This window comes from Methanogenium cariaci JCM 10550 (assembly GCF_001315945.1).
GTDB classification, from domain to species: Archaea; Halobacteriota; Methanomicrobia; order Methanomicrobiales; family Methanomicrobiaceae; genus Methanogenium; species Methanogenium cariaci.
Genome location: NZ_BBBG01000019.1, coordinates 1 through 51,782 on the forward strand (window position 1 = coordinate 1; position 51,782 = coordinate 51,782).

A 51,782-nucleotide genomic window follows, 5' to 3' on the forward strand; every position below is an offset into this window, starting at 1 on the left:
AGCTTCATGTATTTGCGGCCATAGCAGCGGGGCAACACCCGGACCCATACCGAACCCGGAAGTTAAGCCCGTTCACGTAGTATGCTGTACTGAGTTGCGAGAGCGCTCGGAAACCATACTTCGCTGCAAATGCTCTGAAATGAGACGAAATCTGTTCTGTAACTGTTATACCAACGAGCGAGAGCTCTTGTCTGTGATACTTTGCCTGCAATGAAAAACCATTCTGTTCTGTATATACGATACAAAAGAACGTGAGTGATTGTATTCATTCGCTGCAGGTGTTTTGGAAAGAAGTCAATTCCATTGGGAACGGGTATGCGGATGAATGAAAGCGCTCGTTCTTTGTCTGATAATATCACTTTCGCATACTCTGGCTGTTGTTGATTTATCTTGCATTTGTATGTGCAGCTTTTTTAAAGAGAGTATTTTATCAGGTAGAGTATCATATGAAATATGTATGTCAACCCAGAAAAAATAATGAGTTGACATGGGGGGGATTCTTTCCCGGAGTAAATACATGACGGAAATACCGGATATACCAAAATGCATGAGTACGCAGCATCCTGATAATGTTCATCTGCCTTTTTTTGCAGCAAATTCCCAACTCGGAGGGGGGGAGGATGAAGTACAGGAAGCCTATTATATCTATTCCCATCTTGGGTGCAGAGAGCAGATGTGGGATTGTGAAGGAAAGGAGGTTGACAATTTTGTTGTTAAAAAACTGCTTTCAAAGTACGGCACCTATTTTTCAGAGAAACAACTGGGCAAAGATCTATTTTTGACCTTGCGTGTTCCCAATCCTGAAGTTGAAAAAGCTGAAGCAAAAATTTTGCTTGAATCCCTTGAAAGCATACCGCGCTCTTTTGATGTGGCACATTTGTTCTATGGGAACGATAACCCACCGATATTCGAAGTTATTCTGCCCATGACTTCTTCTTTTGCATCTATTGATAACATCTATCAGTATTATCGTGATTTTGTCGTAGGGCAACAGTATAAACGCCTTGGTGGAAGAAACCTGACAATTGCCCAGTGGATTGGTGATTTCAAACCCGATCGAATAAATGTCATTCCCCTTTTCGAGGATATGGAGAGTCTGCTAAATGTTAAGAAGATTGTCGGGCGTTATCTTCAGGACAAAGATTTGGCATATCAAAGGGTATTTCTTGCACGTTCTGACCCTGCAATGAACTATGGTTTAATCGGAGCCATACTTCTCAACAAGATTGCCCTTAAGCAGTTGCATGAACTCTCCGTTGAAACAGGTGTGCCCATATTCCCCATTATTGGTGTTGGTTCCGCTCCTTTCCGGGGAAATCTCAGACCGGATACGGTAGAGAGAACGATTGCAGAGTATCCAAGTGTACATACGTTCACCATCCAGTCGGCATTTAAATATGATTATTCTCCGGATGAAGTAAAATCTGCTGTTGCCAAACTGGAAGAGCGGAATGTAGAGGTACCTCATGACATTGACGAAAAACGGAGCATACAAATAATACAAAAATGCACCCAGGAATTTAAAAGAGAGATTGCCAATTTATCTGATATCATCAACCGGGTGTCTGTATCCGTTCCTGCCCGGAGAAAAAGAAAACTGCATGTCGGGCTGTTTGGGTATTCGCGGAACAATGATGGCATCCACCTTCCCCCCCGGGCAATTACCTTTACTTCCACACTCTATTCCATTGGGATACCGCCTGAAATACTTGGAATTGGCACACTCAGTGATGATGATATTGATTTTGTCAGGGACATCTATGTAAATTTTGATGCCGATCTCAAAGACGCTCTCCGGTATCTCAATCCTGATTCCCGGTATCTGCCTGAAGGCATTACTGCGAGAGTCCATAACCTGGTGGATTTTGAAATTGATGAAGAGCATAGGGAGATCAGCAATGAAATAATCTCTCTGCTGGATAAAGGTAATTCTGAAGATCTCCGGGCAAATATTCTTCGTGCAGCTGCTATTAGAAAATTTATCGGCTAGAATGGCCTGAGCTGATTGTTGACGACTGCTTTTAGCAGATTTTATTTCCTCTTTTTTACATGGAGCTCGAATTTTTAGGAGAGGATGTTCCCGTGAATAAACGGTGTTTTTCAAAATAAATCTGCGTTGGATATACTGTTTTCTTCTGCAACTGCGGTGCACGGTTCGCGTCGTTTTGGATGGTTTCCCTGCATCTGTGGCCAAATACTCATTTAATCTCGAATTAAAGCGACATTTGTCCGGGTATGGTGCGTCCACACAGAAGCCCGGAGGGGGGGTGGTTCTCCGTCAGGACATCCGATACATCCTCTTAAAATATCCGTCAATAGCACCCGCTTAATAGTCTGTAATCAATCGATTTTTTTGCAAATAAACGGTAAAATAATGGTATTTTCCAGCAGAAAAAACCGATCAAAAAATACGTCCATTTCACCTCCCGATTCATCAACACAGGTAATCAAAAAGGGTGGTCAAAGGATGACAAATACCAGGGGGGAGGGGGAGTCACGTTTCAGATATACATTTGGCGGAGGTTTCCCATTACGTATCTCAGCATTTCTGCAGAGCCAAGATTTTACTTTCACGGTCCGCATGGGCAGGTATTATGTACCATTATCAACAGGTGGTTTCTGGGGAGAATCATGCTAAAAAAAGCAGGATATGTACAGGCGGGGCGCAGGGTGATCCGTGATTGTAAAGGAGAGGAAAACAGTATTGTTGAGGTAATCATTCATGGTACCAGATTTGGTGTCCGGCTGCCGGAATTATATCTGGCTATGGCCGGTATCCGTTCCGGACGGATTGAACCAATACGAAGTAGTGCCGGAGCTCATTTGTGTGGTACGGCAGGGATGGTGTGTACATCGTCATCCGGTAGAGCAGTAAATATTGAGCTAAACAATGGTGACCAATTTACGATTTCTGTACGTTCTCTCCGGTATGTTCTTACGCACTATGGCAAATATGCACCGTTGTATTGCATCGCCCGGAATGGATCTTCTGCTGCGCATGTAACACTTCCCCCAGAATAAAAATTCTGAAAAAAATGAGTATCTGATCTGCTGAATCATTATGCACAGAGTATTTCGTACGGTGTCTTTTGGGAATCCATAGGGTTAGGATGGAAAAAGTCAGGGCCAGATGTTTTATTCAAAATAAAAAATAGGTCAATTTGACAGTTGCCTGATTTACCCAGGATAATGGGAGGAGGGAATTTTTTGATTTTGCGTTTATTTGATGTATTATAATGAAAATAATGGGAAATTGGTATGATATCTCTGTGATATCCATTGCAATAAACAATGTTTTTATCCTAGTAGTGACAATCTTATTAGGCAACACCAATGCCAAGGTGGCAGAGTGGCCACGCGGCTGCCTGCAGAGCAGCTATACTCCAGTTCAAATCTGGACCTTGGCTTTAGAAATTCCTGTAAGGGATTTCAACGCAGGGCAAATTGTTTTGTCCTGTGTATTTGCGGCCATAGCAGCGGGGCAACACCCGGACCCATACCGAACCCGGAAGTTAAGCCCGTTCACGTAGTATGCTGTACTGAGTTGCGAGAGCGCTCGGGAACCATACTTCGCTGCAAATGCTCAAAAAGAGATGAACCATCTGTTCTGTCACTGTTATATGAAGGAGCGCAGGCTCTTCGAACCGATCATTTATCTTGCAAAGTATAATTCAGATCTCTACGGCTTCAAACATCCGTATCATCTATTAAATGAACACAATTGATCATCGAATTCATCGTGCATGCCCCCCCTTCCGGAACTGACTGTCGTGAATGGAAAAAATGTGACGGATTAGGTATTTTTGTGGAATTATCCGTCTCAGTTCTGATTGCGTTTCAGCCGTTTCAGCTGCCGCAGTATCATCTCTCTTCTGACAATGAGAACGCTTGCAAGTACTCCGACAAATACGTTGAAATAATACAGGATAAGCCGCCAGAGAAGAACAAACACCCCCTACAATCGATGACGGCACAAACAGTCCGTAGAGAGATGTGGCTGAGATTTCTGCCACTCCCGAACTCCCCGGAGTAAGAGGGATCATCATAAGAATCGCAATAATCAGCTGTACGATAAACGATTCGATGAAAAATGGTTTTGATCCGATGGCCATCAGAAGGATTGATGCAATCAAAAACTCAAATGTCCAGTAAATGGTGGTAAGCACAAATCCCCCCCATACCAGTCCTGCTTTTGCTTTGCTGACAAATTTTGCGAGTGCGCTGTTGAAGTTATCCACTTCAGAGTCAATGGACTGCATCAGGTTATCCACTTTATCCGATTTCCAGCGCTTTGTGAGCCATCCGGATATTTTATACAGAATCCTTTTCAGAAACTCGGGGTGGCGGATGGAATACACAAAGAGAACCATGAAGAAAATGAGCATGACCCATATGACAAGCAGCGGTGTCGTCAGATTTACCTCCAGTGTTGCGACCTGGAATACGAGCAGGAAAAATGCGAATATCCCGATTATTCCCAATACAATCCCGTCAATCACCCGCTCCATTATCACAACGGCAGTCGCATCACCTATCGGTACATCCGCCCGATAGAGTTCGTGAATTCTGACCGGTTCTCCGCCCGCCTGAGAAGGAGTGATGGCAGCAACCAGAAGATTTGCAAAGACTGCGTTCAGTGCATGGAGAAAGGGCACATGATACCCCAGAGACTGCGACATCATCTTCAGTCTCATACCCCATGCCATCAGTGCAACAATGTGGAGAATCAATGCAAATAGTAATAATGTGTAGTCGACGTCCTTCAGATAGGTGAGAGTCTCATCATCAATAGTGAACCAAAGCACACCAATGAGTACGATTGTGCTGAAACCAACAGAGAGGGCCAACCATTTCCATTGCGAACTTTCCATGAATATATAATCTCCATTTCTGCAGAATCGACGAGTTATCTACGTTTTTCTGGCAAACTATAAACCCTTTTTACTTTAAATCGTGAATAATTCCGGATTTTGTATCACCTTCAGGATGCCGGTGCGTACACCTGCATCAATCCAGCCATATGCATAACTGAGAAGGGCCAGCCCGTCTGCAAGATTGCCCTGTTCTATCTCATGTGTGCCTTCTGTATAATGTAACCGTGCAATCTGGAAGAGTTCTTCTCCTGCCGGATAAAGAGGGAGTCCGGGTTCAGAATTGATGCAGACTGATGGTAATGCACTACAGAGCATCCTCTCGTATCTGAATGTCTTCTCCTCAAGATGTTCAGAGAGGTTTTCCGGAATATCCGGTGCGCAGCCTGAAGGGAGTATGCCCATTGAATGACTGGCTAAAAGACCTGCTTTTATACCGGCATCCAGCCATCCGCTTCCATAGGCAAACGATGCAAGAGCGTTTACTTCATCGTTGTTTTCAGAAAAACAAATCCGTCCGAGGCATATGCCTGTGACATCTCGATAATATCTGTTGCCGCCCTGACAAGCCAGGTATTCTTTGGAACAGCAATTTCAGCACTTCCTGCCCTTTGAAAAAAGGTATTGCCATATTCTTCAATCATGGTAGCCTGCAAACGTTCGGATATAATCCTCCTCGATGGGGGGGTGAAGTTTGGCAGGGACGATGAGCACATGGAGAGGCGGGCCAAAATCTGCATTGACAAGGGTTTCTGCATCACCGGCAATAACCGTCGGATTCTCACTGCCGGCACGGGCAATGCCAATAAAGAGTTTGGGCATTGGTTCATTCTTCTTCTCCGCCATTTCAGATATCAGATTGACTGCCTCGGAAACGGACATATATCTTTCTGACTGGATATCCAGATAGACAAGGGTGTGAAGGTTTAATCCAAGGTTTGCCGATATCGTTTCAAACGGTGCAAGGGGGGAACCAGTTTTTTGCAGGAAACGGAACCGAACATGATTTTCCAAACCGATAATTCTGTAGCCCCCCCGAAAGACCGCAGACGGCACTGATAATTGAGGAACAATGAATGATCTCTGTTTTTATTCCCCCCCGTTCGGCTGCCCGTATACGAAGGTCTGCGTGCGTGGTTGATACCATCGGATCCCCCCCTCCGGTAAGAAACACCACCGGTCCTTCTTTGGCGTACTCAAGAACGGTATCGGGATGTTGTTCAACATCTTCGCGCCCCAGAACCGTCACGGTTTTTCCGTACTGGTCTTCCATCTCGCATATTTTGATACCCATCAGGCGGGATGTGTAGCCTTCCAGAAATATATGGTCCGCTTCCCGGATTTTTCTAAGACCTTTTAGAGAGATATCTTCCCCCCCGTCATACAGACCAAGTCCAACGAATGAGAGCATATTAAAATCACCTGTCTATTACTATGGGCGGCTCTGTTTGTATAATGGTGATGTTCTGGTAAAGATTTGTGCAACTGATCGGGTCACAATATCCATTATCAGCTGTGTGGAATTATGGCGATATTTGAGTGAATTGAATGATGTTATTAACCATAATAGAGAGATGGTATACAGATTACTGGTGAATGGGGGGGTCACAGGAGAAAAAATTGTTCTGTTGCACTTTTATCCGGACGAATGGCATTTCAATATAATCAAAAATACCGGTGTGTTATGATTCGCTATATCTATGAGAAATTTCTGATCCGGGGGGGTGTCTGGATATTCCGGGACATATCTGTATTATGCTCTCAGAAGATGAAGTGCAACGTGCACCGCAAAAAATTATTCAGGTCATTAACTGGAGCAGAGAATGCGGGTTAAAATCCCTCATCTTCCATATCGATACCGATCTCCCGGATTCCCTGATATCAGAAATTACTGAACTCAGGGGTTTCTTCGGCCCCCCCCGTCCGTGTCACTCTCTATTCACCCGGAGGAAAATCACTCCTTCATGACGGACCCCCCCAAATTCCTGATATTATTATTGCAGTGGGTATGAGCGGCAGGGAAGAGATTGTTCGTTCTGTCCGGGAAATCGCAGAAAAAGGGATTGCACCGGATGATGTCGACGGAAAAATGCTTGAATCCCATCTGACATTCCAATATGAACCGGATTTTGTGATTAAAACCGGGGGATAACAATCTGATTGATTTTATGATCTGGCAGTCCGTCTACTCTGAACTCTTTTTTACCGACGTAAACTGGCAGACATTCAGAAAAATAGATTTTTTCCGGGCACTCAGGGACTATCAGTTGCGCAAAAGACGTTTCGGGAAATAGCCGCCCTTCACCCGTTCGTCATACACGCGAATCCCTCTTAAAAGGTCTATCTTTCTGAAGAGAGGCCAGTACGGGGCACAGAAGTAGACCGCTGATCCATACCCGTTTGCGAACCACGGGAGAAAATTGGATGTTCTCTTCTCGTTTCCGGTACGGATGATCAGATCAACCGGAGGCAGGTGCAGGTCTCCCCGAATCTTTTTGTCAAAGAGATCCTTGGTAATCATATCGATCGTAATTTTATTCGTTTTGATATCGTTGAGAATTTCCCGTGATGCACGAACGATTTCGTTTCTGCCCCCATATGCCAGAGCAATATTCAGGTGAAATCTTGTATAATTCTTCGTTGCCTCTTCTGCTTCAACAATGGTTGAGAGAAGATCTTCAGGAATCAGACTGCGGTCTCCCACCACCTGCAGGTGGATCTCATTTGAGTGAATGCGCGGGTCGGTTTTTACTGCCCTGAATTTCTCAATGAAAAGGGAGAATAATTCTTTCAGTTCTTCATCCGACCGGTTAAAATTTTCCGTGGAAAATGAATATAATGACACATTCCGGACACCAATCTCCTGCGCCCATTCAAGCAGATCTTCGGATGTCTGTGCACCTTTTTTGTGACCATATGAGGTATTTTTTCCCTGAATTTGCGCGTATCGCCTGTTTCCGTCCTGAATGATTGCAATATGGTCGGGAACATGGGTGATACTCTTCATCAAATGTCGTTCATAGCACTGATTGAGAAATTCTCTGGGTTTCAAAGGGGGGGATGACCTCCACAAGTATACCATTACTGGGATACCGTTCAATGATATATTTTTTTCCGGGATATTTTTCCGGGTTTTCTGCAAGAATCCACCAGGCAGTCTCAATATTTCCGTCACTCTCTTCCCACATGCCATCTTCGATATCATGGGGCTGTCCGGAATATTCCCAGACGCCGTACACCAGGGTGCCGTCATCCGTCACTTCTTCAAATTCCCGTGCAGTAATCTCTGCAGTGCGAATCAGCCGGTTTCTTAGCTGTACTGAGTCCTTGAAACTGGATGAACACCAATGGACCTTGGGATTTTTAAGGATATCTGCTGCCCATACCTCCGCGCCTTCGACTGCGTTATGGTAGCAGTCTTCAAGCGAGAGATCCTTCCCTCTCATTGCTTCTGCGTTTGTTTCACTCCACTCCAGTTCATTAATATTGAACCAGTCAACAGAGTCAACTACGGGGGGGATGAGATAATGCAGTCCCGGTAATGACGGCACTTCGATGGTTACCTCGAATCCGAGACTCTTTGCCATGCGAATCGATTCCGGAAATGCTGATTCCGAAAAATGCTCCCATATCTCTTCCGGGGGGTGAAACCGTATTTCGTCCACGCAGCCTTTGAGAAGGCGCAGCACATCTTCATTCGGGGCAATGCCGGTATACAGGTGAATATTGAATGCATCCCCCCCATACTCATTCTTCAGGAGACTGCAGTAATGGTTTACCCGTTCCGGGACAAGGAGGGGGTTCCCCCCCCGGTTATCCCGGCACCCAGAGCACCCATTGAACGGGCCTCCTCCAGTATGTCATCGTCAGAGAGGATGATCCGGTCATTTGCATATGAGGTATCTTTCCCTTTTTTCTCTGACGAAATGGGGCAGTACCAGCAGGTTCTGTTGCACCTTCCGGTAACAAACAAAACCATCTTTGCGCCTTCTTGGCAGAGTCTGCAGGCTGTACTAAGCACCGGCATTCACCGCATCAGTTATTCTCTGGGTGACAAATTCCTCTCCAAGGGCTTCAAGGAACCATCCCAGTCGGGGGGGACCGCGTTCTTTTCCGAGAATTGCAAGGTAGAGGAGAGTGAAAATTCTCTTTGGACTCATTCCGGTCTTCTCTCCCACAGTATATACGCATTGTGAATGGTCTCAGCCTTCCATTCATCCATTGCAATATACTCTGAAAGAAGAAGCCCGAGTCCGTAGCGGTCATCTTCGGTGAATGCAAATACCTCAGATGGCAGGTCGGTCTGGACCGTGAATTTCACCATCTCGGGTGCGTACTTTTCAATCCATATGCGTGCACGTTCGGCACGCGCAAGCACGGCCTCTTTGTTCTCTACGTCATATCCACTCCGGGCAAGGATATCGAAAATTGTGTCCTTGTCCTGTGCAATCTGGACAACCGTTACCATGTGGCGGAAGGGGGGGATATCGGTTGCAACTGAGGATATCGCAGAGAGTTCATATTCACGGCTGTCGTGGCTTTCTGCAAGGCGTGCATATTCATCGATAAGGGTAAGCAGTCCCATCCCCGGATCAAAATTAATTGCCCGCTCAGGCCGTGCCCGGACAATCATATACCGGAGAACGTCAGGTGGAACAATGGACAGCATCTCATTAATGGATATGGCAACACCCGTTGATGATGCCATCGCTCCCTTTCCTTTCAGACTGATCCACTCATATTTGACCGGGAACGGTGCCACTCCACCAAATATTTTATCCACAATCTCTTTTCCGGTGTCAAATGAACCGCCTGCTGCGGCGTGGTCTTTTCCAAATGGTTCAACCGTAACGCCAAGGTTATGCCACCGCATCGGCCAGTCAACACGCCAGACCAGTTTTCCTTCCCCCCCTTTTGAATAATCCGAAACGCCTTCGTGTCCGCAGGGACACCGGTAGGTAACGGACGTCGTCTCCGGGTCGTGGGAGAGTATTTCCGCATTTGCAATCGTGCCACATTTGCTGCATATCGGGTAATAGGGTACCCATGAATCCGGAAGAGTTCTTCGTGAGACCCGTTCCAGAATCTCTTTGATGTCATCTGAACGGTTGAGCACGGTTGCTATTTCATCTGCATATCTGCCCGACCGGTAGAGTTCACTTGAGCGCAGGACGGTTGGGTGGACATCCATCTCATCCAGGGCCTGAAGGAAAGGCTCAAGAAAATGTTCCGCATAGTTTGCATGCTTTCCGCAGGGACAGGGAATATCGCAAAGGGGGGGCATTCCAATATATTTTGCATATGAATCCGGGAGAAATGGATATACTTTGCGTAATGGATCAAAATCATCAGCGATGTAAACCTGTTCTGATGAAAGTCCTCGTTCAACCATTGCTTTGTGCACGAGATCCCCAGTCAAAACCTCACGCATATTGCCGATATGGATCGGTCCGGATGGAGTGATCCCGGTGGCAATATAGTGTGATTTATCCTGATCAACCTGTGCTGCACAGACATCTGCCCAGTGGATACGTTCCTGGGTTTCTCCTTCCTGTTGCTGCATTGCCTAGTATTTGGCCCTTCAAGATTAACAATATATAGGTATTTTCCGATACTTCGTGTTCATTGTTACGAACAGTTATTTATGATCATGCGGGTAAAATTCACCTATTAGTCATATGAAGATATTTCAAAATGATGAAGGACTTTCAGAAGTGATTGGATTTATTCTTCTGATAGGACTTCTGGTGGTATTTCTGGTGATGTATCAGACGTATACCGTCCCTGTTCAGGGAAGGGATGTTGAAATCAGCCATATGAATGATATCAAAGACACATTTGCGGCGTATAAAATATCTCAGGATTCACTCTGGGTGAATTCACGGAAAGGAACGACTCTTAGTACAACGCTTGATCTGGGTACCGGCGGGGGGGCTACAGTCAGGGGGGGGAGTGGTGATCTGGTGCTCCTGACGCCGCTCTCTTCCGGAGGTTCTGTCGGGATAAACCAGCGGAATGAGACCGTTACGGTCACTGCCGGTTCAAATCCCGGTGGGGGGGTGGTGACTCTTGCAGACTATGAGACTGGTTCGCTTGAATTCCAGTCTGATAACAACTACTGGATAGACCAGAACTACTATTATCAGCTGGGAGGGGGGTCTTTCTTGAACAGGACACCGGTTCAACTGTCCGGGTGATGCCGCCGCTTACGATTGCCCGATACGGGACCGGTTCAGGATATACCGCAAAGGTTGATTTTACGATAATCCGGTTAAATGGCGAACAGCTGATCAGCGGTACGGGGGGGCCGGTGCGGATAGACACAAACCTGAATAGCAATGGAATTTCAGAGTCTCCGCATTATGAGCAGATATCAAATCTCACCATTACCATTGGTTCCGATGATCCGCATACGCGGTCGATGTGGGTAGGGCTCTTCCGTGATTCACTTGCCCGATATGGTATTCCCGCTCTCTGGTATACCCTGACAAATAATGATGCAGGCGTTTCTTTGGAGATAACCGGTGAGCCGACTATTGGGGTATATGCTGATGTCATCCGTGCAAATTACACTGCGACTCTCCAGACGGTTGCAACAGGTATTGAATGAGGGGGAGTGACAGAACGATGAGTGGCAGTATCCAGAATGCAATACATGAGGAAGGGGGGGTCTCTGAAACAATTGGAGTTGTCCTCCTTATCGGGCTGGTGGTCGTAGGGGGTGAGTTTGATCGGGGTATTTTTCTTTTCCCAGCCGGTAGCCGAGGAACTACCTGCTGTGGATATTCTGTTATCGAATAATGGCTCAACAATCCTGTTTCAGCATAATGGCGGAGATTCTCTGGCTGAGGATGAGTTCCGCATATATGTGGGCGGAAATGCTGTTGCTGCAACTGAACTGAGTTTTATTGATGGCGGAAACTGGCCCTGGTCTGTTGGCGAAACGATTCAGTATACTGCTACAGGACCGATAACCCCCCCACTGGATGAAAACGTCCTGATTGCCCACCGTGAGGAAAAGGGTATTCTTCTTCGGCCGACATTCGTTGATATTACCGGCACGAGTACAGACCTTGCTGATGTAGCTTCTGCGCCGTTGCCGACACTCTCTCCGGGGGGTGGGGGCCAGGCAGCACAACTCCGGAAGATGCGGGGGGGATTGTTGCTGCATCAGTTCTTGCAGATTCAGAGATTGTCGTCGCTGTTTCATCGTTTAACTGGGAAGATATCGTGGGAGGAAGATATTTCAATTTCACGGTTGCCTCTTCGAATTCAACGATGAACATTGCTCATGAAACCGGTGTCCGAAACTTCAACACCGAAGATAAAATTGTAATCCGTACAAATGATTGGCCGGTAAGGAGCCGTATTAGTATCACGGGAGTGGGTAATACCTTTTTTTCGCTGAGATTTGAAAACGTCAACGTCTGGATTGAAAATGTGGCAATCACCCGTCCTCTGCCCCCGTACGACGTGGTTGATATTGAGAGTGCATGGATTCCGGAATATGAAGATCTGGAGTCGACTCTTGCATTTGAACTTGATCCGACATATGAGCTGTACATTAATGGTACACTTGATCCCCGTGGAAGCACGACTGCGATAACCCTGAACAATGTCCGACCGACGGATTCGGGTATGTTTGTCATCAATGTACGGGACTGGAATATTGAACCGAATTCGGTAATTCTTGCAAAAGCAGATATCACAGAATAACGGTGAGATGATGAAATACTATAATGCCAGTATCTCACAGGAAGAACCGTCCCATTTGTCTGCTGAAAAAAATGATGATGCCTCCTCCGAGATGATCGGTTCGATTATTTTGATAGGTGTGTTTGTCGCTGCATTTGGTATCATTCTGGTGATGCTGCTCTCCGCGCCGTCTGAGTTTATTGTGCCTGCAGTTGTTATCGAGGCCGATGTCATCGTAGAGGATGATCAGTATGTGCTCCATCTTCGTTCCGGGGATACGCTGGAGAGGAATGAGACACGGATTCTTGTTGACGGGATAGACCGGACGGGGGGATTTCACCGCTGTTACGGGTACTTCTGACTGGGACAAATGGGGGTCTGGTGATTCACTTTCCCTTGATCTTGCAGGGAGTGATGCGCCGGATGATGTGGAAATTATATATTATAGTCCTGAAGGGGATGGAATGCTCCTCTGGGATGTCGGGACAAGTGTGACGGTGATTCCGCCAACCAGTCTGACACCCAAAGTGGCATTTTCCGCAAATGTGACCAGTGGTTTCTCTCCGTTATCGGTCCGGTTCATGGATCTTTCATCGAATGAGCCTAATGCCTGGCAGTGGAATTTTGGAGACGGGGGGGGAGTTCATCACAGCAAAACCCTGTTCACACCTATACCGCACCCGGAGTCTACACCGTCCAGCTGACCGCACATAATCCGGATGGTCCGGGCACTCTGATTAAGTCCGGTTACATTCAGGTTTCCGAAGGGTTTGTGGTTAATTTCACGGCAACACCCCTCTCCGGAACCGCACCCCTCATGGTCAGTTTTACCGATCTGACGACAGGCACTCCGGTATCCTGGCTCTGGGATTTTGGTGACAATAACACCTCCACCGAACAGAATCCGGTCCATACCTATCTTTCCGGTGGTTCCTATACCGTTACTCTGCAGGCATCGGATGGTATTCTTTCACAGACAGAGGAGAAGTATGAATATATCAATGTGACCGAAGTCTGTCTGCCGGGCCTCTATGGCACCTATTATAATGGGCATAATCGTGTGTATTCGGTTCCGTTCCCTGGGAATTCAGTGAACCGGATTGATCCGAGGATCTGGTTTGCTGACGATGCCAGTGGGGGGGAGGAATCAGATGAAGCAGACTGGCCGGTAGCAACGCTGGGAAAGACCAATAAGTTCAGTGTTGTGTACGAAGGGTATCTCATTGTTCCCAAGAATGAAACATACACCTTTTATCTGCGGTCTGATGACGGGTCGGTTCTCTGGATAGATAATGTCGCAGATACGGATCCGGTGGTGATTGATAACTGGGGGGGTAATGGGTACCATTCACCCAAAACCAAGAGTGCTTCGCTTTCGCTTTCCAAAGGAAAACACCCGATTCGCATCAAAATGACGGAAAATGAGGGCAAAGCAGTTCTTCATCTGGAATGGGAGTCTGCAACGATTCCGCGTCAGGTGGTGGAGTCATTCTGTTATGTGCCGGGAGGTCTGGCTGCAGATTTCAGCGCAGCACCCCCCCGGAGCGGGTTTGGCCCCCCCTGACCGTACAGTTCACCGATCTTTCTTTAGGAAATATCACATCATGGGCATGGGACTTCGGTGACGGTGAAACGTCCCCCCCTCTCCAGCATCCGGAGCATTCGTATACCACTCCCGGACGGTATAATGTCTCGCTTACGGTAACAGATTCCGTGACTTCTGCAACAGAAGTAAAAGAAGAATACATCACTGTTACCGGCCTGCCGCTTCCGGTCGCCTGGTGGCGGTTTGATGAAGCATCTGGCAATACTGCCATTGATTCATCAGGGAATGACAATGATGGGACAATTGCGGGTGGCTCTGCAGATCGGCGGGCGGGTGCGTGCGGCACCGGGCTGTATTTCGATGGCAGCTCTACTTGGGTCAGTGTCCCGGATGATGATACGCTCGGTTTCAGTGATACGTTCACCTTTGCCGGGTGGTTCAGGCCGGAAGTTCCGATAAATTACCCGAATCAGCTCTACCCCCCCTATAATACGCAGATAATTGGGAAGGGCTACGATAAGTATCAAAATTGGAAAGGTCCGCATCTCAATAACTATGAGATCTTCCTTCAGTCAACAGTGACAGACTTTGGTTTGAGGCAAACGGGGGGGATGGCGACAGTGCTTCAACAGAGGCGTTTCTTTCAGAAGCCAATGGCCTGCCCGTCTCCTATGATGAGTGGTTCCACCTGGCAGTCGTTGTTGATGGGGGGGAAGAGGGTAGGGTATACATCAATGGAAACCCGGAGAGTACGTTTTCCGTAGACCGAACTCCGCTTCAGGAAAATAATGAACCGGTCAGTATTGGCAGACAGATTGTCACCGGAGTCCACTGGCCTGCAGACTTTTACTACAAGGGAATGATGGATGAACTGATTTTGTATGGTACTGCCCTGACACCTGATCAGGTCTCGTCTCTTGCAGACGCATGCGCCCCCCCACCTTCAGGAGGGGGGGTGCCGGAGGTTTCCTTCAGCGCGGATCCGGTTACCGGCGATGCACCGCTGGACGTGCAGTTCACGTCGTCAGTGTCCGGGTCTGCACCGTTTACCTATCTGTGGACGTTTGGTGATGGAACCACATCCACAGAAGCACATCCCCCCCTCCATCGCTATGAATCGCCCGGTACATACTCTGTCAGCCTGACCGTTTCAAATGCAGTCGGGCTGGATACGTATGAACGGACGGATTATATTGAAGTAACCGATAATCCGTTTGCCGGATATATTGTCAATGAGAATGTCTTTGTATACGGAGATAAGCTGGAATTTTCCGGAAACAGGGTATCCGGTCCTGGTGCGACCATCCATATCACTGGTGATGCACTGAATACGAATGATCTCAATGGCGGCACCTCCCTTGCTGTGTCAAATATTTATGTGGATGGTTTCATTGATCTGAATGGGGGGCAGTGCAGGACTGGGATCTGAAATCTCCCCCCCCGGTTCGATATATGTAAACGGTGACTTAACCCTAAGAAATGGCCAAAGGGCTGTTTATGGTGACGTTTATGTAAATGGGGATTGTTTCCTGAAAGACCCGGTAATCCATGGAGATGTGTATGTAAACGGGGATCTGGAACTTGACTGGACTCCTGACCTTACTCACGCCAGAATCTATTACACAGGTAATTTCGTGCATCCGGAATCTATGAAAAATAAGATTCTGAATCGGTGTAATAAAGTAGCTGCCGTGCCCGGTTTTGTTATTCCTGATTATGGTATGCCACCGGTAAAAGGTGATGCATGGTATTCCTCCAGAGGGTATGTGTCCGGTGGCGCTCTTGCAGACGATATGAAAATATTTGCTGACAACTATGTCTCCAGTAGCTGGCTGCCTCCTGCTGAAAATGTGATCATAGTAGCAGAAGATGGGGACATTACCCTGACGGGTCTTGGTGGCAGTGGTGTTACCGGTGTATTATTCGCTCCGAATGGAAAGGTTGTATTTAGTGGGGCATCTTTTGAAGGAGTGGTCATTGCCAAGGATGGCTTCTTTGTCACAAGTGGCGGCACTGAGGTAACCTTTAAAAATATGGATGAGTATATCAGCGATCCTGCTGATTACCCGTTCTGATGGTAGAAGATGTGGGGGGGAATTTATTGTCCGGAAATAAAGGGGGGGAATAAAAATCCCTGTTTTCACTCCGTATTTTTCGTGATATGATGTGCGTGTGCTAAAGTCCGGATATAAAATCGTTCATTTATATGAAATGCAGAGACACGCTGAATTCAGAATATTCTTCAACCAGACAACCAGTACCCGTATGGTTATTCTGATAGGTATCCCCCCCCAAATACCTAAAAAAGGAAGAATCAATAATTTATCGTTTTTTACCCAATTTTTTCCGGGACTTTGACTGATTGCTCATTGAATGAATATCAACCAGATACCGGTCATCGTCACCCATTCTGATAACCAGTTCATCACTTTCAGCTAATTTTTCCAGATTGAGTTCATAGGAACCGGGGGGGTTGATGACCGTGATACTTTCAATTCTGTCATACATCTCCACACGTTGGGGGGGTATGGGCAGTCTCCGGTCTCTTCCTGTCATCCTTTACCTCCAGAAACTGTTCTTTCGTCTCTTCTGCAATCTGTTTTATGCTCTTTTCCTCAAGTACATCCTTGTGCATATCCTGTGGCTGGATGTAGAGAAATTTTTTTCCGCCACAGCTTGGGCATCCCTTGAGGATAACATTAGATCCGTCCTGAAATTCCCTTCACATTGTGTGCACTTATGTGCCATCATACTCACCTTGATGAAACCCAAGCGCTTATGAGGTCTTTGTCCTTCTTTATTGTTTTCATCTGGTTGGCCGGACCGATTACCGTCATACGTGTTACGGAACCCTTCTTCCCCCCCAGAAGTTTTCCGAACAGTCCTCCTGAAGAACCGGTGTCCTTCGGAGCATATGTTTCCATCTCTATTCCTGAAAACCCGTCCGGAGTAATTTCACGCATGGTGACTTCTATCAGTCTGCTCTGTTCATCCGGGGTAAGCCCTTTTTCCAGAACGACGATGTTCCCTTCCATGACATCATCAAGAATCAGACGAATCTTCTCCATTGTTGTCATCTTGTCAAGCCTGTCTGCAGAAATCAGGTCTATCTGAACTCCCTGTATCATCTGGCATCACCCGAAGTGTTCAAGCATCTTTTCATAGAGCTCTTCCATGTTGTTTCCTTCAAGACCCGATACCGGGATCACAGGGTGCTGGGGAAATGCCTTCCGGATTGCAGACGCTGATGCATCAGGCAGATCGATTTTATTTGCGACAATGATTACCGGTAAATCTCTGCTTTCAATGATCCCAACCAGCATGATATTTACCTGGGTAAACGGGTCCAGTGTTGAGTCAAGCATATAGATGACGCCGTCAATGTCCTCACGAAGCCAGTGCATTGCTTCAGCAACCCCCTCTGTTGCTTCACGGGCACGTTTGACTGCATCATCCTTCTCCATTCCATATTCAATGAATTCCTGATAATCGATTTTTGTCGTCACACCCGGAGTGTCCACAATGTCGATGGTTACCTTGTTTCCATTCTGGTTTGAGATGGTGATGCCCTCTTTACGCCGTGCACGTCTGGTTTCGTGAGGAATTTCACTGACCGGACCAGTGCATCCCCCGTCCAGTCCCGTACGATCCGGTTTGAAAGTGTAGTTTTTCCGGCGTTTGGCGGCCCGTATATGCCTATCCGTGACTGACGCTTCTTAAAAAATGCATTTAAAAATCTTGAAAGTCTTTTTTTCGTCCGTATAAAAATATTCATTCGTCCCTCCTGAAAGCAGAATCCTTGTATTCTGATATCTGTTTCCCTCATAATATACCTTTATTCTTGCACATGGGAGATCAAAAGAAATTATTCAGGTTAATATGTGTATGTTCAGTATTCTTTTATACGAACACGGCATAATAGCCCAGTATATCATATCTGCCTTATTTTTTGATGCAGAAAGACGGTGATCTGAGTGAGTGATAACAGGATGAACCAAATACGGTTTGAAACGCGTATCCTTCTGAAAGAAGTGATCCGGTTTCGTCCCACAACAATAGACTCGGGATCAACGGTTGCACATGCCGCTGAGAAGATGTGTCGTGATGAAGTCGGCAGTTGTATTGTGCTGAAAAAAACGTCCCTGTCGGAATTGTTACGGAACTGGATATCAATTGCAAGGTTGTTGCGAAAAACAGAGTGCCAGGTGACGTATTTGTGCATGAAGTGATGAGCACACCGCTGATTACAGTGGGCCTTGATAAAACCATCGAGGATGCTGCCAACATAATGATGAAGAATAAAGTCCGGCGAATTCCTGTCGTTGAGAATTCACGGGTTGTCGGCGTGGTTACGGTACGTGACATTCTGGCGGTATCCAATGAGATGAATGGTATCATGTCCAATCTCATCGAAATAAACCGTCTCGATGAAATTGTCGATGGAATCTGTGACGAATGTGGCTGCATGTCGGATAACCTGGTGAGTGTTGACGGAAACATGCTGTGCCCCCCCGCGTGTCATGGAGAGGACGAACCGTTATGATGGAGGTATCCAACCTGATGCGGGAAATTCCGGTATTGTATCCGGATGATCTGGTCACAAAGGCGAGAAAACATCTTCGCGAGGATTCGTTCAGAGAGATCTTTGTCAGAAACCGGGATGGAAGTCTGGCCGGGTACGTTGACCTGTCAGATGTGATCCTGGTAAATGACACAAAATCAAATCTGGAGATACGGGCATTTCTTCATGATGCTCCCGTTGTGCATTCCGATGATTCAATCGAGGAAGCCCTCGCCCGGATCTGGAATGCACAGACTGACAGTGTAGCGGTCTGTTCTTATTCCGGAGAACTGATCGGACGGGGGGTGACGCTTTCTGCTCTCCTCCCGATTATCATGTCGCGCCAGCATCCAAAAGGACTGGTGAGTGAATACATGGCCCTTCCGGTGGTGACATGCCATCCGGATGACCCGCTGCATGCGGTCTATTCAACAATCACCGAGAGCGGTTTCGATGCCCTCCCTGTTGAAGATGAGGACTGTCGCATTCTGGGCATGATCTCCAGAAAGGACCTGCTTATCCACGGCATATACGCCGCTCAATTGAAGCAAAGCACAATACACCGGTTGAGTATGTCATGGTTACCCCCCCTGCCATTATTACCTTCGGGGGGGATGATGCGATAGGGGGGGATGCGGCACAGGCAATGATACAGCACGATGTCAGCCGTCTTCCGGTTATTGAACAGGATGGGCAAATTGTTGGCATCGTATCCCGTCAGGATATTCTCAATGCTTTGGAATTACCGGGAGTGGTACATGCGCAGAAATCTGAATAATACAAAACCAGCTGATGAAATGAGAACAAATCCAGGAAAAATGAATGGGCGCTCGGTAGAGTTTTCAACCAACAAACCCGGACACCCGTCTGAGATTCTGGCTATCGGGACCAGTGATGTCTACTCTGTTCCCCAGACGATGCAGATTATCCGGCTGTTGAGGCCATGTGCGCAAAAGGATTCCGCAGGTTACCGGTTACCGACCCGGGTACCGGAATGCTGCGGGGGGGTCTTGTTACCGCAGGTGATGTGGTTGATCTCATGGGCGGCGGATCGAAATATAATCTTGTCAAGGTGAAACACCGGGGGGGACAGGTTCTCTCTGCGATCAATGAACCGGTAAAGGAAATAATGTCAACAACACTTGATATGGTTCATCCCAACGATGAACTTCCGGATGTTGTTGACAGGATTGTATTGACCAGAACCGGCGGTCTTCCTATCGTTGATGGAGATGGTCTGCTTCAGGGAATCATCACTGAGCGTGATGTACTGCAGGTGCTTACCTCGTTTAAAAGTAACAGTCTCGTTGAAGATGTGATGACCGTATCGCCGCATGTCATCACGCCGGATGAAACCATTCAGGGTGCCGGCCGGGAGATGACGCGGCGGCATTTCAGACGGTTACCGGTTGTCAGCAATGATGTGCTCTTCGGTATCGTAACCGCAATGGATATTATGAAATATGTCGGGGGGGATGGCACGATCTTTGAGAAGATGACGACCGGCTCAACGGAAGACGTACTCGGGATTTCGGTACGCTCTCTGATGAACGGTGATCTTCTGACGACGAATCCAACCGTTAATGTCGGCGATGCGGCACGATTTATGCTCTCAAAAGGTGTCGGTGCCCTGCCGGTGATTGAAGATTCCCATCTGGTGGGTATCATTACCGAGTATGATCTCGTATGTGCTCTTCAGAATGAATTGTAGAATGGTGTCACATCCGGAAAGTACATCTGGATTGATATCATAGAGCACCTTGTTGCATGGGTGCTCTCCGGCATTCTTCCTCTGTGGAACAAGGGGGGATGCCTGATGAACAGGTCAGTGAAAATGAGCCTTTGATCCTGTATGATAAAACAGGATTCTGAATAGAATATATATTTAGGAAGTGGCGAAATGAGTCAGGAAATATTTGTCAAAGATGTAATGTCCAAGTCGATTACCATTGCGAAATCTGCTCTGATTACGGAAGCGCTGGATAAAATGCTTGCAGATGGCCTGGACCCCCTGATCGTTACCAATAACGGTTCGGTGATCGGAACAATATCCCGGGCAGCTATCGCGGAAACTCTCGGCAGCAAGAAGACGTCCACGCTGGCCCCCCCACGCAGATTCATGTATCAAACAAAACGGATGAACATTTTACCTCTGTCTATGCGGATGAAGATGTGGATATACTGGTTCCGCTTCTCCAGGAATATAAATTAGTGGTTGTGCTCGATAGTGAGCATAAACTCGTCGGGAAGGTTGATGCAACGGATCTTCTGAAAGTGATGGTGCCGGATGCCACTACGGAGAATCTGGTTCAGAAAGCATCGGTAATCGGTCCGGATGAGAGGGTTATTCACCTGCGCAGGCGCATGCTCGATGAGGGGGGGGTGACGAAATTTGTCGTTACGGATAATGGCAGCATTTTCGGTATCGTTACGGAGACTGATGTCGCACGTGCAATGCGTGATTTCCGGAGACGTGTCGACGGCAAACATCAGGACAACCAGATTAAGAATCTCTTTGTCAGGGATATTATGACTGCACCTGCCTCTCACTCGAAGACAGTCTGCCGGTCTCTGAGTTTGTCGAACTGATTACCAAGAAAGGAATCAGCTCAGTTCCTGTCACAAAAGACGGGAAACTCTCGGGAATTATCTCTAAGGATTCAATGCTTATTGCATTATAATATTCACTCCCTTTTTTGAATGGCATGATCTTATATTTTCTCATTACCATTCATTCTTAGTATTATGAAACCGATCACTCCTGTACAGCCTGTGCGTGAAATTGACCGACTTCTGTCAAATATGGGAAATAGTGGATTCCAGGGGGGGAGAAAACTGGGAGAATCTATGCATGTCTGGAAAAATATGATCGAAGATCCGGACTGCACAATATTTTTGGGGGGGCTTTCCGGTGCAATGATTCCCGCGGGCATGCAGGCGTGTCTGTCTGAACTCGTTGAACGCAGGTATGTGGATGTAATCGTATCAACAGGTGCGAATATTTTTCACGACATTTGTGAGCATCAGGGTGTACATCATTATCGTGGGCATCACCATGTGGATGATGCAGAGCTATTCGATAAAGGGATTGATCGGATTTATGATGTGTTTGCGTATGAGGGTGAATTCAGGGATGTTGATCGGTTAATTGCAGAGTATGCCCATTCAATATCGCCATATTCCGGTTCATCCCGTGACTTCATAGAGAAACTAACCAGACATCTGCAGGAGAAATGGTCTTCCGGAAGATCTCTCGTATCTGCATGTGCGGATGCAGGGGGGGTGTCTGTTTTTATTCCTGCACTGTCCGATTCATCGATTGGCATTGCTCTTTTGATGGCCCGAAGGAATGGTGCTGAAATTAATATTGATCAACTGGGGGATGCAGACGAAATTACCCGGATGGTAGAACATTCTCCGAAGACTGGTGTTATTTATGTCGGCGGCGGGGGTGCCGAAGAATTTCATTCAACAGACGCAGGTCATTGCATCCATTCATGATAACGACCTGGGAGGTCATGCCTACGCCATTCAGTATACCACTGATGCACCTCACTGGGGGGGAGGTCTTTCCGGATGTACCTTTGAAGAGGCGGTCAGCTGGGGAAAGGAATCGGTGGACTCCACCCATGTTCAGGTATTCTGTGATGCGACAATTGCGCTGCCCCCCCTTGTGGTTTCCGGGTTGAAAGCCATGAATCCGGAACGGATGGCGCCGTCCGGGCGGAATTCATACCGCAACTATTAATACTATTCTTCTCCCATACAGTAAGGTAACATTCATGGAGCAACAACGATTTTTCGTGTTGCGAGTGTCGTAATTGATGCGAGATTATATCTCTGTTGAGGTAGCCAAGCCAGGCATGGCGCGGGGGGGTTGCTAACCCCCCCGTGTCCCTTGGGACTCGGGGGGGTTCAAATCCCTCCCTCAACGCTTTAAAGAGTATAACTCAATGTGTGAGGCTGACTGAATGGAAGAGCAAGAGATCAACTACTTCGTCAGGATTGAGAACACTGACCTTGACGGTACTAAAGCGGTGCAGATTGCATTGACCGGACTTGCCGGTATTGGTATGCATACATCATCTGTAATTTCAAAACTTGCAGATGTTGACCCGCGGGCAACACTGGGACTTCTTGATGAAGAGCCAGTGGATCGCATTCGTGCGGTTGTAACCAGTTACAAGGATCATGTGCCAACCTGGATGCTTAACAGGCAGAAAGATGTCTACACCGGAGAGGCAAAACAGCTTCTCGGTCAGGACTTGAGAATGGCAATAGAGGATGATGTCAACCGGATGCGTAAAATTCGCAGTTACCGGGGCATTCGTCATGAAACCGGCCAGAAAGTGCGTGGACAGCGTACAAAATCGACAGGTCGTACGGGCACCACCGTTGGTGTGAGAAGGAAGAAGGTCTGAGGTTTCTGATATGGGTTATCCAGGAAAGAACCACAAAACATATGAAACTCCAAAACGGCGTTTTGAAAAGACCCGTATTGAAGATGAGAACCGGCTGGTTATCGAATATGGTCTCCGGAACAAGCGAGAACTCTGGAAGACGCGCAGTATCCTCAGAAACTATCGACGTGCTGCACGTGAACTTCTTGCATTGAAATCTTCATCAACGAATGAAGTGCTGATTGCAAGAAAGGAAGAAGAGCTTCTTGGCCATCTTTATCGGTTTGGATTACTTGGTGAGAATGCAGGCATCAGTGATGTTCTTGCAATGAAAACTGAGAATCCTCTTGAACGTCGTCTTCAGACGATGGTCTACCGACAGGGTCTTGCACGGTCACCCAAGCAGGCGCGCCAGTTCATCACCCATGGCACATTGCTGTTGGTGGAAGAAAGGTCACTATTCCCAGCTATCACATTAAACGCAGTGAAGATGGCGGTATTTCATACTACGGACCTTCCCCCCCACTGACGAATGATGTACATCCTGAGCGCGAACGTATTCTCAAAGGAGGACGACAATAATGGCAGCACCTGATGAGAAATGGGGGGGTATTGCACATATCTACGCCTCATTTAACAATACGGTTATCACCGTTACCGATCTCTCCGGAGCAGAGACGGTGACAAAGTCAAGCGGCGGGATGGTTGTAAAGCAGGCACGGAATGAAAGTTCACCCTATGCTGCAATGCAGATGGCAACGAATGTTGCACAGCAGGCAAGGGAGAAGGGCATCGTCGGTCTTCATGTCAAGGTTCGTGCACCTGGTCGCGGTAAGCAGCGCAGTCCAGGGCCCGGAGCTCAGGCAGCAATACGCGCACTTGCACGTGCAGGTATGCGTATCGGACGTATTGAGGATGTCACCCCTGTGCCACATGACAGCATTCGTGCAAAAGGTGGAAGAAGGGGGGGCAGGAGAGTCTGATAAATGCAGCTTTCATTCAGCAGGTTTGATGATGATGTCGCCCGTTTTATCATTACGGGCTTCTCCTCTGCCTTTGTAAATTCATACCGAAGGACAATGATTGGGGAAGTCCCAACACTTGCCATTGAAGATGTGCATATATACGATAATAACAGCGCACTCTTTGATGAGATGCTTGCTCACCGTCTGGGGGGGCTTATTCCCCCCTCAGGACAGATCTTGATGAATATGTATTCACCAAGGATTGCTCCTGTAATGGTGAGGGGGGGTGTTCAGCATGCACGTCTGTTTATACACTGAGTGTAGAAGGGCCGAAGGTTGTATACTCCCGTGATCTGATTCCCCCCCAGGATCCTCGGGCTGTGCCAGTTGATGAGAACGTTCCTCTGGTAAAACTTGAAAAAGACCAGAAGATTGTTCTTGAAGCTCGTGCGGTTCTTGGACGGGGCGACGATCATGCAAAATGGCAACCTACGCTTGCCTGTGGATATAAATCATATCCGCGGATTGTGTTTGACAGCAAGTGTGATGGTTGTGGCATGTGTGTGGATGAATGTCCACGTAATGTGCTTGAAATAAAGGGAAACAGTGCCGCAGTCGTTGAAGGAAAAATTGAGGACTGCACACTTTGTAAGCTGTGTGAAAGAATCTGTATTGCAAATGCTGATACCTGGGACAGTCCCGCGATCTCTGTTCAGACAGAGGATGATACGTTCATCTTTGTTGTAGAGAGTGATGGTTCGATTCCGGTTCGCCAGATTCTTGAACGTGCTGCAAAAGATATTCAGACAAAATCAGACGACCTGGTGGATGTTCTATGCGATATATCCGGAGGGAATGTAAATGACTAAAACAACGACGAAGACAAATCCGCGTTATTCTGCCCTCATATCTGATCTTAAAGAGATGTCTCGGGCAAATGGCGCAAATGTCTGGCGCGAGATCGCAAACAGGCTGGAATCACCCAGCAATAATTACGCTGAAGTCAATATCAGCAAAATCAATAGATACGCGCAGGATGGCGACATCGTACTGGTTCCTGGAAAGGTTCTCGGAAGCGGTGTGTTGGACCAGAAGGTATCTGTTGCTGCAATACGATTCAGCGGAGCAGCAGAAGAAAAAATTACCGGTGCAGACGGAGTATGTATGACAATTGAAGAACTTGTCCAGCAGAATCCTGAAGGCAAAAAGGTACGGATTCTGAGGTGAGGTGCATGGTTACAATTATTGATGCAACAGACTTCGCCTGGGACGGCTTGCCAGTATTGTTGCAAAACGATCTCTCGAGGGAGAGGAAATTGCCATTGTAAATGCAGAGCAGTGTGTCGTTTCCGGAGGAAAGGCTCGGGTATTAGCTGATTATGATCACAAAAGAAAGATTGGTTCCCGTGAGGGAGGTCCATTCTATCCACGACGTCCTGATCATATTCTTAAGCGTACGATACGCGGGATGGTCCCCCCCTACAAGCGCAAGCGTGGTGCAGAGGCACTTCGCCGGGTAATTGTGCACGTAGGTATTCCTGATGAGTTCGAAGGAGCAGAGTTTGAAGTGCTTGATATGGCACATATCGACGGACTTTCAACCCCCCCGAAATTTGTAACTCTGGGTGAAATCAGTACAATACTTGGAGCAAAGTTCTGAGCGGTGATATCAGATGACGAAAGTAATTAATACAAGCGGAAAGCGGAAGACTGCAATTGCGCGTGCCACCCTTCGTGAAGGTAAGGGACGTGTACGCATCAATTCTGTACCCCTTGAGATATACGGCACTGAGATGCTCAGAATGAAGATCTCTGAGCCACTCCTTCTGGTTCCGGATGCTCTTGGTGATGTTGATGTATCTATTGATGTCAATGGCGGCGGAATCATGGGGCAGGCTGAAGCGGTACGGACAGCACTGGCACGGGGGGGCATTGTAAAGTGGAGTAATGATCCAAAGATTAAGGATATCTACCTTGTCTATGATCGTACTCTTCTGGTAAATGACTCACGTCAGAAAGAAGCAAAGAAGCCGCATGGCCGTGGTGCACGTGCGAAGTTCCAAAAGTCTTATCGTTAGATAATAACAATAGATATAGAGATCGTTTGCATGATACCTATCCGATGTTTTACATGTGGGAAAGTCATTTCGACTGCCTGGGAAGATTACCGGCAGCGACTGAGTGCAGGCGAGGATCCTAAAGAGATCCTCGACGATCTCGGACTTTCACGCTACTGTTGTAGGCGCATGATTCTGGCGCACAAAGAGATTATTGATGATCTCAATCCGTATCAATGAGGGATGATCTGAATATGCGGGGGGGTCGTGGGGGGGTAGCCTGGAATCCTATGGCGTTCGGGATGCTGTAACCTGAGTTCGAATCTCAGCGACCCCCATTTTTGATTAAATTTTTCAGGAGACTTACATGAAATCCGAAAACGTGGAATCATTTACCCGTTACGAGAAAGCCCGAATTGTTGGTGCACGTTCATTGCAGATTTCAATGGGCGCTCCTCTTTTGATAGAGACCGATTCAATTGACCCGCTTGAAATTGCAACGGAAGAATTCAGACAACAGAAAATACCCATTACCGTTAAACGGGCGCAGTGAAAATTATGGCACAGATTACCGAAATACATCTCCGGACGATTCTTGACAGCAGGGGGGGAAACCCTACTGTTGAAGCGGATATTTATACCGAGAATGGATTTGGCAGGGCAGCGGCACCATCTGGTGCAAGCACCGGGATGTATGAGGCAAAAGTGCTACCTGTGCGTGAGGCAATTGATGGAGCGCGACAGACGGTTATCCCTGCATTGTCTGGATTTGAATCCAGTGATCAGGTCGGATTTGACTATCTCCTTCATGAAATTGACGGGACTCCTGACTTTTCGGTTATAGGTGCGAATGTTGCCGTTGCATTGTCTCTTGCGAATGCAAAAGCCGCTGCTTCTTCCCTTTCCCTGCCGTTGTTCCGGTATCTGGGAGGAGCATTTGCCGCACAGACTCCGTTCCCCTTAGGTAATGTTATCGGAGGGGGGGCGCTCATGCAGCACATGCAACCGATATTCAGGAGTTCCTTGTTGTGCCAACCGGTGCACTGGATGCAGATGAAGCAATTTTTGCCAATGCAGCGGTGCACAAAAAGATCAAAGAGCTGTTAGTATCCGATGGTAACGGATGCGGAAAGGGTGATGAGGGTGCATGGGCGCCTAAGATTACCGATATCGAAGCCTTTGATCTGGTGCAGGAGGCCATCAATACCATTTCTGACGATCTGATGATCGAGATCAGGATGGGTATTGATGTTGCCGCCAGTGAACTCTGGAAAGACGGAGTGTACAGGTATAGTGACGCAGAACGCAGCACAGAAGACCAGGTGGCCTATATGGCTGATCTGGTTGACCGCTACGAACTTGCGTATGTTGAAGATCCTATTGTAGAGGAGGATTTTGAAGGATTCTCCGCATTAACAGATCAAGTGGGTGATGGCTGCCTGATCTGCGGAGATGACCTCTACGTCACGAATGTTGAGCGCATTGAGACCGGTATTGAGGCTAGGTCCACGAACTGTGTCTTAATTAAACCTAATCAGATTGGCACCCTTTCCGACACATTTGAAGCCATACGTATGGCACATTCATGTGGTATGGAGACAGTGATGAGCCACCGATCGGGAGAGACGACCGACAATACCATTGCCCATCTTGCAACTGCCTTTGAGTGTATCTATCTGAAGACAGGTGTTGTTGGCGGAGAACGCATCGCAAAACTCAACGAACTCGTGAGAATTGAAGAGATGATCCAATGAATACAGATGATATTGAAATAGAATTAACAGAATCACTCGTCCCTGTGGAGGAGTATCTTGCTGCAGGAGTACACATCGGAACGCAGCAGAAGAGCAAGGACATGAAAAGATTCATCTACCGCGTACGCGGAGATGGTTTGTACATTCTTGACATCCAGGAAACCGATAGCAGAATCAAGACTGCCGCTGAATTCATCGCAAAGTACGATGCACCAAAGGTGCTTGTCGTTACCTCCCGTCAGTATGGGCAGTATCCGGCCAGGAAATTTGCAACAGCTATTGGCGGAACCTATAAGGTTGGCAGATTTATTCCGGGAATGCTGACGAACCAGAACATGCCGAATTATATCGAACCCAATGTTGTCGTCGTAACCGATCCGATTGGTGACGCTCAGGCAATTAAAGAGGGTGTTGAGAACGGTATTCCGGTTGTCGCACTCTGTGATACCAACAATATGACAAAATACATTGACCTTGTCATTCCTACCAACAACAAAGGTCGCAAGGCACTTTCGATGGTATATTTCCTCTTAACAAGAGAAGTCCTGAAGGCACGGGGTATTGCAACATCCCTTACTCAGGAAGACTTTGAGACAGACCTTTAATTAAGGTATGAAGCAAAAGGGGGGGAAGGAGGAGATGTCAAATGGGTGTCAGAAAACCCACGCTTGCGGGGGGGATATGGTATCCGGGTGACCCGACCGTCCTTTCTTCTTTATTAACGTCTTTTTTTAACAATACTACAGGTTTGCCTGATTGTTTTGGTATCGTTGTTCCTCATGCGGGATATGCGCACTCCGGTCAGGTGATGGCTGCATCATATGCGTGTATTGACCAAAATTTTTCGGGTACATTTCTGGTAATCGCGCCAAGTCACCGGGGGGGTATCGGACCCTATACCTCAGAACTTGACTGGGGGCACCCCCCCGCTTGGAACGGTTGCCTGTAATCGGGTACTTGCCCGTTCTCTGGGAATTCCTGTGTCTGACCAGGCAATTGAAGTGGAGGAGAACTCTCTGGAACTTCAGATGCCATTTATAAAATTTCGTTTCCCGAATGCACGGGTTGTTCCGGTGCTGATGGTTCCCAGGACTATGCGCACACACTATCGCTTGCAGAAACAATTCTGAATTCTGCAGATATTTCTGCAGACGATGTACGGGTTGTTGCGTCCAGTGACTTCTCTCATTATGTGCCTGCAGACGTTGCAATAAAGAATGATGCCTATGCCATTGAGGGACTTTATGACCTTGACATCAGATCTTTTTATCAGAGACTGAGGGAATATAATGTTAGTGCATGTGGATATGGGCCTATTTCCGTAATGGCAACTCTGGCCCGTCACATGGGGGGGCAACGAACGGTAAATTAATACAATATATGACAAGCGGTGACACAACCGGCGATATGGAGCAGGTTGTTGGATACGCATCAATAGCGGCGGTATAATTTTGGCAGTATGGAGCGCACCTGGCAAGGTCTTTTTATTTGGTGAACACGCGGTTGTATATGGCAAGCCGGGTATTGCAATGGCAATTAAACCGCGGGTATATGTAACCGTTCGAAAAACACGGCACCCTCCACGGGTGAAATCACCATATCTCGAGAAATGTTTTGAATTAATGGGAGTCAACGGGAGTGTGTATATTCATTCCCAGCTTCCCAGTTCTTCCGGTCTGGGATCGTCTGCGGCAGTCACTGTTGCAACCCTTTCGGCAATAAACGATGAATTTGATCTGGGCTACGGAAGACCTGAGATCGCAACGATGGCACATTCGGTTGAAAAGAGTGTGCAGAAAGGGCGTGCGAGTGCGACTGATACCTACGTCTCTACCTTTGGGGGTGTCCTTCTGATTCAGGGGGGGGATATTAAACGGAGACTTCCGCCTGAAGATTTTCATCTGGTTATTGGGAATACCATGGTCTCCCATTCGACAGCCCGGATGGTGGAGCAGGTGGGCAAATTCCGTGCAACCGATCCGGATATTGTGAATCCGATACTTGATGCGATTGAGGCGGTAACGATGCGATCCCTGCATGTCTTTCAGGACCAGCGGGCTCTGGGGGGGAGGTACATGGATATCAATCATGAGCTTCTGGAAGCACTGGGTGTGGGGGGGCATCCTGCACTGACACGACTGGTGACGGCGGCGCGTGCAGCAGGGGGGGCATATGGTGCAAAGATTACCGGTGCAGGTGGCGGAGGCTCGATAGTTGCTCTCTGTCCCAAACGATCTAAATCCAAAATAGCCGGTGCAATCGAAGGATGTGACGGCAGGGCAATTATTACTACGATCGATAATGAAGGCGCACGCAAGGAGAAGGAAGATGAAAGAAACCGTACTGATAAAACTCGGCGGTAGTGTAATTACCGATAAAAGCGGTGACTGCACGGTTAATACCGAAACTCTTGAACGGATTTCCGGGGTGATTTCCAGCCACTCGGAGATACAGTTTATTATTGTTCATGGGGCCGGTTCATGCGGTCACCCTGAAGCGAAACGCCATCACCTTGATATGGGGTTAGACTCTAATAATAAATCAGGTATATTTATCACGCACAGGGCAGTTTTAAAGCTGAACACTGCGGTGGTAAACGCGCTTCGTGCCAACGGTGTGGAAGCAGTAGGCATCCACCCGCTTGATGCATGTACTGCGAAAAACGGACGTTTGGAATCCTTCAGTCATCAGCCTGTTGAGATGTTGGTACACCAGGGAATTGTACCTGTTCTCCACGGAGATGTGGTAATGGACAGTGTACGGGGGGGTGCCTGCATTGTTTCAGGCGATCAACTGGTCAGTGCAATTCCGGCAAGGATACATGTTGACCGCATTGGACTCGCCACTGATGTAGCCGGTGTGCTCAGAGACGGGGATGTCGTTCCCCCCCTGATTAACCGTGACACGGTGGCTGATATTGAAATTGGTGAGTCGGACAACACAGATGTGACCGGAGGTATGATCGGAAAACTGACGGAGCTTCTGAGACTTTCAGATGAAGGGACCGACTCTACGATATTTCATCTGTCCAGACTCGGGGGGGATTTCCTTGACGGGCGCGAACATGGTGGAACCATGGTTACCGGAAACCGGGTATAGATACATGAATATTTCCGCTGCAAAGGAAGGAACCTGCAGTGATATGAATATTTGCTGATGTAAATATTCTCTTAAACCCCCCCAAGGGGGGTATTACCATAAAAAACAGGATGATTACCTCCTCTCGGAAAAAGGAGCATCTGGATATCTGCTGCAATGAAAATATTGTCGCCGGGAGGACCGGATTTGATGATGTCCGTCTCGTTCATAATGCACTTCCTGAGTGTAATATGGATGCCATAACGCTTGGTGTACAATTTTTGGATCGCCCGCTGAAGGCACCAATTTTTATTGCTGCAATGACCGGGGGGGGCATCCTGATACGAGGGATGTTAACGCCACCCTTGCAATGGCAGCAGAGGAGTTTGGTCTCGCCATGGGTGTTGGCTCACAGCGTGCAGCCCTTGAAAATCCCGAGATGGAAGACAGCTTTACTGTTGTGCGTGAACATGCTCCCCCCCATGCGTTTCTCTGTGGAAATCTGGGCATTATCCAGCTGAGAGATAAGGGCATCGAATGGGCGGATAAAGCGGTTGAAATGATTGACGCCCAGGCACTGTGTATACATCTGAACCCCCTTCAGGAGGCGATACAGCCCGAGGGTGATCATGATGCCGCGGGTTGTCTGGACGCTCTGCAGGAATTATGTTCGTCATGCCGATACCCGGTCATTGTAAAAGAGACCGGTTGTGGTATATCGCGGGAATGCGCGCGGCAGCTGTTTGCTGCAGGTGCGTCAGCGGTTGATGTAGGCGGTCTGGGAGGTACTTCCTGGGCGGCGGTGGAACAGTTCCGTGCAAAAAATCCCCTGCAGCAGGCGCTGGGTCTGCATTTTGCAGACTGGGGGGGTATACCAACGGCAGTCAGTGTGGCTGAAGCAACCCTCGCAGGCGGTCCAGTCATTGCGACAGGCGGGCTGAATTCGGGTACCGACATCGCAAAAGCAATGGCACTCGGGGCAGGTCTGGGAGGGATGGCGCTTGCCCTTCTGCCACCGGCCATGGACGGATACCAGAGTCTTTGTGATAAAATCCATCAGATCCAGACCGAGATTCGGATGTCGTGTTATCTGACAGGATCCCGAAATCCCTCTGAATTAAGGAACATACGAAAATATATCACCGGAATAACGGGTGAAATGTTACAATATGAGGAAAATAAACTATGAAAGTTGAAGTAATTGCTGTCGGCGGATATAATGAAGTCGGCAGAAATATGACCGCCGTGCGATGCGGCAAGGAGATTGTCATTTTTGACATGGGTCTCCGTCTCGATCAGATCATGATTCACGAGGATGCGGAAGTTGAAAATCTGCATTCCCTTGATCTCATTGAGATGAAGGCAATCCCGGACGATACCATAATGAATACGGTGGAAGGTACCGTGAAGGCGATTGTCTGTACGCATGGTCACCTGGATCATATCGGTGCAATACCGAAACTCGCACACCGGTATGATGCACCAATTATTGCCACGCCCTATACTGCGGCTCTTATCCGTCAGCAAATTGAAGGGGAAAAGCGATTTGTTGTCAATAATCCGGTGTTTGAACTTCCAGCAGGGAAAAAATACCGGTATGAAATATCCCAGCACCTCTCCCTTGAATTTATCATCGTACAGCATTCAATCATTGACGCCGCAATGGCTGTCCTGCACACGCCCCCCCGTGGTGCTATTGTATATGCGCTTGATTTCAAACTGGATCGAACGCCAGTGCTTGGAGACCCCCCCCAACATTGCACGCATGCGTGAAGTGGGAAAAGAGGGTGTGCTCGCTTTAATCACCGAGAGTGTGAATGTCAACATGCCCGGACGCTGTCCCAGCGAACGCATTGCCCAGCGTCTTGTCAGGGATGTAATGACCTGTTATGAGGATGAAAAATCCGCAATGTTTGTGGGTACCTTCGCCTCAAATATTGCACGGGTAAAAATGATTGCAGAATGTGCCCATGAAATTGGGCGCAAACCGGTGCTTCTTGGTCGTTCAATGGAACGATATTCATCAACTGCAGAACAGATGAAACTGGTCGGATTTCCACGTGGTATGACAATGCGGGGGGGTAACCGCCGCACGGTTGACAAGATGTTCCGTACCATTATGAAGGAAGGGAGAGACAAATATGTCCCGATCGTCACCGGCAGTCAGGGTGAACCCGGTGCCATTCTTACCCGTCTGGCGTCAGGACAGACACCTTTCAAGATTGAAAAAGGGGGGGATAAAATTCTTTATAGTGCAAAAGTTATTCCGAATCCAATGAATTACGGACAGCGCCATACACAGGAAGTGCTTCTCCGTATGAAGGGTGCACGCATTTTCACCGATCTTCATGTGAGCGGGCATGCATACCGTGAAGAACATTATGAAGTACTGCATCTGTTCAATCCCCCAGCATGTTATCCCGGCTCACGGCGATATTGATATGACCGGAGGATACCTGAAACTGGCAGAAAGCTGTGGGTATACTCTGAACAATGATGCCCATATTCTGAGAAACGGGCAGAGACTACTGATAAATTAGGTGAAAATGAATGGATCTTGGTGCATATCTGGAAGATGCTGCTGAACAAATCGATATTGTTCTTGACCGTGAATTCGGCGCATTGCCGGGAGAACTGAACAAGGCAAGTGCCCATCTCCTTCTTGCCGGAGGAAAACGTCTGAGGCCCGCGGTGGTAATGCTTGCTGCAGACCTTGTAGAAAATGGGCGGTCACAGGACATTCTACCTGCTGCACTGGCACTTGAAGTGACTCATACCTTCACGCTTGTTCATGATGATATCATGGATGGGGATGCGGTTCGTCGCGGTGTTCCTACCGTGCATATGAAATGGAACGAACCAACGGCAATTCTTGCGGGTGATGTGCTTTATGCACACGCCTTTGAGTTGATCTGTGCTGCAATTGCACCCGATATTGCAAAGGTGCGGTCGGTGAATGCCCTTGCGAAGGCATGTGCGGACCTCTGTGATGGACAGCATATGGATATTCATTTCGAAAACAGAGATGATGTTGATGAAATGGAATATCTCGAGATGGTCTCCAAAAAACCGGGATACTGTATGCTGCTGCCGCAGCCATTGGCGCCACCCTTGCAGGGGGGGCAGTGTTCAGCAGGTCAATTCACTCTATGAATGGGGACTGAACAGTGGTATTGCATTTCAGATTCAGGATGATCTGATCGACCTTATGGCAGATGCGGCAACCAGCGGTAAGGACCGTGCATCAGATCTTCGTGAAGGGAAACAGACACTTGTGGCAATTCTTGCAAGAGAACGGGGAATTGACCTGACAAAGTATCGGAAACCCACTCTGAGCGATGCAGAAATTGATGAAGCAATCCATCTTCTGGAAGAGGCGGGTGTCATTGCTGATGTCAGAAATGTTGCTCTTGAGCGGGTTCTCCGGGCGAAAAAGATGCTCGCGATCTTCCCTGACTGCGATGAAAAGGATGGTCTTCTTCAGATAACGGATTATTTCGTTTCCAGGGGCTTTTAGACAATGGATGGAGATTCCAGAGATTTTCTCTATAAATATGCACTCCAGAATGCGGTAATGCACAACAGTGTTCCGAAGGCTGGTGCGGTTCTGGGCGCACTGATGGGAAAACATCCTGAATTTCGGCCTCATGCACGGGAGTATTCGGCACTTCTGGGTGATATCCTGGTTGAAATCGAAGAGATGACCCCGGATGAACGCAGGGCCCGTCTTGAGTTGCTTGCTCCGGAATTGCTGGAAAAAAAGAGAAAAAGAAGAGAGAGATCGGGCTTCGTGCGCTGGAGAATGTCGGGGGGGAAGAAGGTGTTGTTATGCGCTTTGCCCCCCCGAATCCTTCCGGGCCCCCCCTTCATCTTGGTCATTCCCGTGCAGCATACCTGAATGATTATTATATCCGGAAGTATGGCGGGAAATATATTATCCGGATTGAAGATACTGATCCAAAACGGATCACGGAAGAAAATTATCAGATGCTGCTGTCCGATGTGGACTGGCTTGGCATTCAGGTAAGCGACATCGTCTACCAGAGTGACCGGATGGATATTTATTATGCCCACTGTGAACAGCTGATTGCAATGGGCGGTGCGTATCTCTGCACCTGTGACTCGGAAATATTCCGGGATCTGAAAAATAACAAAACAGAATGTCCATGCAGAGGGCGGAGCATTGAAGATAATCTCTCTCTCTGGAAGGACATGCTGGCAGGGGGGGTCTATCATGAAGGGCAGATCACGGTCCGGGTAAAGACCGATATTTGTCATCCTGATCCTGCGATGCGTGATTTTTCCATCTTCAGGATTGTGGAGAACACCTCCCATCCCCCCCGGTGTGATGCACGGGTCTTCCCTCTGATGAATTTCTCGGTTGCAGTGGACGATCATCTGCTGGGTATGACCCATGTAATCCGGGGGGGGAAGGATCATATCGCAAATACCCGGAGACAGAAGTACATTTATGATTATTTTGGTTGGGAACAGCCAACCTATTTCCATTATGGGCGGATGTCAATCGGAGATATCGTCCTTTCGACGTCAGCAATGAAGGCAGGTATTGCCTCAGGGGGGGAGTATTCAGGCTGGGACGATATTCATCTGGGCACGCTGAAGGCAATCGCACGGAGAGGTTTTTCACCGGAAGCGCTCAGAAATGCGATGGTGGATATTGGAATCGGTCAGACGGATATCAATTTCTCATGGGAAAATCTCTACGCAGCAAACAAAGCGATTGTGGACCCGATTGCAAACCGGTATTTCTTTGTTCCTGACCCGGTATTGTGTCATATCCCCCCCGATGTCTCTGAACATACGGCACACCCGTTGAAAAATCCCAACGATGAAACGAAGGGAACCCGTTCATTGACGTTTACCGGTGATATTTATCTGCCGCGCGATGAACTTGAGGATGGCCGGATGCTCCGGCTCAAGGATCTCTTCAATGTGCGGGTACAGAAGACTGATGGTGGGTATTCTCTGGAATATTCCGGGGACTCTCTGGATGAAGCACGGGCAGAACATGCACAGATCGTTCAGTGGCTTCCCGAGGATATGGCAGTTGGATGTATGCTTCATACGCCCAGGGGGGGTATCATCGAGGGGGGGGTCTGCGAACCAGATGTCCGCACGGAAACGGATGTGGTTGTTCAGTTTGAGCGGGTAGGGTTTGCACGGATTGACCGTGCGTCTGAAACCGAGGTTTCAGCGTATTTTGCCCACAAATAATCTTTTCTTTCATCCAAAGACTCATCTCCCTTAAATTCCCATATTTTTAGCAACATGCCGAATCTAAATATCGTTGTACTCGGACCCCCACGGGTATGCAAAAAATATCGGTAAATCAGGCACAGAATCTGATATTACATTTATTAATCTGAAAAAAGGGGGGGAAGACACGGTAACGATCATCGAACCGACGCGATATCCTGACCGGCTGGCACCCCCCCTGTATTACGCGGTGGCGATGTCGGATTCTGCATTGCTGGTGATAGATTCAATTACCCCTGCGTTGGGTGAAATGGTTATTATGCTGGATGTCATGGGCATTGAGTCCGGGATGATTGTGCTGCAAAATTACCTCGATAAATCACAGATTGCGCCCCCCCTGATCCGTGGCACGGTTCTTGAGGGCTATGAGTTTGTGGAAGATGACCCCCCCATTGTGCTGCGTGAACGGTTCCTTTCCATGGCCGCAGATATTACCTATCCTGTGCCTACGCCGGAGACCGGGTTTGTGATGATCGATCATGCCTTTAATGTGAAAGGAATCGGTACAGTTGTGCTGGGAAGTGTTGAAAAAGGAACCATTCATCAGCATGATACGGTCACGGTGCTGCCGGGAGAGATGATATGCCAGATTCGTTCGATTCAGAAACATGATGAGGATGCCAAGGAAGCATACCAGACGGACCGGGTGGGACTGGCGTTGAAAAATATGCCTGCTGAGAGCCTTGAACGGGGGGGTATGTACTGACGACGGACTCATCCATACGGGTGACAGCAGAAGTCAGGGGTACGGCAAAGGTCGTACGCTTCTGGCCTGAGCCGCTGCGCGAGGGTCTTGTTGTACATATCGGTTTGTGGACGCAGTTTGTGAACGGGAAGATTATTGCGGTTGAAAATGATGCTGACTGGCATACATGCTCTGTTGTGATTGAACTGGACAAGGAAATTGCCTATCTCCCCCCCGGAGAAAAAGCGGTTATCCATTATCTGGATGGCGGAAAACTCAGGATTGCCGGATCGGTAATGCTGGAATAATCCTTATCGAAAACAAAGAATGATGAAAACAGAGGGCCTGTCTCCTCCGTTTTTTTCAACCATTTTTTCACCCTCTGCGAACCTCTGTTCGGGGGAATCGGAGAGTAATATGGACGTATTTTTTGCTCTTTTTCCTGCCGGAAAATGGCGACTGTAATCCCTTTTATTTACAAAAATGATGGTTTATTGCAGATTACTGGGCGGTTGCTGTTGGCAGGTATTTTGAGAGGATGTATGGGTCGTCTCGGGTTGAGGTTGGCCCCCCCTCCGGGCTTCTGTTTGGACACCGATTTTCCGGGCGTGGCCCGTATGGGGGGGAGGTAATTTATACGTTACTTAACGAGGATTTGCCCAAAGGAACGAGAATCGTAGGCCGCAGCCTGCAGGAGTGAACAAACCGCATGTCCGGTGTTTATTTACCCATGCGTTAAAAAGGAAAAAATATGGGAGTCAAAAGCAGGGTTGTGATGCCCACGATTATCGTGAGCGGCAGTCCCGTTCTGATATAATCCCTGGTCGTGTATCCTCCGGGTTCATATACCATCATGTTTGTCTGATATCCGGCGGGGGGGTTGATGAATGCATAGGAACATCCGAGCATCAGCACAATAACAAACGGCATGAAACTGACTCCGAGATCTACTGCAAGATTGAAGGCAATGGGGGGGAACATGAATGCAGCTGCTGCCGGATTTGTGATGACATTTGTCATGATAACTGCTCCGATAAAAATCGCTGCCAGTGCCAGATACGGGTCAGTACCACTTGCCGATTGGATAATATCTGCAATAGCCCATGAAAGGCCCGTCTCTGTTAATGCGGATTCAAGGCCGATTGCACATGCAAGGATAACGATTGTCTGAAGATCGATGCTTTTTGTGGCTTGGCCGATGCTCATGCACCCGGTCAGGAGCATGGCAAATACTGCCAGCAATGCAGCATTGAGCAGAGGTAGCCATTGGAGTGCAACGGTTGTGATCATACAGGCAGTAATTATTGTTGCTTCGGCGGCACGGTCAGTTCGTTTTATGTGATATCCCTTTAGTCTTCGTATCAGTTTGAACCGTTCTTCATTCCGGTTTTCGTAGAAAAAACTCATCCTGTACTTCAAGGATGGCATTGTCTCCCTGGAGGATGAAGGTCTGTTTATTCTCAGAAATAACCGGTTTGCCGCCTCGGGAGAGGGCGACCAGATTTCCTCCGAAGGAGGATGATTTATCGGTATGAATCTGGGATATGGTCTTGCCTGCTGCAGGATTTTTTGGTGAGATGACGACTTCGACCAGGTGATGCAGGTGACGGTCGCTACTGAGTTCAAAGGTTTCATTTGCGGTTCTCAGACCGATCTTTGACCAGAGGTGAGGGAGTGTATCGCTGTCCGTCCAGAAGGTGATGATGTCTCCTTCCTGCAACTGCAGTTCGGGTGTGATTTCGAGACGGCCTGTTTGTGGGCGCTCAATGGTTTTGATTTCAAAACCGACCGGCCGGGAAAATCCGACTTCTTCCAGGGTCTTCCCATCAATTCCCTCGGATTTCCCGACAATGAATTTTGCCTCATAGAGTCTGCCGGGAGTGGTTTTTGCATTGGTCTGTTCTGTTTTTTCCGGGAGGAGATAGGGGGGCTGTCAGGATGATGAATACGATTCCAATCAGAGCAACCGGTAGTCCTACCGGGGTGGGGGTGAACATGCCGATTTCCTGAAGTGCGGGGCCGCCGGACGTGCCCGGAGCAAGATAATCGGTGACAAGTCCGGCAATGATGAGGTTTGTTGATGTGCCTATTAATGTGGTGGCCCCCCCTCCCAGAATGGAAGCGAAACTTAAGGGAATATAAAATCTCGATGCCGGAAGTCCCAGATTGCGTGTGATATCCCGGATGACCGGTATCATCATGGCGATGAGGGGGGGTGTGTTATTAAGAAATGCACTCCCTCCGGCGATGGGAAAAAGGATTCGGGTAAATGCCTGATTGATGGTGTGGGGAAATCCCAGTAATGTATCCACGATGATAATGATGGCCCCCCCGGTGGAATACATGCCATAGGCGACCATAAAAAGCACCGCTACTGAGAGTACACCGGGGGGGTTTGAAAAGCCTTTCAGCAGCGCGTCGGGCGACGCGAGTCCGAATGTCATGGCACATGTCAGTGCTCCGACAAAGATAACCCATACCGGTAATCGGGATATTATGAGGAGGATGAATAGGACGGCCAGTATTGCCAGTGTTGCATACGCATCAGGTCCAAGCATCTGTGTCTTCCCCCCCTTCTATTGTCAGGCATGAAAATAACAAATAATTCTGTAATGATGCCGGAGATTATAGGTGTTACCTTATATTCTGTCTGGTTGCTGTTTGGACTGGCGTTCAGCTGTTTTCCGGGTAAATGATTCTTTCGTAAATGCGCAGTGCTGCTTATAATGGCAAAAGTAAATCCGTATTTTTCTCTCCGGATGGTGAGGAGCTGTGTTAAGCATTTACCTGTTGGGGGGGGTGCAATAAATGTACATGACTTCTCAATCGGTTACGGAATCTGAACAGACTATTGCAAAGAGAAATGCCGGATATTTTGCTGCAGAACTGGTTGAAGACGGTATGGTTGTCGGACTGGGAACCGGGTCAACGGTGTTCTATGCAATGGAGAGGCTGGCTGAAAAGATTCGGAATGGTATGAAGATGGTGGGTGTTCCGACGTCGTATCAGGCAGAGTGCCGGGCACGTGAATATGGGATTCCTCTTGCTACCCTGCATGATTACACCGAACTGGATATTGCCATTGATGGAACAGATCAGGTTGATCCCAAAGGCCGTCTGATAAAAGGGAGAGGTGCTGCACAGACGCAGGAACGCTGTGTTGCTTCTGCATCGCGTATTTTCGTTGTTGTTGCGGATGCAGGTAAGAAGACCGCCTGTTTATCAGCACCCGTACCGGTGGAAGTTATACCATCTGCTGCCTCACTTGCAGCAAAAAGGCTGTGTGAAATGGGTGGTCTTCCCCCAGGTGCGTGAGGGAGTGAAAAAGGATGGCCCTGTCATTACCGACAATGGAAACTGGATCATTGACTGCACGTTTTCAACGATTACCGACCCGTTAGCCCTTGAGATTTCCATCAATAATATTCCGGGTGTTCTGAGCTGTGGTATATTCGCAGAATTTACCGAAAAAACAAAAATAGTTATTGGAAACAGAGAATCAGCTGAAGTAATGTTAATTTGAAACGTTCTGCTGATTCTGAAGATGAATTCTAATCTTCTGAATCAGTTTCAGTTGATTTTCAACTTCTTCACGCTTATTTTTCTCAATGATATCCATTATTTCATTGATTGATTTTGACAGGCGGTATATTTTCACTGGTCTGCCTTTACTTTCCGCTTTTGATTCCCGGCTTTCAATCCATTCATTCTCTTTGAGAGTGCGCATGGCAATACTAACTTCCGGCTGGCGAAGGTCACTACTCCGTTCAATCTCTCGTGAGGTCGCCTCTTCGGTCATTGCAAGATAAATGAGCACCTTTGCAACATTTCTTTTTAACCCAATTTCAGTTAGAAGATCTGAAAATTCCTCGTCTTCTTCGGTGAAGACCATTACTTTTTCCATTCTCATATTTGTCTCCCAGAATACTACTATGATTATTCAAAATACTATAAATACATTGTTGTATGTGTAATTCGACTCGATTCGTGAATTAAATAACTTAAAAAATAAAATCTTCAGGTTTAAACCAGACCCAGATTTGAAAGGTCTGATAATATTTTATTAACGGCCCTTTTCGCATCTTCCGGCTGTTTTCCGCCAGTGATGATCAGTTTGCCGGATCCAAAGAGCAGGACAACAACTTTGGGGTCTTCAAGCCGGTAGACAAGTCCTGGGAACTGTTCCGGCTCGTATTCAATCCGGTCAAGATTAAATCCGACGGCAATTTTATTCAGATTGATTGGTGTTCCCAGATCCGCTGATGTAACAATATTCTGGATTTTATATTCAAGTTTTTCAGCGATCTCTATGTTCAGGTCCCTTAGGCGACCTCCCAGAATTTCCAGACCACGGGAAAGACTGTCAACACTCTTTGCTCCCGTAAGCACGACTTTGCCGGAACCAAATACCAGTGCTGCGATCTTTGGGTCCTGCATACGGAGAACTACTCCGGGAAATCGTTTTTTATTGTATTCAGCATCTTTAATCTGAGATGAAACCACCTGAAGATCAAGAGATTCTGCGATCTTTGCAGAAGCAACGATATTTTCAATTTTCAGAGAGTCCTCTGGATTGCGTTTCGTCTCAATTTTCAGAGAGTCCTCAGGATTGCCCTTCATGTATGATATTAAAGGATTTATAAAGTATATATATGGTTGCCTGTTTACTCGTCCAGTGTTGAGATATCACCGGGATCAATCCCCATCTCCTGTGCTTTCAGGACCCGACGCATAATTTTTCCGCTTCTGGTCTTTGGTAATGAGTCAACAAATTCGATCTCAGAGGGTACGGCAATCGGGCCCAGTGTCTGCCTGACATGATACTTGAGATCATGAATGAGCTTTTTGGTGACGGTTGTTCCTTCAATGAGTATTACAAATACCTTCAATAGGTTTCCTTTCACCGGGTCAGGTTTTCCGATGGCTGCTGCTTCGGCAACTGCATGGTGGGAAATAAGCGCACTCTCGACTTCAGCGGTTCCGATATTGTGCCCACTTACAATGATCAGATCATCTGACCGTCCCAGCATCATGATATACCCGTCCTCATCTTTTATTGCAAGGTCGTTTGTGCTGTAATAGGGACGTTTGCCTGCATTCCAGTAGGTCAGATAGCGCTCTTCATCGTTATGGATATGGCGCATCATTGATGGCCACGGGGGGGCGGTGATTGCAAGGTATCCTGCCTGGTTGGGGGGGCGACGGGTTTTCCATCCTTATCCAGCACATCCGCCATAATTCCCGGAATCGGTTTTCCTGCATATCCGGGTTTCATCTTTTCTCCGACAAGAGTGGTTACCATGTGGCTTCCGGTCTCTGTCTGCCACCAGGTATCAATTATCGGGCATCTCTGTTTGCCTATTACATTATAGAACCACTCAAACGCTTCTGGATTGAGTGGTTCTCCGACTGATGCAAGTATGCGCAGGGAACTGAGATCATATTTGTCCGGCCATTCCGCACCATATCGCATAAACATGCGAATGGCAGTCGGTGCGGTATAGAGAATATTAATGCCATATGTTTCAATCAGGTGCCACCAGATTCCGACATCAGGGTAGTCGGGAGTATGTTCGGTCATGAATATGGTTGAACCCAGAAGCAGGGGGCCGTATACGGCGTAGGTGTGTCCGGTGATCCATCCGGGGTCTGCGGTGCACCAGTATACGTCATTGTCCCTGACATTAAGGACATATTTGGTGGTGTAATAGGCACCCACCATATACCCTCCACAGGTGTGAACAATACCTTTCGGGGCACCGGTGGTACCCGATGTGTAGAGGATGAAGAGGGTATCTTCCGCGTCCATCTCTTCGGGGGGGCAGCTCTTTGCTGCCTTTTTCATGATCTCGTAGAAGTCAACCTCAAAATTATCCAGAAGACAGGTGGGGGGGGTCCTGAAGGCGGAGGACAACCACCCGTTCGACACTGGGTGCATGAATGAGAGCCTCTTCGACAATCGGCTTCAGCGGAATGCTTTTTCCCCCCCTGCGCATTGAGGCATCTGCGGTAATCACAATTTTTGCTGCTGAACCGACAATCCGCTGGTTCAGTGCTGCTGCCCCCCCATATCCGGCAAATACAACGGTGTGTACCGCGCCGATACGTGCACAGGCAAGCATTGCTATTACCTGTTCCGGGACGGTTGGCATGTAAATACATACGACATCGCCCTTCCCGACACCCAGATTTTTTAATGCATTTGCAAACTGCATGACCGCTTTGTAGAGCCGGTCATAGGTGTATATCTTCTCAGTTCCGTCTTCTCCACGCCAGAACAGGGCTACTTTATTTCGCCGGTTGTTCTTCAGATGACGTTCCAGACAGTTGTAGGTGATGTTGCATTTTGCATTTACGAACCACTTTGCATGGGGATATTCCCATTCCTTAATCTTATCCCATGGTCTGAACCAGAGCAGATCTGAAGCAACGCGCCTCCAGAAATCATCCGGATCTTTCTCAAAGTTTGCATATGAGAGGGCGTAGTCTTTAATTCTTGCGTCATTCCGGTATTCCGGGGGGGCCGGATTGTAGACTTTTTGGGTGGATTCTGGAGGATCCTCAGCATTTGTCATGATTTGTCATCTCTCGGGAATACTACTTAATTTGTTCCAATGGATAAAATCATTTTGTTTTGCGTAGGGTCCGGGGGGGATTTAACATGATTAACTATTACAAACATATATGTATAAGCCGATCAAACAAAATGACATAACTGTGACGAAGCAGTTTTCGTCATTTGTTGAAGCGGTTCCCCGTAATTCAGTGTTTTATTCTGATAAGTGAGGATGAAATCGATGAAGGAATGGATGTTAAGTGAAGCAGAAGGGTATGAAATACTGGGTAAGTATGGAGTCCCTGTGCCTGCGTTTAAGATTGTAACCACTGCGGAAGAAGCAGGGGATGTTGCAGAAAGTATTGGATTTCCTGTTGTGATGAAAATCGTTTCTCCCCCCCAGATCATTCATAAGAGTGATTCGAGGAGTTGTCACCAGTATCGGGACAAAAGAAGGCGCTCAGGCTGCATTTAACCGGATTGTGACAAGTGTCAAGGAATATAACCCTAAGGCAAAAATCGAAGGGGGGGTAATCATCGAAGAACAGGCAAAACCCGGTCTTGAGCTGATTATTGGTGGAAAAACCGATCCTACGTTCGGTAAGGTGATTACCTTCGGGATTGGTGGCACGCTTGTCGAACTGATGAAGGATGTGACCCTGAGAATTCTTCCGGCAACGGAGGAGGATGTACGGGAGATGGTCAAAGAGATTCGAAGTTATCCTCTGATCTCAGGCTATCGCGGTTCAAAACCCAAAGACGAAGAAACTCTGGTGCAGGCGATTCTGAATGTCTGCAAATTCTTTGAGGAGAACAAACAGGTAAAGGAATTTGATATCAATCCATTACGCCTCTACGAATCCGGTGCTTGTGCGGTCGATTCACGCATTATCCTGAGAGACATCAATGGTGTGCAGAAAAAGGAAGAACGTCCTGATGTCCCCCCCTTGAATACTTCAATCCCCCCCGGTCCGTGGCAATAATCGGCGCATCCGATGACCCCCCCACAAAGATGGGATATGCGGTAATGCACAACCTCCTTCATTTCCCCGGTCAGCTGTATCCGGTAAATAATAAGCGTGATACCATTCAGGGCCTGAAGGCGTATCAGACGATAAAAGATATTCCGTCACCGGTTGATATGGCCGTTATTACCGTCCCTGCAATGTATGTCCCCCAGGTCGTAGAAGAGTGCGGTGAAAAAGGAGTCAATGTTGCTGTTGTTATCACTGCAGGATTCAAGGAGATGGGTGAAGATGGCAAGGCCCTTGAAGAACGGATTGTTGCGATTGCGAACAAGTATGGCACGCGCATTGTCGGGCCAAACTGTTTGGGGGGGCTTATTGTTCCTCCCCCGCGGTCTTGATACGACATATGTTCATCAGTCCCCCCGGCCGGGTAATATTGCGTTCCTCTCGCAGAGTGGTGCAATCGTAAATACCGTCGTTGACTGGAGTCTTGCGGAAGACATCGGTTTTTCTGCGGTGGTCTCGGTAGGGAATCAGTCCGATCTGAACTTCTTTGATTATATGCGCTGGGTTGAGCGTGACCCGAATACCAAGGCAATCATCATGTACATCGAGGAGATCAGTGACGGTGATGCCTTCATGAAGGTTGCAAGCGAGGTTTCAAAGACGAAACCGATTATTGCCATCAAATCCGGTTCTTCTGACCGTGGTTCAAAGGCGGCAGCCTCACATACCGGTTCTCTCTCCGGTTCGTATGACGTATATATGGAAGCGTTCCGGCGGTCCGGAGTTCTTGCCGTCCACACCCTGACAGGCGCGTTCCTTGCAGCCGAGATGCTCTCGCACCCCCCCAAGAGATATCCATTGGGTTCACGCGCCGTTGTCGTGACGAACGCCGGTGGATTCGCGGTGCTTTCGTCTGATTATGCGGAACGGTATGGTATTGATCTGGTAGACCTGCCGGCAGACGTTGTTGATGAACTGAATGAATTCCTGCCTGAGTTCTGGAATAAAGGCAATCCGGTTGATCTGCTGGGTGACGCATCCGAACGCCGGTTTGAACAGACATTTGAGATTCTTGCCAAACATGATGATCTCTGGGACATGTGCTTTATCGTAGGGTTCCCCCCCAACAACATTCTCTCATCCGAACAGCTTGCCAATCAGATATTGAAACTGTCCGGCAATACTAATAAGCGTATTGTATCCTCTCTTCTGGGTGGAGGGTCAATGGATCGCGGCAGAAAGATTCTGCGTGAGCATTCTATTCCGAGTTTCGAGGAGCTTGACTTTACCTTCAGGGTTATCGGAAGGGTACTCTGGCAGCAGTTCAGGGTCTCAGCACCTGGTCTGCTGTAAAAAATATATTTTTAACTATTTTAGTCGTATTCGCGCCAGGTGTATTTGCACTTAACACAGCGGAAGAACCGGGTCTCTGATTCATCAGCAGACCGGAGCTGACGAAGCCACCATTCTGCAGTGCCATGGCCACATTCCGGACATTTTACAGCGATGGTCGGGAGAACGATCATATCATCCGCTTCATCAACGATGACAATCTCTTTTTCCACCCGTTTACTGCGTATCATCATATTTTCTGCGGTGTCTTCTTTTGGTTCTTCTGTATAACCGCATTTTCTGCACCGGAAAACGCCTTCAGAAGAGATCATGAATGATTTACAATTAGGACAGAATTTCATCGACTAATTATTTGTTGTACAGTCAGATTAATATATGGAATATGTGCCTTTCTGTGCCTTTCATATTGTGAAAATTATTTGAAGCTATATGCCATAATTAACTGTAATGCAGGAGATTTTTGTTCTCATATCCTTTATTGCATTCTTTCTGTTTCTCTTTCCGACGAGTTTCAGAAAATATTTTGCAATTGCTGGCTGGATAAGTGTTGTTGGTATCCTTTTTGCAAAATTTCCAGACTATATTATTGCAAATAATTTTATGTACCCGGTTGCAGCATTCCTTGGCATACCGTTTCTGATAATCATTATACCAAAACTGCTTGAAGAGAATGAATACAGTATCATCATCAGTCGGATGGCAGGCATTGCATATGTCATATTTGCTCCTTTTATGCTGGTTCCTCTCCTGGCAGACTGGCTTATTGCGGTCAATGTTGACCTGCTTGCATGGGTGTTTACGGGAATCGGTGTTCCGTATGAACTCGTTGAATGGAATATGTTCAGGATAAATCTCTACCGTGTTGAAATTATTCTCGCATGTACCGGTATTCAGGGTATGGCAATTATGCTGGGTGTTGCCTGGGCCATACCGTCTTCGGTGAAACAAAAAATCGTCTCTTTCTTTGTTATTGTGCCGGTGATATTTGTGTTAAATATCCTGAGAAATACCTTTATTCTCACCGCATATGGTAACCAGTGGTTCCCGTATTTTCCGGAAATCGCTTCAAACGGACAGATCGGCTATGAAAGTTTCTTCTGGGCACACAATTTTATTGCAGAAATCGGAGCGCTCTTCGCGTTTATTGCCATTGCGTATATGCTCTATTGGATCAATCCCCCCCTGCTGGGAAAAGTGATGGCAGGAATTGTGGATTTATTTGTCAAAGAAATCAGGGGATGGTTCGGTAAAGGTATATGATCCGCTGAATTGCTGAGAGATTTGTGCAGAGAGCGACAATAATTGCTGAAATCCATATATATCCGCTGATACCCCCCCGATGATCAGAATGATCAGGGTCTCCGGACGGCCAAAAAAACCAATACCTTCCAGGGGGTCTGCGATTTTTCCATTCTCCCTGTTATCATATCCGATTTCGGCGTAGACAACCGGTTTGATAAACGTGTTCATGAAAGAACCGATGATGGCGATTGCGATGATCGTAAAATCCAGTGTGTGTGCGGAGAAGGCATCAACAGCGATGAACTGAGAGATGATGGCAATACCGGACATTCCGATTCCCAGCAATGCAAGTGTATCGATATATTTGTCGGCAATCCAGTCAAAAACGGCTCCGAAATCACTGGATTTATTATTAATTCGTGCTACCCCCCCTCCATCAATAAGATCAAGAATGCCTGAGACAAAGAGCATAACGCTCCCCGCCACAAACATGCTGTTTGCATACAGGACAGCACATGCAATACCCGATAGTATGGCAAGCAATGTCAGCTGATTGGGGGTGATACCTGTCTTTGCACATGCATGTGCAAGAGGATTCAGGATTTTTATTGCACGGGGTCTAAACGCTGTAATATTCATTATCGTATACACAGATGGGAAGATTAAGGGTATAATTCTTTGTTAATACCCGCTATTTCAGGGGATGCACAGATTTAATCGTTCTCTTATCGGCATACCTATCGTATAACTACATTAATAGCACATACCGATTAAGAATAGATCAACCGGGGGGGTTCTCTATGGAAAATCGAATAAACCGACCACATGTTCTTATTATGTCAGAGATGACTGTCGATGGCAAACTCACACTCTGGAAAGGTGCGTCAAGCAAGATTCTGATGCAGTTTATGGACCTGAAACGGAGGTCCTGCTCCATAAGACGCGGGCCGAATATGATGCAATTATGGTGGGGGGGTCAAATACCATCCGAATTGATAATTCTATGCTCACGGTCAGGCATGTTGAAGGGAGTAGTCCAATCCGTGTCATTCCCAACAGGGGGGGGCTGACATCCCCCCCTTGATTCAAATGTACTCGGGCCTGATGCTCAGACGGTCGTTGCGGTATCGGAAGAGGCCCCCCCTCAGGAACGGGTGGCAGCGCTTCTGAAGAAAGGAGTCGATGTTCTGGTGGCCGGGAAAACAGAGATCGATTTCCCTCTGCTGATGTCCCTTCTCTATGATAAATATCAGATCCGATCGCTGATGGTTGAAGGGGGCCCGACGCTGAATTATTATATGTTAAAAAATCGTCTGGTGGATGAACTGCGTCTGATACATCTGCCCTTTATTGTCGGAGGTGCTGACACCCCCCCGTCTCTTGTCGGGGGGGGATGCATATCCGTTCGGTGGAAGAGATGTTTCACCTGAGCCTGAAAAATCATTATATGTGTGGAAAGAACCTGATAACAGAGTATGATATTCTCTATCAGTGAGTGAACATCCTATGGGTTGGCTAACAGATGAGGTAGACAGAATAAACCGAAAACGAATGCGACGCGGCTGGATTAAATATTTTTTTCTGGGAGGAATCACCGCGCTTTTTCTTGCAGCGATTGTGATCGCTGCACTATGGGCCGTTTCTGAAGAATTTAGTGTCTCGGTGATACGGGTGGAAGGCACGATTGTTTCGGGGGGGAATGTGAACGGAAACGGGTTTGCGGGAAGTGAATATATCGGCCGTGAATTACGTACCGCAGCAGATGATCCGCTTGTTGAGGCATTGTTCTCAGGGTAAACAGTCCGGGGGGGGATCCCCTGCGGCAGCGCAGGAAATCATCCGCGATATCGAATATGCAAAACAACGCAAACCGGTCGTGGTTTCCATGGGGGGGATATCGCAACATCCGCCGGTTACCACATCAGTTCTCACGCTGATGTCATCTATGCCAATCCGGATACCATGACGGGCAGCATTGGTACGATATGGACAATATTTGATTACAGTAAATCGCTTGAAGATGAAGGCGTATCTGTCGATATTGTCAAATCCGGAGATAAAAAAGATATTACGTCTCCTTACCGGGGACTCACCGATGATGAACGGGAGTATCTTCAGGAGCTGGTGAACCAGAGTTCTGATCTGTTTATCAATGATGTGATGGTTCAGCGCGGGGTAAATCGGTCGATAATCGAGGATGCACGCCCCATTCGTGGCGATTATGCAAAGAGCATCGGATTGGTCGATGAGATGGGGGGGAATCTCTTCGACGCAATAAATGCGGTATCTGCGTATCCCTGATGATCTCTAGATCATTCGCGTGGGATCCGCTTTCATATATTCCCGGCATATGGTGGTTGCATACTGGCCCGGCCCCCCCAGTGAGAATGAGAGGCGCACCGTGTCGTCACAGACCTCCGATTCCACACTGGTGCTCAGACTAATCCTGCGCACGGCACCCTTGAATGACATGCCGGTCATCTCGCCCGCTTTCCTGAATGATGCATAGGATATGCCGTCTGCTTCCATCAGGGAAGTGATCAGTTGTTCCGATGTGCTGTGGGTGGGAACAGTCTTTTCCCCCGGCATCTCCAGGCAGATATGGGCACGTCCCCCCCGTTTAATGAGGACCTCTGCCTGACCTGCGTTTTTATCTCCCACAATGTCGGTTTTTCCGGTCTGAAATATGACCCGGTCCCCCCCCGGTGCGGGTTTCGAGAGTGCGTATCCTTCCTGTATCCTGTGGGAAAGGCCCATGTTAAAGAGCCATGACTGATACGCTGAAACAAACATTGAGAGAAGTTTTGGCGGAACACTTTTGAGGGCGCCTTCATAATCATCCGGCCTTTCTGCCAGATGGTGAAGAATGGCGCGTTCATATCTCATCTGGACCGGCAGTGTTTCGAGTGCTGCTTTGGGATCGTTGTCCGAGAGGTATGCTCTTCGTGCTGCTGCATTGCTTTCCGGTTCTCCCTCTGACGGGAATCCCACATAGGTTCTGACCGCTTCTTTATAGTCCTCCAGCAGGATCTGTTTGCCTACCAGATGCGTGACCGGTCGCTGTACGCCAAACCGCTGAATCCCGAAATAATTCGGGACTCCTGTCCCGACACAGGTATTGATCTGTGCCACTCTCTCTTCCAGGTTATCAGGAGTGCATGCACGTATGGTAATCTCAAAACGATTGCCCTGTAAATCTCCGAGTGATAACTGCTGACCGGACCTGCCGACCGGGGGGGTCAGGGTAATATCTTTCAGCCGGATATTCTGCACCGCTGTTTCAGAGATGTCATACAGGGATATCAGCTGGGTGGTGATGGCATGTTTGTCTTTTGTCCCTGCCCATGAAATCCGGCGGTGGCTGACACCGAGTATCTTTGCAATCTCTTTTACTGCACGCTGGAGTTCCCAGTTTTTCTTCTCCAGTCTGCATATGAGATACTTGTCTGATGGTTCTTCGGATGTTTTTACCTCGTTGCTGATCTCATGCACCATGAAATCTTCTGCGTCCTGACGTAACAGGCCCTGAACTCCTTCAGTGTCGCAGACATAATACTGCATGCCCAGCAACTGTTCCACAGGATATGGTGATTGTTTCATAAGAGCTGCAGGTCTCCGGTAATTTTGTCCAGGTCTTCAGAGGGTGCCGGGCCCAGTCCAAGTGCAGTGATGGTGCCGGGTTCAATTTCCGTCCGGCCCGCATCCGTGATAAGCGACGTGGCAATGCCCGCCATTTCTGCATTGGTCTTTATTTCATACATCTCACGGAGAGAAGGAACCTTAAGTGTCACTTTCTTCATGCCCTCGTTAAACCACTTCTTTCGGGTGATTCGATCGGTTTTTTCATACGCACCAACAGCAGCATGAGCGAGTTGTGCGCATTTTTTGCCACAGGTCATTTTTACATCACTGCGGATAATCAGGCACTGTTTCCACTTAAAATCGGCTTCATCTTTCATCGATACTGTAATAATCATCTCTGGTAAGTATATACTTCTTCACTCGGCAGAGTATTGGGCCTGAAGTTTTTCCGATATCTTATCCCTGATTCATGCCTATTGATTGGTAATGTATGATGTGATTGTTGTCGGTGCAGGGCCTGCCGGGTCTGCGGCGGCACGATACTGTGCTGCTTTGGGACTCCAAACACTGATGGTGGAAGAGCATGCATCCATTGGATATCCGGTCCAGTGTGCGGGTCTTTTGAGTACGAATGCCTTTTCCACGTGTGGTGTGTCAGAGGATTCGGTGATACAGAAGGTGAGGGGGTGCTGCCCTTCACTCATCTCAGGGGTGTGAACTGCATTTTGACGCAGGTGAAACCAAAGCCGTTGTTGTGGACCGGGGGGCCCTTGACCGGGAGATGGCAGAGCATGCGGTCTCGGCCGGTGCGGATCTCATGCTCAAGACGTATGCATACGATATACGGGACCATGTGCTGTATACGAAAGGCGTCGATGGTCACCGGGAATTTGCGTTTCGTTTGCTCATCGCTGCAGACGGACCACGCAGTCCTGTCAGGGCGATTCGCGGGATGAAACCGCCTCTTCAGTTTTACTCCGGGGGTTCAGGCAGATGTTCCGTATGAAATGGCTGCTGAATTTGTTCATATTTATCCCGATGCCTCACCGGATTTTTTTGGCTGGGCCATTCCTGCAGGAGAGGCAGAGTGCGGGTGGGTCTTTCCGGAGGGGCTGATGTGCAGAACCGGTTTTCCTCGTTCATCCGCAAATTCAGCGATTCATGCCTGCATCAGGTGACCGGCACC

General features: G+C 47.8%; 47 protein-coding genes, 3 tRNA genes, 2 rRNA genes and 23 pseudogenes. 53 read left to right on the top strand and 22 right to left on the bottom strand.

The annotated features are described in order from the left end of the window. The first annotated feature begins 10 nt into the window (after positions 1-10). From rrf (JCM10550_RS12940) to rrf (JCM10550_RS12955), 4 genes are all read left to right on the top strand, one after another. A 5S ribosomal RNA gene (gene rrf, locus JCM10550_RS12940) occupies positions 11-132 on the top strand. Positions 133-547: 415 nt separating this feature from the next. Further along, positions 548-1,990 (top strand): phosphoenolpyruvate carboxylase, encoded by a 1,443-nt coding sequence (gene ppcA, locus JCM10550_RS12945; protein ID WP_172673908.1) that lies wholly within the window; start codon positions 548-550, stop codon positions 1,988-1,990. A 1,345-nt stretch (positions 1,991-3,335) separates the two neighbouring features. After that, positions 3,336-3,407: transfer RNA gene (locus tag JCM10550_RS12950), tRNA-Cys, on the top strand. A gap of 53 nt (positions 3,408-3,460) precedes the next feature. After that, a 5S ribosomal RNA gene (rrf, locus tag JCM10550_RS12955) occupies positions 3,461-3,582 on the top strand. Positions 3,583-3,820: 238 nt separating this feature from the next. On the opposite strand, the pseudogene JCM10550_RS12960 reads toward rrf (JCM10550_RS12955), so the two are convergent. The 4 genes and pseudogenes from JCM10550_RS12960 to dph5 form a co-directional block, all read right to left on the bottom strand. Then, a pseudogene (locus JCM10550_RS12960) lies at positions 3,821-4,871 on the bottom strand (flippase-like domain-containing protein). A gap of 75 nt (positions 4,872-4,946) precedes the next feature. Beyond that, the gene (locus JCM10550_RS20755; protein ID WP_062399723.1) at positions 4,947-5,276 is read right to left on the bottom strand and encodes a DUF357 domain-containing protein; all 330 of its coding nucleotides are present in this window, start codon (positions 5,274-5,276) and stop codon (positions 4,947-4,949) included. Positions 5,277-5,353: 77 nt separating this feature from the next. Next, complete coding sequence (locus JCM10550_RS23360; protein ID WP_245619198.1) at positions 5,354-5,515, bottom strand: DUF357 domain-containing protein; 162 nt, start codon at positions 5,513-5,515, stop codon at positions 5,354-5,356. Continuing rightward, positions 5,508-6,282, bottom strand: a pseudogene (gene dph5 / locus JCM10550_RS12970) (diphthine synthase). The gene JCM10550_RS23360 and the pseudogene dph5 overlap by 8 nt, the downstream one beginning before the upstream one ends. Before the next feature lie 576 nt (positions 6,283-6,858). Here dph5 and JCM10550_RS17450 point away from each other — a divergent pair. Continuing rightward, positions 6,859-7,165 (top strand): annotated as a pseudogene (locus JCM10550_RS17450) (undecaprenyl diphosphate synthase family protein); the annotation flags it as partial. Here the strand turns inward: JCM10550_RS17450 and uppS are convergent. From uppS to lysS, 4 genes and pseudogenes are all read right to left on the bottom strand, one after another. Then, the gene (gene uppS, locus JCM10550_RS12980; protein ID WP_245619199.1) at positions 7,135-7,878 is read right to left on the bottom strand and encodes a polyprenyl diphosphate synthase; all 744 of its coding nucleotides are present in this window, start codon (positions 7,876-7,878) and stop codon (positions 7,135-7,137) included. The pseudogene JCM10550_RS17450 and the gene uppS sit on opposite strands and share 31 nt — an antisense overlap. 10 nt (positions 7,879-7,888) lie before the next feature. Continuing rightward, positions 7,889-8,898, bottom strand: a pseudogene (locus tag JCM10550_RS12985) (radical SAM protein). Continuing rightward, positions 8,885-9,031, bottom strand: coding sequence for a hypothetical protein (locus JCM10550_RS23365; protein ID WP_245619200.1), 147 nt, complete (start codon positions 9,029-9,031; stop codon positions 8,885-8,887). Before JCM10550_RS23365 ends, JCM10550_RS12985 begins: the two are co-directional and overlap by 14 nt. Next, on the bottom strand, positions 9,028-10,434 hold the full coding sequence (lysS, locus tag JCM10550_RS12990; RefSeq protein WP_245619202.1) for a lysine--tRNA ligase: 1,407 nt from the start codon (positions 10,432-10,434) through the stop codon (positions 9,028-9,030). The genes JCM10550_RS23365 and lysS overlap by 4 nt, the downstream gene beginning before the upstream one ends. A 115-nt stretch (positions 10,435-10,549) precedes the next feature. Between lysS and JCM10550_RS12995 the strand changes: the two genes are divergently transcribed. From JCM10550_RS12995 to JCM10550_RS13035, 10 genes and pseudogenes are all read left to right on the top strand, one after another. Beyond that, positions 10,550-11,068, top strand: a complete 519-nt coding sequence (locus tag JCM10550_RS12995; protein ID WP_062399729.1) for a hypothetical protein — start codon at positions 10,550-10,552, stop codon at positions 11,066-11,068. Next, a complete protein-coding gene (locus JCM10550_RS13000; protein WP_062399731.1) occupies positions 11,068-11,481 on the top strand; it encodes a hypothetical protein in 414 nt (137 codons plus the stop codon). Before JCM10550_RS12995 ends, JCM10550_RS13000 begins: the two co-directional genes overlap by 1 nt. A gap of 117 nt (positions 11,482-11,598) precedes the next feature. Next, positions 11,599-12,153: a hypothetical protein gene (locus JCM10550_RS13005; RefSeq protein ID WP_157200275.1), complete on the top strand. Its 555-nt coding sequence runs from the start codon at positions 11,599-11,601 to the stop codon at positions 12,151-12,153. A 158-nt stretch (positions 12,154-12,311) separates the two neighbouring features. Further along, entirely contained in the window at positions 12,312-12,587 is a 276-nt protein-coding gene (locus tag JCM10550_RS13010; RefSeq protein ID WP_172673909.1) for a hypothetical protein, read from the top strand. Between the two features lie 7 nt (positions 12,588-12,594). Continuing rightward, positions 12,595-12,927 carry a type IV pilin gene (locus tag JCM10550_RS13015; protein ID WP_062399737.1) on the top strand — a complete coding sequence of 111 codons (333 nt, stop codon included), beginning with the start codon at positions 12,595-12,597 and terminating at the stop codon, positions 12,925-12,927. 255 nt (positions 12,928-13,182) lie between these two features. Beyond that, complete coding sequence (locus JCM10550_RS13020; RefSeq protein WP_062399739.1) at positions 13,183-14,130, top strand: PKD domain-containing protein; 948 nt, start codon at positions 13,183-13,185, stop codon at positions 14,128-14,130. Beyond that, positions 14,016-14,261, top strand: a pseudogene (locus JCM10550_RS19080) (PKD domain-containing protein); the annotation flags it as partial. The gene JCM10550_RS13020 and the pseudogene JCM10550_RS19080, both read left to right, overlap by 115 nt. Before the next feature lie 18 nt (positions 14,262-14,279). Beyond that, positions 14,280-14,876 carry a hypothetical protein gene (locus JCM10550_RS20765; protein ID WP_062399740.1) on the top strand — a complete coding sequence of 199 codons (597 nt, stop codon included), beginning with the start codon at positions 14,280-14,282 and terminating at the stop codon, positions 14,874-14,876. A gap of 95 nt (positions 14,877-14,971) precedes the next feature. Then, complete coding sequence (locus JCM10550_RS13030) at positions 14,972-15,541, top strand: PKD domain-containing protein (RefSeq protein ID WP_062399743.1); 570 nt, start codon at positions 14,972-14,974, stop codon at positions 15,539-15,541. Next, the gene (locus JCM10550_RS13035; protein WP_062399745.1) at positions 15,513-16,187 is read left to right on the top strand and encodes a hypothetical protein; all 675 of its coding nucleotides are present in this window, start codon (positions 15,513-15,515) and stop codon (positions 16,185-16,187) included. Before JCM10550_RS13030 ends, JCM10550_RS13035 begins: the two co-directional genes overlap by 29 nt. 247 nt (positions 16,188-16,434) lie before the next feature. Here JCM10550_RS13035 and JCM10550_RS23370 read toward each other — a convergent pair. The 3 genes and pseudogenes from JCM10550_RS23370 to JCM10550_RS13050 all read right to left on the bottom strand — a co-directional run bounded on the left by JCM10550_RS23370 (position 16,435) and on the right by JCM10550_RS13050 (position 17,887). Further along, a pseudogene (locus JCM10550_RS23370) lies at positions 16,435-16,860 on the bottom strand (Zn-ribbon domain-containing protein). Between the two features lie 5 nt (positions 16,861-16,865). Then, positions 16,866-17,240, bottom strand: coding sequence for a DUF2073 domain-containing protein (locus JCM10550_RS13045; protein WP_062399747.1), 375 nt, complete (start codon positions 17,238-17,240; stop codon positions 16,866-16,868). Between the two features lie 6 nt (positions 17,241-17,246). Next, positions 17,247-17,887 (bottom strand): annotated as a pseudogene (locus JCM10550_RS13050) (Era-like GTP-binding protein). 214 nt (positions 17,888-18,101) lie between these two features. Here JCM10550_RS13050 and JCM10550_RS13055 point away from each other — a divergent pair. The 31 genes and pseudogenes from JCM10550_RS13055 (at position 18,102) to JCM10550_RS23380 (ending at position 37,197) form a co-directional block, all read left to right on the top strand. Continuing rightward, a pseudogene (locus JCM10550_RS13055) lies at positions 18,102-18,655 on the top strand (CBS domain-containing protein). Then, positions 18,652-19,299, top strand: a complete 648-nt coding sequence (locus JCM10550_RS13060) for a CBS domain-containing protein (protein WP_062399749.1) — start codon at positions 18,652-18,654, stop codon at positions 19,297-19,299. Before JCM10550_RS13055 ends, JCM10550_RS13060 begins: the two are co-directional and overlap by 4 nt. After that, positions 19,251-19,451, top strand: a complete 201-nt coding sequence (locus JCM10550_RS13065) for an HPP family protein (protein ID WP_062399753.1) — start codon at positions 19,251-19,253, stop codon at positions 19,449-19,451. The genes JCM10550_RS13060 and JCM10550_RS13065 overlap by 49 nt, the downstream gene beginning before the upstream one ends. 165 nt (positions 19,452-19,616) lie before the next feature. Then, positions 19,617-20,384 carry a CBS domain-containing protein gene (locus JCM10550_RS13070; protein ID WP_245619203.1) on the top strand — a complete coding sequence of 256 codons (768 nt, stop codon included), beginning with the start codon at positions 19,617-19,619 and terminating at the stop codon, positions 20,382-20,384. Between the two features lie 189 nt (positions 20,385-20,573). Next, positions 20,574-21,354: pseudogene (locus JCM10550_RS13075) on the top strand (CBS domain-containing protein). Positions 21,355-21,418: 64 nt separating this feature from the next. Next, positions 21,419-22,421 (top strand): annotated as a pseudogene (locus JCM10550_RS13080) (deoxyhypusine synthase). A gap of 94 nt (positions 22,422-22,515) precedes the next feature. Further along, positions 22,516-22,607: transfer RNA gene (locus tag JCM10550_RS19095), tRNA-Ser, on the top strand. A gap of 37 nt (positions 22,608-22,644) precedes the next feature. Further along, the gene (locus JCM10550_RS13085) at positions 22,645-23,094 is read left to right on the top strand and encodes a 30S ribosomal protein S13 (RefSeq protein ID WP_062399756.1); all 450 of its coding nucleotides are present in this window, start codon (positions 22,645-22,647) and stop codon (positions 23,092-23,094) included. Positions 23,095-23,104: 10 nt separating this feature from the next. Then, a pseudogene (locus tag JCM10550_RS13090) lies at positions 23,105-23,655 on the top strand (30S ribosomal protein S4). Then, entirely contained in the window at positions 23,655-24,056 is a 402-nt protein-coding gene (locus tag JCM10550_RS13095; RefSeq protein WP_062399760.1) for a 30S ribosomal protein S11, read from the top strand. Before JCM10550_RS13090 ends, JCM10550_RS13095 begins: the two are co-directional and overlap by 1 nt. Positions 24,057-24,059: 3 nt before the next feature. Beyond that, positions 24,060-24,907: pseudogene (locus JCM10550_RS13100) on the top strand (DNA-directed RNA polymerase subunit D). After that, a complete protein-coding gene (locus JCM10550_RS13105; RefSeq protein ID WP_062399761.1) occupies positions 24,900-25,265 on the top strand; it encodes a 50S ribosomal protein L18e in 366 nt (121 codons plus the stop codon). Before JCM10550_RS13100 ends, JCM10550_RS13105 begins: the two are co-directional and overlap by 8 nt. A 5-nt stretch (positions 25,266-25,270) precedes the next feature. Further along, positions 25,271-25,698, top strand: a pseudogene (locus JCM10550_RS13110) (50S ribosomal protein L13). Between the two features lie 13 nt (positions 25,699-25,711). Then, on the top strand, positions 25,712-26,116 hold the full coding sequence (locus tag JCM10550_RS13115) for a 30S ribosomal protein S9 (RefSeq protein ID WP_062399766.1): 405 nt from the start codon (positions 25,712-25,714) through the stop codon (positions 26,114-26,116). A 30-nt stretch (positions 26,117-26,146) separates the two neighbouring features. Next, entirely contained in the window at positions 26,147-26,335 is a 189-nt protein-coding gene (locus JCM10550_RS17455) for a DNA-directed RNA polymerase subunit N (protein ID WP_083475518.1), read from the top strand. A gap of 21 nt (positions 26,336-26,356) precedes the next feature. Continuing rightward, positions 26,357-26,432, top strand: a tRNA-Pro gene (locus tag JCM10550_RS13120). Positions 26,433-26,462: 30 nt separating this feature from the next. Further along, positions 26,463-26,648 carry a DNA-directed RNA polymerase subunit K gene (locus JCM10550_RS13125; protein ID WP_062399767.1) on the top strand — a complete coding sequence of 62 codons (186 nt, stop codon included), beginning with the start codon at positions 26,463-26,465 and terminating at the stop codon, positions 26,646-26,648. A gap of 5 nt (positions 26,649-26,653) precedes the next feature. Continuing rightward, positions 26,654-27,849: pseudogene (locus tag JCM10550_RS13130) on the top strand (phosphopyruvate hydratase). Continuing rightward, complete coding sequence (gene rpsB / locus JCM10550_RS13135; protein ID WP_062399770.1) at positions 27,846-28,454, top strand: 30S ribosomal protein S2; 609 nt, start codon at positions 27,846-27,848, stop codon at positions 28,452-28,454. The pseudogene JCM10550_RS13130 and the gene rpsB overlap by 4 nt, the downstream one beginning before the upstream one ends. Before the next feature lie 41 nt (positions 28,455-28,495). Beyond that, positions 28,496-28,798 carry an AmmeMemoRadiSam system protein B gene (amrB, locus tag JCM10550_RS25255; protein WP_281175403.1) on the top strand — a complete coding sequence of 101 codons (303 nt, stop codon included), beginning with the start codon at positions 28,496-28,498 and terminating at the stop codon, positions 28,796-28,798. A 31-nt stretch (positions 28,799-28,829) separates the two neighbouring features. After that, positions 28,830-29,221 (top strand): annotated as a pseudogene (gene amrB / locus JCM10550_RS25260) (AmmeMemoRadiSam system protein B). Between the two features lie 8 nt (positions 29,222-29,229). After that, the gene (locus tag JCM10550_RS25265; RefSeq protein WP_281175405.1) at positions 29,230-29,298 is read left to right on the top strand and encodes a hypothetical protein; all 69 of its coding nucleotides are present in this window, start codon (positions 29,230-29,232) and stop codon (positions 29,296-29,298) included. 2 nt (positions 29,299-29,300) lie between these two features. Beyond that, positions 29,301-30,212 (top strand): mevalonate kinase, encoded by a 912-nt coding sequence (mvk, locus tag JCM10550_RS13145; protein WP_062399774.1) that lies wholly within the window; start codon positions 29,301-29,303, stop codon positions 30,210-30,212. Then, positions 30,178-30,948: an isopentenyl phosphate kinase gene (locus JCM10550_RS13150; RefSeq protein ID WP_062399776.1), complete on the top strand. Its 771-nt coding sequence runs from the start codon at positions 30,178-30,180 to the stop codon at positions 30,946-30,948. Before mvk ends, JCM10550_RS13150 begins: the two co-directional genes overlap by 35 nt. 110 nt (positions 30,949-31,058) lie before the next feature. Beyond that, positions 31,059-32,116, top strand: a pseudogene (gene fni, locus JCM10550_RS13155) (type 2 isopentenyl-diphosphate Delta-isomerase). Further along, positions 32,113-33,467, top strand: a pseudogene (locus JCM10550_RS13160) (RNase J family beta-CASP ribonuclease). The pseudogenes fni and JCM10550_RS13160 overlap by 4 nt, the downstream one beginning before the upstream one ends. 10 nt (positions 33,468-33,477) lie before the next feature. Beyond that, a pseudogene (locus JCM10550_RS13165) lies at positions 33,478-34,444 on the top strand (polyprenyl synthetase family protein). 3 nt (positions 34,445-34,447) lie between these two features. After that, entirely contained in the window at positions 34,448-34,825 is a 378-nt protein-coding gene (locus JCM10550_RS23375; protein WP_245619205.1) for a hypothetical protein, read from the top strand. Further along, a complete protein-coding gene (locus JCM10550_RS13170; RefSeq protein ID WP_245619211.1) occupies positions 34,723-36,162 on the top strand; it encodes a glutamate--tRNA ligase in 1,440 nt (479 codons plus the stop codon). The genes JCM10550_RS23375 and JCM10550_RS13170 overlap by 103 nt, the downstream gene beginning before the upstream one ends. Before the next feature lie 73 nt (positions 36,163-36,235). Then, entirely contained in the window at positions 36,236-36,910 is a 675-nt protein-coding gene (locus tag JCM10550_RS13175) for an EF-Tu/IF-2/RF-3 family GTPase (protein WP_245619207.1), read from the top strand. A gap of 20 nt (positions 36,911-36,930) precedes the next feature. Next, positions 36,931-37,197 carry a hypothetical protein gene (locus JCM10550_RS23380; protein WP_245619208.1) on the top strand — a complete coding sequence of 89 codons (267 nt, stop codon included), beginning with the start codon at positions 36,931-36,933 and terminating at the stop codon, positions 37,195-37,197. A 427-nt stretch (positions 37,198-37,624) separates the two neighbouring features. On the opposite strand, the gene JCM10550_RS13180 is transcribed toward JCM10550_RS23380, so the two are convergent. The 3 genes from JCM10550_RS13180 to JCM10550_RS13190 all read right to left on the bottom strand — a co-directional run bounded on the left by JCM10550_RS13180 (position 37,625) and on the right by JCM10550_RS13190 (position 39,447). After that, positions 37,625-38,296, bottom strand: a complete 672-nt coding sequence (locus JCM10550_RS13180; protein ID WP_062399778.1) for an SLC13 family permease — start codon at positions 38,294-38,296, stop codon at positions 37,625-37,627. Next, positions 38,268-38,609 carry a TrkA C-terminal domain-containing protein gene (locus JCM10550_RS19845; RefSeq protein ID WP_062399780.1) on the bottom strand — a complete coding sequence of 114 codons (342 nt, stop codon included), beginning with the start codon at positions 38,607-38,609 and terminating at the stop codon, positions 38,268-38,270. The genes JCM10550_RS13180 and JCM10550_RS19845 overlap by 29 nt, the downstream gene beginning before the upstream one ends. Before the next feature lie 142 nt (positions 38,610-38,751). After that, positions 38,752-39,447 (bottom strand): SLC13 family permease, encoded by a 696-nt coding sequence (locus JCM10550_RS13190; RefSeq protein ID WP_062399782.1) that lies wholly within the window; start codon positions 39,445-39,447, stop codon positions 38,752-38,754. Between the two features lie 256 nt (positions 39,448-39,703). On the opposite strand from JCM10550_RS13190, the pseudogene rpiA reads away from it, so the two are divergent. Beyond that, a pseudogene (rpiA, locus tag JCM10550_RS13195) lies at positions 39,704-40,412 on the top strand (ribose-5-phosphate isomerase RpiA). Here rpiA and JCM10550_RS13200 read toward each other — a convergent pair. The 3 genes and pseudogenes from JCM10550_RS13200 to acs all read right to left on the bottom strand — a co-directional run bounded on the left by JCM10550_RS13200 (position 40,404) and on the right by acs (position 43,464). Further along, positions 40,404-40,799, bottom strand: a complete 396-nt coding sequence (locus JCM10550_RS13200) for a helix-turn-helix domain-containing protein (RefSeq protein ID WP_062399785.1) — start codon at positions 40,797-40,799, stop codon at positions 40,404-40,406. The pseudogene rpiA and the gene JCM10550_RS13200 sit on opposite strands and share 9 nt — an antisense overlap. Positions 40,800-40,912: 113 nt before the next feature. Further along, complete coding sequence (locus JCM10550_RS13205; RefSeq protein ID WP_062399787.1) at positions 40,913-41,509, bottom strand: TATA-box-binding protein; 597 nt, start codon at positions 41,507-41,509, stop codon at positions 40,913-40,915. Between the two features lie 44 nt (positions 41,510-41,553). Further along, positions 41,554-43,464 (bottom strand): annotated as a pseudogene (gene acs / locus JCM10550_RS13210) (acetate--CoA ligase). Between the two features lie 222 nt (positions 43,465-43,686). Between acs and JCM10550_RS13215 the strand changes: the two are divergent. Beyond that, positions 43,687-45,772 (top strand): annotated as a pseudogene (locus JCM10550_RS13215) (acetate--CoA ligase family protein). A 20-nt stretch (positions 45,773-45,792) separates the two neighbouring features. On the opposite strand, the gene JCM10550_RS13220 reads toward JCM10550_RS13215, so the two are convergent. Further along, a complete protein-coding gene (locus tag JCM10550_RS13220) occupies positions 45,793-46,113 on the bottom strand; it encodes a transcription factor S (RefSeq protein WP_062399789.1) in 321 nt (106 codons plus the stop codon). A 106-nt stretch (positions 46,114-46,219) separates the two neighbouring features. Between JCM10550_RS13220 and artA the strand changes: the two genes are divergently transcribed. Continuing rightward, complete coding sequence (gene artA, locus JCM10550_RS13225; protein WP_062399793.1) at positions 46,220-47,032, top strand: archaeosortase A; 813 nt, start codon at positions 46,220-46,222, stop codon at positions 47,030-47,032. On the opposite strand, the pseudogene JCM10550_RS13230 reads toward artA, so the two are convergent. Then, a pseudogene (locus JCM10550_RS13230) lies at positions 47,004-47,653 on the bottom strand (CDP-alcohol phosphatidyltransferase family protein). The gene artA and the pseudogene JCM10550_RS13230 sit on opposite strands and share 29 nt — an antisense overlap. A 161-nt stretch (positions 47,654-47,814) precedes the next feature. On the opposite strand from JCM10550_RS13230, the pseudogene JCM10550_RS13235 reads away from it, so the two are divergent. The 3 genes and pseudogenes from JCM10550_RS13235 (at position 47,815) to JCM10550_RS23390 (ending at position 49,315) form a co-directional block, all read left to right on the top strand. Continuing rightward, positions 47,815-48,509, top strand: a pseudogene (locus JCM10550_RS13235) (dihydrofolate reductase family protein). A gap of 11 nt (positions 48,510-48,520) precedes the next feature. Continuing rightward, positions 48,521-48,811, top strand: a complete 291-nt coding sequence (locus JCM10550_RS23385; protein ID WP_245619209.1) for a hypothetical protein — start codon at positions 48,521-48,523, stop codon at positions 48,809-48,811. A gap of 99 nt (positions 48,812-48,910) precedes the next feature. Then, entirely contained in the window at positions 48,911-49,315 is a 405-nt protein-coding gene (locus JCM10550_RS23390; protein WP_281175406.1) for a S49 family peptidase, read from the top strand. A 6-nt stretch (positions 49,316-49,321) separates the two neighbouring features. Here the strand turns inward: JCM10550_RS23390 and truD are convergent, their stop codons facing one another. From truD to JCM10550_RS25270, 3 genes are all read right to left on the bottom strand, one after another. After that, positions 49,322-50,593 (bottom strand): tRNA pseudouridine(13) synthase TruD, encoded by a 1,272-nt coding sequence (truD, locus tag JCM10550_RS13245; RefSeq protein WP_245619210.1) that lies wholly within the window; start codon positions 50,591-50,593, stop codon positions 49,322-49,324. A gap of 17 nt (positions 50,594-50,610) precedes the next feature. Then, positions 50,611-50,973, bottom strand: a complete 363-nt coding sequence (gene pth2 / locus JCM10550_RS13250; protein ID WP_062399797.1) for a peptidyl-tRNA hydrolase Pth2 — start codon at positions 50,971-50,973, stop codon at positions 50,611-50,613. 96 nt (positions 50,974-51,069) lie between these two features. Next, the gene (locus JCM10550_RS25270) at positions 51,070-51,300 is read right to left on the bottom strand and encodes a hypothetical protein (RefSeq protein ID WP_281175404.1); all 231 of its coding nucleotides are present in this window, start codon (positions 51,298-51,300) and stop codon (positions 51,070-51,072) included. A gap of 50 nt (positions 51,301-51,350) precedes the next feature. On the opposite strand from JCM10550_RS25270, the gene JCM10550_RS13260 reads away from it, so the two are divergent. Next, positions 51,351-51,602 (top strand): NAD(P)/FAD-dependent oxidoreductase, encoded by a 252-nt coding sequence (locus JCM10550_RS13260; RefSeq protein ID WP_062399802.1) that lies wholly within the window; start codon positions 51,351-51,353, stop codon positions 51,600-51,602. Positions 51,603-51,782: the final 180 nt, after the last annotated feature.

What these genes read in the sequence shown, in the direction of transcription:
- ppcA (WP_172673908.1), top strand. Translation starts at nt 548, where the DNA reads ATGAGTACGCAGCATCCTGATAATGTTCATCTGCCTTTTTTTGCAGCA.
- amrB (WP_281175403.1), top strand. Translation starts at nt 28,496, where the DNA reads ATGGGTGTCAGAAAACCCACGCTTGCGGGGGGGATATGGTATCCGGGT.
- JCM10550_RS13125 (WP_062399767.1), top strand. Translation starts at nt 26,463, where the DNA reads ATGAAATCCGAAAACGTGGAATCATTTACCCGTTACGAGAAAGCCCGA.
- JCM10550_RS13030 (WP_062399743.1), top strand. Translation starts at nt 14,972, where the DNA reads ATGATGGATGAACTGATTTTGTATGGTACTGCCCTGACACCTGATCAG.
- JCM10550_RS13205 (WP_062399787.1), bottom strand. Translation starts at nt 41,509, where the DNA reads ATGAAGGGCAATCCTGAGGACTCTCTGAAAATTGAGACGAAACGCAAT.
- artA (WP_062399793.1), top strand. Translation starts at nt 46,220, where the DNA reads ATGCAGGAGATTTTTGTTCTCATATCCTTTATTGCATTCTTTCTGTTT.
- JCM10550_RS13060 (WP_062399749.1), top strand. Translation starts at nt 18,652, where the DNA reads ATGATGGAGGTATCCAACCTGATGCGGGAAATTCCGGTATTGTATCCG.
- JCM10550_RS13105 (WP_062399761.1), top strand. Translation starts at nt 24,900, where the DNA reads ATGACTAAAACAACGACGAAGACAAATCCGCGTTATTCTGCCCTCATA.
- JCM10550_RS13000 (WP_062399731.1), top strand. Translation starts at nt 11,068, where the DNA reads ATGCCGCCGCTTACGATTGCCCGATACGGGACCGGTTCAGGATATACC.
- JCM10550_RS23375 (WP_245619205.1), top strand. Translation starts at nt 34,448, where the DNA reads ATGGATGGAGATTCCAGAGATTTTCTCTATAAATATGCACTCCAGAAT.
- JCM10550_RS23385 (WP_245619209.1), top strand. Translation starts at nt 48,521, where the DNA reads ATGGGTTGGCTAACAGATGAGGTAGACAGAATAAACCGAAAACGAATG.
- JCM10550_RS23360 (WP_245619198.1), bottom strand. Translation starts at nt 5,515, where the DNA reads ATGATTGAAGAATATGGCAATACCTTTTTTCAAAGGGCAGGAAGTGCT.
- JCM10550_RS23365 (WP_245619200.1), bottom strand. Translation starts at nt 9,031, where the DNA reads ATGAGTCCAAAGAGAATTTTCACTCTCCTCTACCTTGCAATTCTCGGA.
- JCM10550_RS12995 (WP_062399729.1), top strand. Translation starts at nt 10,550, where the DNA reads ATGAAGATATTTCAAAATGATGAAGGACTTTCAGAAGTGATTGGATTT.
- JCM10550_RS13070 (WP_245619203.1), top strand. Translation starts at nt 19,617, where the DNA reads ATGTGCGCAAAAGGATTCCGCAGGTTACCGGTTACCGACCCGGGTACC.
- JCM10550_RS13190 (WP_062399782.1), bottom strand. Translation starts at nt 39,447, where the DNA reads ATGCTTGGACCTGATGCGTATGCAACACTGGCAATACTGGCCGTCCTA.
- JCM10550_RS25270 (WP_281175404.1), bottom strand. Translation starts at nt 51,300, where the DNA reads ATGAGTGAAGGGCAGCACCCCCTCACCTTCTGTATCACCGAATCCTCT.
- JCM10550_RS13200 (WP_062399785.1), bottom strand. Translation starts at nt 40,799, where the DNA reads ATGAGAATGGAAAAAGTAATGGTCTTCACCGAAGAAGACGAGGAATTT.
- JCM10550_RS13085 (WP_062399756.1), top strand. Translation starts at nt 22,645, where the DNA reads ATGGAAGAGCAAGAGATCAACTACTTCGTCAGGATTGAGAACACTGAC.
- JCM10550_RS20755 (WP_062399723.1), bottom strand. Translation starts at nt 5,276, where the DNA reads ATGGGCATACTCCCTTCAGGCTGCGCACCGGATATTCCGGAAAACCTC.
- JCM10550_RS17455 (WP_083475518.1), top strand. Translation starts at nt 26,147, where the DNA reads ATGATACCTATCCGATGTTTTACATGTGGGAAAGTCATTTCGACTGCC.
- JCM10550_RS13180 (WP_062399778.1), bottom strand. Translation starts at nt 38,296, where the DNA reads ATGAGTTTTTTCTACGAAAACCGGAATGAAGAACGGTTCAAACTGATA.
- lysS (WP_245619202.1), bottom strand. Translation starts at nt 10,434, where the DNA reads ATGCAGCAACAGGAAGGAGAAACCCAGGAACGTATCCACTGGGCAGAT.
- JCM10550_RS13035 (WP_062399745.1), top strand. Translation starts at nt 15,513, where the DNA reads ATGGGGGGCAGTGCAGGACTGGGATCTGAAATCTCCCCCCCCGGTTCG.
- JCM10550_RS13150 (WP_062399776.1), top strand. Translation starts at nt 30,178, where the DNA reads ATGAAAGAAACCGTACTGATAAAACTCGGCGGTAGTGTAATTACCGAT.
- JCM10550_RS13115 (WP_062399766.1), top strand. Translation starts at nt 25,712, where the DNA reads ATGACGAAAGTAATTAATACAAGCGGAAAGCGGAAGACTGCAATTGCG.
- JCM10550_RS13045 (WP_062399747.1), bottom strand. Translation starts at nt 17,240, where the DNA reads ATGATACAGGGAGTTCAGATAGACCTGATTTCTGCAGACAGGCTTGAC.
- JCM10550_RS13095 (WP_062399760.1), top strand. Translation starts at nt 23,655, where the DNA reads ATGGCAGCACCTGATGAGAAATGGGGGGGTATTGCACATATCTACGCC.
- JCM10550_RS13065 (WP_062399753.1), top strand. Translation starts at nt 19,251, where the DNA reads ATGGTTACCCCCCCTGCCATTATTACCTTCGGGGGGGATGATGCGATA.
- rpsB (WP_062399770.1), top strand. Translation starts at nt 27,846, where the DNA reads ATGAATACAGATGATATTGAAATAGAATTAACAGAATCACTCGTCCCT.
- JCM10550_RS13220 (WP_062399789.1), bottom strand. Translation starts at nt 46,113, where the DNA reads ATGAAATTCTGTCCTAATTGTAAATCATTCATGATCTCTTCTGAAGGC.
- pth2 (WP_062399797.1), bottom strand. Translation starts at nt 50,973, where the DNA reads ATGAAAGATGAAGCCGATTTTAAGTGGAAACAGTGCCTGATTATCCGC.
- uppS (WP_245619199.1), bottom strand. Translation starts at nt 7,878, where the DNA reads ATGAAGAGTATCACCCATGTTCCCGACCATATTGCAATCATTCAGGAC.
- JCM10550_RS13015 (WP_062399737.1), top strand. Translation starts at nt 12,595, where the DNA reads ATGATGAAATACTATAATGCCAGTATCTCACAGGAAGAACCGTCCCAT.